Source organism: Anaerofustis butyriciformans, from assembly GCF_036289385.1.
GTDB lineage: Bacteria > Bacillota > Clostridia > Eubacteriales > Anaerofustaceae > Anaerofustis > Anaerofustis butyriciformans.
The window spans coordinates 1-56,088 of record NZ_JAYFFH010000003.1 but is presented as its reverse complement, the minus strand read 5'-3'; the positions used below and the strand labels follow the sequence as shown (position 1 = coordinate 56,088).

The 56,088-nt window shown below is 29.8% G+C and carries 70 protein-coding genes (1 of these 70 only partly in view); 16 read left to right on the top strand and 54 right to left on the bottom strand.

The annotated features are described in order from the left end of the window. A protein-coding gene (locus tag V2W16_RS05585; RefSeq protein ID WP_329382848.1) for a M15 family metallopeptidase crosses the window boundary here: on the bottom strand, positions 1–781 show its 5' portion. 659 nt of this gene lie to the left of the window's left edge; 781 of the gene's 1,440 nt are visible here — the first part of the coding sequence; it begins with the start codon at positions 779–781; the stop codon falls past the left edge of the window. Next, a complete protein-coding gene (locus V2W16_RS05580) occupies positions 774–2,021 on the bottom strand; it encodes a pyridoxal phosphate-dependent aminotransferase (RefSeq protein WP_329382844.1) in 1,248 nt (415 codons plus the stop codon). Before V2W16_RS05580 ends, V2W16_RS05585 begins: the two co-directional genes overlap by 8 nt. Before the next feature lie 108 nt (positions 2,022–2,129). On the opposite strand from V2W16_RS05580, the gene V2W16_RS05575 reads away from it, so the two are divergent. The 5 genes from V2W16_RS05575 (at position 2,130) to V2W16_RS05555 (ending at position 5,399) form a co-directional block, all read left to right on the top strand. Then, positions 2,130–2,465, top strand: coding sequence for a hypothetical protein (locus V2W16_RS05575; RefSeq protein WP_329382841.1), 336 nt, complete (start codon positions 2,130–2,132; stop codon positions 2,463–2,465). A gap of 86 nt (positions 2,466–2,551) precedes the next feature. Continuing rightward, positions 2,552–3,442: an SPL family radical SAM protein gene (locus tag V2W16_RS05570; RefSeq protein WP_329382838.1), complete on the top strand. Its 891-nt coding sequence runs from the start codon at positions 2,552–2,554 to the stop codon at positions 3,440–3,442. A 17-nt stretch (positions 3,443–3,459) separates the two neighbouring features. Next, positions 3,460–4,107, top strand: coding sequence for a pentapeptide repeat-containing protein (locus tag V2W16_RS05565; protein ID WP_329382835.1), 648 nt, complete (start codon positions 3,460–3,462; stop codon positions 4,105–4,107). Between the two features lie 13 nt (positions 4,108–4,120). Beyond that, the gene (locus tag V2W16_RS05560) at positions 4,121–4,567 is read left to right on the top strand and encodes a GNAT family N-acetyltransferase (RefSeq protein ID WP_329382832.1); all 447 of its coding nucleotides are present in this window, start codon (positions 4,121–4,123) and stop codon (positions 4,565–4,567) included. A 10-nt stretch (positions 4,568–4,577) separates the two neighbouring features. Beyond that, complete coding sequence (locus V2W16_RS05555; protein ID WP_329382829.1) at positions 4,578–5,399, top strand: EFR1 family ferrodoxin; 822 nt, start codon at positions 4,578–4,580, stop codon at positions 5,397–5,399. A gap of 24 nt (positions 5,400–5,423) precedes the next feature. On the opposite strand, the gene trmD is transcribed toward V2W16_RS05555, so the two are convergent. Together trmD and rimM are read right to left on the bottom strand one after the other, a co-directional pair. Next, on the bottom strand, positions 5,424–6,092 hold the full coding sequence (gene trmD, locus V2W16_RS05550) for a tRNA (guanosine(37)-N1)-methyltransferase TrmD (protein WP_329382826.1): 669 nt from the start codon (positions 6,090–6,092) through the stop codon (positions 5,424–5,426). Positions 6,093–6,101: 9 nt separating this feature from the next. Further along, positions 6,102–6,590, bottom strand: coding sequence for a ribosome maturation factor RimM (gene rimM, locus V2W16_RS05545; protein ID WP_329382823.1), 489 nt, complete (start codon positions 6,588–6,590; stop codon positions 6,102–6,104). Positions 6,591–6,722: 132 nt separating this feature from the next. Between rimM and V2W16_RS05540 the strand changes: the two genes are divergently transcribed. Then, the gene (locus V2W16_RS05540; protein ID WP_425353951.1) at positions 6,723–7,838 is read left to right on the top strand and encodes an aminopeptidase; all 1,116 of its coding nucleotides are present in this window, start codon (positions 6,723–6,725) and stop codon (positions 7,836–7,838) included. Between the two features lie 24 nt (positions 7,839–7,862). Beyond that, positions 7,863–8,306 carry a hypothetical protein gene (locus V2W16_RS05535; RefSeq protein WP_329382817.1) on the top strand — a complete coding sequence of 148 codons (444 nt, stop codon included), beginning with the start codon at positions 7,863–7,865 and terminating at the stop codon, positions 8,304–8,306. 43 nt (positions 8,307–8,349) lie between these two features. On the opposite strand, the gene V2W16_RS05530 is transcribed toward V2W16_RS05535, so the two are convergent. Beyond that, complete coding sequence (locus V2W16_RS05530; protein ID WP_138269725.1) at positions 8,350–9,024, bottom strand: hypothetical protein; 675 nt, start codon at positions 9,022–9,024, stop codon at positions 8,350–8,352. A 98-nt stretch (positions 9,025–9,122) separates the two neighbouring features. Between V2W16_RS05530 and V2W16_RS05525 the strand changes: the two genes are divergently transcribed. The 3 genes from V2W16_RS05525 (at position 9,123) to rplS (ending at position 12,248) form a co-directional block, all read left to right on the top strand. Beyond that, positions 9,123–11,126: a UvrD-helicase domain-containing protein gene (locus V2W16_RS05525; protein WP_329382813.1), complete on the top strand. Its 2,004-nt coding sequence runs from the start codon at positions 9,123–9,125 to the stop codon at positions 11,124–11,126. A 35-nt stretch (positions 11,127–11,161) separates the two neighbouring features. After that, the gene (locus V2W16_RS05520; RefSeq protein ID WP_329382810.1) at positions 11,162–11,662 is read left to right on the top strand and encodes a flavin reductase family protein; all 501 of its coding nucleotides are present in this window, start codon (positions 11,162–11,164) and stop codon (positions 11,660–11,662) included. A gap of 241 nt (positions 11,663–11,903) precedes the next feature. Then, positions 11,904–12,248 carry a 50S ribosomal protein L19 gene (gene rplS, locus V2W16_RS05515; RefSeq protein ID WP_138269617.1) on the top strand — a complete coding sequence of 115 codons (345 nt, stop codon included), beginning with the start codon at positions 11,904–11,906 and terminating at the stop codon, positions 12,246–12,248. Between the two features lie 36 nt (positions 12,249–12,284). Here rplS and V2W16_RS05510 read toward each other — a convergent pair whose 3' ends face one another. From V2W16_RS05510 to V2W16_RS05475, 8 genes are all read right to left on the bottom strand, one after another. Next, positions 12,285–13,151 (bottom strand): DegV family protein, encoded by an 867-nt coding sequence (locus V2W16_RS05510; protein ID WP_329382806.1) that lies wholly within the window; start codon positions 13,149–13,151, stop codon positions 12,285–12,287. A 122-nt stretch (positions 13,152–13,273) separates the two neighbouring features. Further along, complete coding sequence (gene ymfI / locus V2W16_RS05505) at positions 13,274–14,002, bottom strand: elongation factor P 5-aminopentanone reductase (RefSeq protein WP_329382803.1); 729 nt, start codon at positions 14,000–14,002, stop codon at positions 13,274–13,276. Next, positions 14,002–15,351 carry a phosphoglucosamine mutase gene (gene glmM / locus V2W16_RS05500; protein ID WP_329382800.1) on the bottom strand — a complete coding sequence of 450 codons (1,350 nt, stop codon included), beginning with the start codon at positions 15,349–15,351 and terminating at the stop codon, positions 14,002–14,004. The genes ymfI and glmM overlap by 1 nt, the downstream gene beginning before the upstream one ends. Before the next feature lie 10 nt (positions 15,352–15,361). Beyond that, a complete protein-coding gene (locus V2W16_RS05495) occupies positions 15,362–16,933 on the bottom strand; it encodes an NAD(P)/FAD-dependent oxidoreductase (RefSeq protein ID WP_329382797.1) in 1,572 nt (523 codons plus the stop codon). Positions 16,934–16,940: 7 nt separating this feature from the next. Beyond that, a complete protein-coding gene (locus V2W16_RS05490) occupies positions 16,941–18,158 on the bottom strand; it encodes a CdaR family protein (protein ID WP_329382794.1) in 1,218 nt (405 codons plus the stop codon). After that, positions 18,145–19,005, bottom strand: coding sequence for a diadenylate cyclase CdaA (gene cdaA, locus V2W16_RS05485; protein WP_329382792.1), 861 nt, complete (start codon positions 19,003–19,005; stop codon positions 18,145–18,147). Before cdaA ends, V2W16_RS05490 begins: the two co-directional genes overlap by 14 nt. Before the next feature lie 252 nt (positions 19,006–19,257). Then, complete coding sequence (locus V2W16_RS05480; RefSeq protein WP_329382789.1) at positions 19,258–19,881, bottom strand: YhcN/YlaJ family sporulation lipoprotein; 624 nt, start codon at positions 19,879–19,881, stop codon at positions 19,258–19,260. Positions 19,882–19,964: 83 nt separating this feature from the next. After that, a complete protein-coding gene (locus V2W16_RS05475; protein WP_329382787.1) occupies positions 19,965–21,029 on the bottom strand; it encodes a hypothetical protein in 1,065 nt (354 codons plus the stop codon). Between the two features lie 113 nt (positions 21,030–21,142). Here V2W16_RS05475 and V2W16_RS05470 point away from each other — a divergent pair, with 113 nt between their 5' ends. Both V2W16_RS05470 and V2W16_RS05465 read left to right on the top strand, forming a co-directional pair. Then, a complete protein-coding gene (locus V2W16_RS05470) occupies positions 21,143–21,844 on the top strand; it encodes a glycerophosphodiester phosphodiesterase family protein (RefSeq protein WP_329382784.1) in 702 nt (233 codons plus the stop codon). Beyond that, complete coding sequence (locus tag V2W16_RS05465; protein WP_329382781.1) at positions 21,841–22,347, top strand: DUF4358 domain-containing protein; 507 nt, start codon at positions 21,841–21,843, stop codon at positions 22,345–22,347. The genes V2W16_RS05470 and V2W16_RS05465 overlap by 4 nt, the downstream gene beginning before the upstream one ends. A 26-nt stretch (positions 22,348–22,373) precedes the next feature. On the opposite strand, the gene V2W16_RS05460 is transcribed toward V2W16_RS05465, so the two are convergent. The 3 genes from V2W16_RS05460 to V2W16_RS05450 all read right to left on the bottom strand — a co-directional run bounded on the left by V2W16_RS05460 (position 22,374) and on the right by V2W16_RS05450 (position 25,528). After that, positions 22,374–24,119, bottom strand: coding sequence for an NADH-dependent [FeFe] hydrogenase, group A6 (locus V2W16_RS05460; protein ID WP_329382778.1), 1,746 nt, complete (start codon positions 24,117–24,119; stop codon positions 22,374–22,376). Positions 24,120–24,138: 19 nt separating this feature from the next. Then, positions 24,139–25,206, bottom strand: coding sequence for an NADH-ubiquinone oxidoreductase-F iron-sulfur binding region domain-containing protein (locus V2W16_RS05455; protein WP_329382775.1), 1,068 nt, complete (start codon positions 25,204–25,206; stop codon positions 24,139–24,141). 154 nt (positions 25,207–25,360) lie between these two features. After that, positions 25,361–25,528 (bottom strand): hydroxymyristoyl-ACP dehydratase, encoded by a 168-nt coding sequence (locus tag V2W16_RS05450; protein ID WP_138269288.1) that lies wholly within the window; start codon positions 25,526–25,528, stop codon positions 25,361–25,363. An 85-nt stretch (positions 25,529–25,613) separates the two neighbouring features. Here V2W16_RS05450 and V2W16_RS05445 point away from each other — a divergent pair, with 85 nt between their 5' ends. Next, positions 25,614–26,585 carry an AIR synthase family protein gene (locus tag V2W16_RS05445; RefSeq protein WP_329382770.1) on the top strand — a complete coding sequence of 324 codons (972 nt, stop codon included), beginning with the start codon at positions 25,614–25,616 and terminating at the stop codon, positions 26,583–26,585. Between the two features lie 23 nt (positions 26,586–26,608). Here V2W16_RS05445 and V2W16_RS05440 read toward each other — a convergent pair whose 3' ends face one another. The 9 genes from V2W16_RS05440 to V2W16_RS05400 all read right to left on the bottom strand — a co-directional run bounded on the left by V2W16_RS05440 (position 26,609) and on the right by V2W16_RS05400 (position 34,775). Next, the gene (locus V2W16_RS05440) at positions 26,609–26,797 is read right to left on the bottom strand and encodes a ferredoxin (protein ID WP_329382767.1); all 189 of its coding nucleotides are present in this window, start codon (positions 26,795–26,797) and stop codon (positions 26,609–26,611) included. A gap of 150 nt (positions 26,798–26,947) precedes the next feature. After that, positions 26,948–28,828, bottom strand: a complete 1,881-nt coding sequence (locus V2W16_RS05435; protein WP_329382764.1) for an ABC transporter ATP-binding protein — start codon at positions 28,826–28,828, stop codon at positions 26,948–26,950. After that, positions 28,828–30,564: an ABC transporter ATP-binding protein gene (locus V2W16_RS05430; RefSeq protein ID WP_329382761.1), complete on the bottom strand. Its 1,737-nt coding sequence runs from the start codon at positions 30,562–30,564 to the stop codon at positions 28,828–28,830. The genes V2W16_RS05435 and V2W16_RS05430 overlap by 1 nt, the downstream gene beginning before the upstream one ends. A gap of 46 nt (positions 30,565–30,610) precedes the next feature. Next, on the bottom strand, positions 30,611–31,033 hold the full coding sequence (locus V2W16_RS05425; protein WP_329382757.1) for a MarR family winged helix-turn-helix transcriptional regulator: 423 nt from the start codon (positions 31,031–31,033) through the stop codon (positions 30,611–30,613). Between the two features lie 140 nt (positions 31,034–31,173). Further along, positions 31,174–31,980, bottom strand: a complete 807-nt coding sequence (locus V2W16_RS05420; RefSeq protein ID WP_329382754.1) for a CPBP family intramembrane glutamic endopeptidase — start codon at positions 31,978–31,980, stop codon at positions 31,174–31,176. A gap of 8 nt (positions 31,981–31,988) precedes the next feature. After that, complete coding sequence (locus V2W16_RS05415) at positions 31,989–32,465, bottom strand: metallophosphoesterase (protein ID WP_329382750.1); 477 nt, start codon at positions 32,463–32,465, stop codon at positions 31,989–31,991. Between the two features lie 13 nt (positions 32,466–32,478). Then, positions 32,479–33,069 carry an XTP/dITP diphosphatase gene (locus tag V2W16_RS05410; RefSeq protein WP_329382748.1) on the bottom strand — a complete coding sequence of 197 codons (591 nt, stop codon included), beginning with the start codon at positions 33,067–33,069 and terminating at the stop codon, positions 32,479–32,481. A gap of 8 nt (positions 33,070–33,077) precedes the next feature. Continuing rightward, positions 33,078–33,803, bottom strand: a complete 726-nt coding sequence (gene rph / locus V2W16_RS05405) for a ribonuclease PH (protein ID WP_329382744.1) — start codon at positions 33,801–33,803, stop codon at positions 33,078–33,080. A gap of 12 nt (positions 33,804–33,815) precedes the next feature. Continuing rightward, on the bottom strand, positions 33,816–34,775 hold the full coding sequence (locus V2W16_RS05400) for a GerMN domain-containing protein (RefSeq protein ID WP_329382741.1): 960 nt from the start codon (positions 34,773–34,775) through the stop codon (positions 33,816–33,818). Positions 34,776–34,982: 207 nt separating this feature from the next. Here V2W16_RS05400 and V2W16_RS05395 point away from each other — a divergent pair, with 207 nt between their 5' ends. The 3 genes from V2W16_RS05395 (at position 34,983) to V2W16_RS05385 (ending at position 36,986) form a co-directional block, all read left to right on the top strand. After that, on the top strand, positions 34,983–35,813 hold the full coding sequence (locus V2W16_RS05395) for a GH25 family lysozyme (RefSeq protein WP_329382739.1): 831 nt from the start codon (positions 34,983–34,985) through the stop codon (positions 35,811–35,813). A 788-nt stretch (positions 35,814–36,601) separates the two neighbouring features. Further along, positions 36,602–36,733, top strand: a complete 132-nt coding sequence (locus V2W16_RS05390; protein WP_329381495.1) for a hypothetical protein — start codon at positions 36,602–36,604, stop codon at positions 36,731–36,733. A gap of 73 nt (positions 36,734–36,806) precedes the next feature. After that, positions 36,807–36,986 carry a hypothetical protein gene (locus V2W16_RS05385; protein ID WP_329381498.1) on the top strand — a complete coding sequence of 60 codons (180 nt, stop codon included), beginning with the start codon at positions 36,807–36,809 and terminating at the stop codon, positions 36,984–36,986. A gap of 10 nt (positions 36,987–36,996) precedes the next feature. On the opposite strand, the gene V2W16_RS05380 is transcribed toward V2W16_RS05385, so the two are convergent. The 29 genes from V2W16_RS05380 to V2W16_RS05240 all read right to left on the bottom strand — a co-directional run. After that, positions 36,997–37,266, bottom strand: a complete 270-nt coding sequence (locus V2W16_RS05380; RefSeq protein WP_329382736.1) for a phage holin — start codon at positions 37,264–37,266, stop codon at positions 36,997–36,999. Positions 37,267–37,304: 38 nt separating this feature from the next. Continuing rightward, on the bottom strand, positions 37,305–38,030 hold the full coding sequence (locus V2W16_RS05375) for a peptidoglycan-binding protein (RefSeq protein ID WP_329382732.1): 726 nt from the start codon (positions 38,028–38,030) through the stop codon (positions 37,305–37,307). Next, positions 38,017–38,313, bottom strand: a complete 297-nt coding sequence (locus tag V2W16_RS05370) for a hypothetical protein (RefSeq protein ID WP_329382729.1) — start codon at positions 38,311–38,313, stop codon at positions 38,017–38,019. Before V2W16_RS05370 ends, V2W16_RS05375 begins: the two co-directional genes overlap by 14 nt. 122 nt (positions 38,314–38,435) lie before the next feature. Continuing rightward, entirely contained in the window at positions 38,436–38,885 is a 450-nt protein-coding gene (locus V2W16_RS05365; protein ID WP_329382726.1) for a hypothetical protein, read from the bottom strand. Further along, positions 38,875–39,162, bottom strand: a complete 288-nt coding sequence (locus tag V2W16_RS05360; protein WP_329382723.1) for a DUF2977 domain-containing protein — start codon at positions 39,160–39,162, stop codon at positions 38,875–38,877. The genes V2W16_RS05365 and V2W16_RS05360 overlap by 11 nt, the downstream gene beginning before the upstream one ends. Before the next feature lie 9 nt (positions 39,163–39,171). Further along, entirely contained in the window at positions 39,172–40,005 is an 834-nt protein-coding gene (locus tag V2W16_RS05355; RefSeq protein WP_329382721.1) for a hypothetical protein, read from the bottom strand. A 12-nt stretch (positions 40,006–40,017) separates the two neighbouring features. Next, entirely contained in the window at positions 40,018–41,115 is a 1,098-nt protein-coding gene (locus V2W16_RS05350; protein WP_329382718.1) for a hypothetical protein, read from the bottom strand. Continuing rightward, positions 41,115–42,035 carry a phage distal tail protein domain-containing protein gene (locus V2W16_RS05345; RefSeq protein WP_329382717.1) on the bottom strand — a complete coding sequence of 307 codons (921 nt, stop codon included), beginning with the start codon at positions 42,033–42,035 and terminating at the stop codon, positions 41,115–41,117. The genes V2W16_RS05350 and V2W16_RS05345 overlap by 1 nt, the downstream gene beginning before the upstream one ends. Before the next feature lie 252 nt (positions 42,036–42,287). Beyond that, the gene (locus V2W16_RS05340) at positions 42,288–44,702 is read right to left on the bottom strand and encodes a phage tail tape measure protein (protein WP_329382714.1); all 2,415 of its coding nucleotides are present in this window, start codon (positions 44,700–44,702) and stop codon (positions 42,288–42,290) included. Positions 44,703–44,918: 216 nt separating this feature from the next. After that, positions 44,919–45,377: a hypothetical protein gene (locus V2W16_RS05335; RefSeq protein WP_329382711.1), complete on the bottom strand. Its 459-nt coding sequence runs from the start codon at positions 45,375–45,377 to the stop codon at positions 44,919–44,921. Between the two features lie 11 nt (positions 45,378–45,388). Continuing rightward, complete coding sequence (locus V2W16_RS05330; protein WP_329382708.1) at positions 45,389–46,021, bottom strand: hypothetical protein; 633 nt, start codon at positions 46,019–46,021, stop codon at positions 45,389–45,391. Between the two features lie 11 nt (positions 46,022–46,032). After that, positions 46,033–46,419, bottom strand: coding sequence for an HK97 gp10 family phage protein (locus V2W16_RS05325; protein ID WP_329382705.1), 387 nt, complete (start codon positions 46,417–46,419; stop codon positions 46,033–46,035). Beyond that, positions 46,419–46,763 carry a hypothetical protein gene (locus V2W16_RS05320; protein ID WP_329382700.1) on the bottom strand — a complete coding sequence of 115 codons (345 nt, stop codon included), beginning with the start codon at positions 46,761–46,763 and terminating at the stop codon, positions 46,419–46,421. Before V2W16_RS05320 ends, V2W16_RS05325 begins: the two co-directional genes overlap by 1 nt. Further along, a complete protein-coding gene (locus V2W16_RS05315) occupies positions 46,760–47,065 on the bottom strand; it encodes a hypothetical protein (protein WP_329382697.1) in 306 nt (101 codons plus the stop codon). The genes V2W16_RS05320 and V2W16_RS05315 overlap by 4 nt, the downstream gene beginning before the upstream one ends. Continuing rightward, entirely contained in the window at positions 47,055–47,402 is a 348-nt protein-coding gene (locus tag V2W16_RS05310) for a phage head-tail connector protein (RefSeq protein ID WP_329382694.1), read from the bottom strand. Before V2W16_RS05310 ends, V2W16_RS05315 begins: the two co-directional genes overlap by 11 nt. A 12-nt stretch (positions 47,403–47,414) precedes the next feature. Beyond that, positions 47,415–47,642, bottom strand: a complete 228-nt coding sequence (locus V2W16_RS05305; protein WP_329382691.1) for a hypothetical protein — start codon at positions 47,640–47,642, stop codon at positions 47,415–47,417. A 21-nt stretch (positions 47,643–47,663) separates the two neighbouring features. Next, entirely contained in the window at positions 47,664–48,908 is a 1,245-nt protein-coding gene (locus V2W16_RS05300; protein ID WP_329382688.1) for a phage major capsid family protein, read from the bottom strand. A 3-nt stretch (positions 48,909–48,911) separates the two neighbouring features. Beyond that, complete coding sequence (locus tag V2W16_RS05295; protein ID WP_329382685.1) at positions 48,912–49,508, bottom strand: HK97 family phage prohead protease; 597 nt, start codon at positions 49,506–49,508, stop codon at positions 48,912–48,914. A gap of 45 nt (positions 49,509–49,553) precedes the next feature. Beyond that, positions 49,554–50,678, bottom strand: coding sequence for a phage portal protein (locus tag V2W16_RS05290; RefSeq protein ID WP_329382683.1), 1,125 nt, complete (start codon positions 50,676–50,678; stop codon positions 49,554–49,556). A 17-nt stretch (positions 50,679–50,695) separates the two neighbouring features. After that, positions 50,696–52,396, bottom strand: coding sequence for a terminase TerL endonuclease subunit (locus V2W16_RS05285; protein ID WP_329382680.1), 1,701 nt, complete (start codon positions 52,394–52,396; stop codon positions 50,696–50,698). Beyond that, complete coding sequence (locus tag V2W16_RS05280) at positions 52,393–52,869, bottom strand: hypothetical protein (protein WP_329382676.1); 477 nt, start codon at positions 52,867–52,869, stop codon at positions 52,393–52,395. The genes V2W16_RS05285 and V2W16_RS05280 overlap by 4 nt, the downstream gene beginning before the upstream one ends. A 130-nt stretch (positions 52,870–52,999) precedes the next feature. Continuing rightward, positions 53,000–53,308 carry an HNH endonuclease gene (locus tag V2W16_RS05275; RefSeq protein WP_329382672.1) on the bottom strand — a complete coding sequence of 103 codons (309 nt, stop codon included), beginning with the start codon at positions 53,306–53,308 and terminating at the stop codon, positions 53,000–53,002. A 225-nt stretch (positions 53,309–53,533) separates the two neighbouring features. Then, positions 53,534–53,962 (bottom strand): hypothetical protein, encoded by a 429-nt coding sequence (locus V2W16_RS05270; protein ID WP_329382669.1) that lies wholly within the window; start codon positions 53,960–53,962, stop codon positions 53,534–53,536. Beyond that, the gene (locus V2W16_RS05265) at positions 53,932–54,123 is read right to left on the bottom strand and encodes a hypothetical protein (RefSeq protein ID WP_329382666.1); all 192 of its coding nucleotides are present in this window, start codon (positions 54,121–54,123) and stop codon (positions 53,932–53,934) included. Before V2W16_RS05265 ends, V2W16_RS05270 begins: the two co-directional genes overlap by 31 nt. Before the next feature lie 105 nt (positions 54,124–54,228). Next, on the bottom strand, positions 54,229–54,732 hold the full coding sequence (locus V2W16_RS05260; RefSeq protein ID WP_329382662.1) for a dATP/dGTP diphosphohydrolase domain-containing protein: 504 nt from the start codon (positions 54,730–54,732) through the stop codon (positions 54,229–54,231). Between the two features lie 94 nt (positions 54,733–54,826). After that, on the bottom strand, positions 54,827–54,979 hold the full coding sequence (locus V2W16_RS05255) for a hypothetical protein (protein ID WP_329382658.1): 153 nt from the start codon (positions 54,977–54,979) through the stop codon (positions 54,827–54,829). A gap of 175 nt (positions 54,980–55,154) precedes the next feature. After that, positions 55,155–55,502, bottom strand: coding sequence for a hypothetical protein (locus V2W16_RS05250; protein WP_329382655.1), 348 nt, complete (start codon positions 55,500–55,502; stop codon positions 55,155–55,157). Between the two features lie 171 nt (positions 55,503–55,673). Continuing rightward, the gene (locus tag V2W16_RS05245; protein ID WP_329382652.1) at positions 55,674–55,877 is read right to left on the bottom strand and encodes a hypothetical protein; all 204 of its coding nucleotides are present in this window, start codon (positions 55,875–55,877) and stop codon (positions 55,674–55,676) included. A 16-nt stretch (positions 55,878–55,893) separates the two neighbouring features. Further along, positions 55,894–56,088, bottom strand: a 195-nt coding sequence (locus V2W16_RS05240) for a hypothetical protein (RefSeq protein WP_425353950.1), incomplete at its 5' end; no start/stop codon positions are given.

Sequence of the window (56,088 nt, the reverse complement as noted above, 5' to 3'; positions counted from 1 at the left end):
TAACAACCATATTTAAGACACTGCCACTTGTAACACTATCATCAATATTAATTACATTTTTATTTACACTAACATTATTTTTTAAATTTTCACTTGTCACATTAATTGTAATTAAACTTTTATCTACATTATCAATTACTTTATTATTAAAGTGGTCTTCTATGACATTTTTAACATTAAATGCATAATTGGTACCGGTTTTTATAGTCTTTGTATCGACACCTATAATTTGAGTCTTATATGTTACATCACCTCTTAATGTTACATCTCCTACTACCGTAGTTTTAAAAGGCTTGTAATATACAATAAAACTAAAAAGAAAAACAGCAATAAAAACAAAAGCTATAAAAAATATACGTTTTAATTTTACAATAGTACGTCTTCGCCTTCTTGCAATCCTTCTTCTTGTATCAACTGTCGAAGTACGATAACTACCATAAGAAGATCTTCTTTCATAAGGTTCAACTCTTTTAACCGGTCTTCTTACAGCATTAGGATTTTTACTAATATGCCTTGTGTCTTTATTAGAAGATATATTTTCTCTTCCCGCTATCCTTTGTAAAAAAGTACCTATATTATATTTAACTTGTTTTTTTATTCTTTTTAATTGTCTGCTAAGCCCATCGTTTCTTTTCCGAACGCAAACTTTTCTCCTTTTATTAGAATTACTTTGCTCATATCGAAAAGAAGCAGAGCTTAAAGATCTACTTTTATTTTTTAAAGTATCTCTCTTTTTTCCATTAAAAATATCTTTTAATGATTTTCTTTTCTTTTTATTCATCCCATTTGTTTAAAACTTCTTTTATTATTTTTGGTGCTAAAGCACACTTTTCTTCTCCAACAGCACAAAGAGCAAATCTAAGTCCCGTTTGAAGAGGAATTACAAAAACATTTTCCTCCATTAATAAATCTGCCGCTTTTACCGGATCTTTACACGGAATACAAACAAAGAAACCATCTTTGTAAGGATACAATTTAAGACCTACTTCCTCGCTTTTTTGTAAAAATACATCTGCTCTTCTTCTAAGCATTTTTACATAGTGGTCTCTTTCCTTAATAAAATTATTGCCAAGATTTTCATCATTTATAATATCAGTAAGAACTCTCATGGCTCCTTTTGTTCCGTTTGACCAAGTTCCTCTGTTTGAATGTAAATTTGTATAGAAAAATTCTTTTGCAATTTCTTCTTTTGATGTTACACATAATAAAGCTCCATTTCTAAGTCCATACATTGTATAACCTTTTGAAGCAGAGAACGCAAATAAAATAAGAATATTTTCATCAAGACCCGCAAATTTTTCCATAAATTTACGTCTATTAAATTTTTCATCGCAAAAATCAATATATGCAATATCAACAAGAACAATTATCTTATTGTCTTTATCCTTTGCAGCTTCTTTTAATACTACTAAAATTTCATCCCACTCTTCATCTGAAACAGAATATCCTGTTGGATTATGCGCAGGTGTATTAAATATTGTTAAAAGTCTTTTTTGTTTAGTTAAATAATAATTAAACTTTTCTTTAAAAGCATCAATATCAAGTCCGCCATTTTCGTTAAACATATTATATGTATCAAGTTTTCTTCCGCTTTCAAGACAAATTGTATTATATGGATCCCAATATAAACTTGATGTTATAACTGTATCTCCAATATTTGTATAATTAAATACGCTGTGATGTATTGCTCCAGAACCTCCCGGTGTCGCAACAGCTTCTATATAAGCATTTGGCATATGATCTTTAAAACATGCTTTTTTTACGGCCTTTAAAAAATCTTTATCTCCTTCTATGCTTGCATAAGCAGCAATTTTAGGTGCATCCAAGCTTTCCAAATAATCATAAACACTTTTAAATGCCACAAAATCTCCATTATCTTCCAAAAGCACGCCCATTGAAGAATTTATTACCTTGTCAGAACCGTATTTTTTTACGGCTTCACTTGCCTTTGCTGAAATTGTAAAAATAGTATCATTCTCTACGGGTCTTATAGCATGATCCGCAACCATATTTTTCGACATATCTTATCCTCCCACTCCATTTAATACCATGATTATATCAAATTTTTTTTTTAAATAGTAGTAATTTAAAAAATTTAAAGTATAATATAATAAAAGGAGTGATTTAATATGAGAATTAACGCAAACAACAGCTATAAACTAGTTAAAGAAGAAGTTAACAACACATACGAAGTATTAAAAGACGGACTTTCTATGGAAGAAATTACAGACATATTACTTCATGATCCCAAAAAACCCGTTATGGGAATGTATAAATTATTCATGACAATTGCAATAGCAAACCTAGAAGCCAGAAATGATATAATGGAAGACAGGGTTTTAACTAAAGCAGCTATTTATATGGATTATTTTGCCAATGGCGGAAAACAAGATGAATTTTTTATGACAAAACAAGATTTATTATATGACGATCTTGAATTTATAAGAAACAAATATTTAAAATAATCTTATAATTTAATATATAAATAATACCCTGCAAGTATACAAAACTATATTTGTGGGTTTTTTATTAATTAAAACAGGTAAATAAAATGATAAAATCAATTTCAGCTAAAACAATTCTTTCTGGATATAATCAATCAGGTTGGTTTTGTTCAAATTATAATATGAATTTATATAGAGGATGTGTGCATGGCTGTATATACTGTGACAGTAGAAGCAACTGCTACAATATCGAAAATTTTGATGAAGTATCATATAAAGAAAATGCTATAAATATACTGCAAAATGAGCTACGAAGTAAAAAGAAAAAAGGCGTTATAATGACAGGAGCAATGAGCGACCCCTATAACCCTTTTGAAAAAGAATTAAATTTAACAAGAAAATCATTAGAGCTTATTAACAGATATGGTTTTGGTGTAAGTATAATAACAAAATCAGATTTAATCACAAGAGATACCCAAATACTAAAAGACATAGCAAAACACTCAATAGTCTGTGTGAATATTACCATAACAACTGCATCAGATAACTTAGCAAAAAAAATAGAACCAAATGCGCCATCAAGCACAAAACGCTTTAAAGCAGTAAAAAAGCTTAGGAGCGATAATATTACAACAGGAGTGTTAATGACTCCAACATTACCATTTATAAATGACACAAAAGAAAATATAATTAATATGGTAAAACTTGCAAAAATATATAATGCAAGCTATATTTACGCCTATAAAGATTTTTGTGTTTCATTAAGAGATAATCAAAGAATGTATTATTATTCGAAACTTGATGAGCTTTTTCCAAAAGTAAAAGACAAATATATTAACACCTTTCAAGATAAATACTGGTGCTGTTCCACAAACAGAGAAAAGCTTTGGGATATATTTGTAAATGAATGCATAAAAAACAATATTGAATATGACCATAAAAAAATAGATGAAATAATTAAAAAAGGCTATAATAAAACACAAATGAGTCTATTCTAAAAATAAAGGAAACATAAATGAGCAATATAGATTTAAATTTACATGACTTTATTCAAATAAACGATATACAAAATATAGTCAATGAAGCAAGAGAAAATGATACTGATATTGAAGAAAAAATCATAAAAAATCAAAACCTTGATAATTATGATTTTTCTAACATAAATTTTAGTGATACTATATTTGAACATTGCAGATTTTTAAATTGTGATTTTGAAAAAAGCGGTTTTGTAAACGTGATTTTCAAAAACTGCGATTTTTCAAATAGCAATTTTAGTGAAGGTTATTTTTCAAAAATACATTTTGAAAGTTCAAAATTTCTCGGCGGAGATTTTAACAAAGCAATTATAAAAGATGCAGAAATTATAAACTCAAATTTGCAATATACAGTATTCATGCAGACTTCTTTTAATCATGTAAATTTTAATTTTTCTGATTTTACAAACGCAACTATAAGTGATAGCACTATGAAAAAAATTAAAATAAAAGAATGTAAATTCATTTTAACAAACTTTTTTAATACAAAACTTGCAGGAATTGATTTTTCAACAAGCAATATTGAAGGTATAATTTTATCTGATAATTTTAAAGAATTAAAAGGAATTAAAGTAAATGAAATACAAGCTATAGAGCTTGCAAAACTTCTTGGAATAAAAATAGTTTAAATAGAGGGGAAATATGAAAATACAAAAAGTAAATTTAAAGAAAGAAAAATATCTCGACCTTTTATATTTAGGAGATGAAAATTACGATTTAATTAAAAAATATCTTAGTAAAAGCGATATGTATATCGCAAAAGAAAATGAAGATATTATAGGTCAAATATGTATAAAAAGGATATCCGGCAAAATATTTGAAATAAAAAATATTTCCATTTTACCTAAATACCAGCATAAAGGATATGGAGCAAAGCTGATTAAATTTATTTTTGAAATGTATAAGAAAAAAGCAAGTATAATGATTGTAGGAACAGGAGAAACGAAAAAGTCACTTAATTTTTATCAAAGCCTTGGATTTAAACCAATTAAAAGAATAAGAAACTACTTTTTAAATAATTACGACCATGAAATATACGAAGATAACATAAAACTAAAAGATATGATTTATCTAAAAAAAATCCTATAAGGAGAAAGCCATGAAAATAAATAAAATAACAGCTATGTACTTTAGTGCAACTGATACAACAAAGAAAATATGTGAGTATATTACAGATAAATTAAGTAAAAATTTAGAGATAGAAACCAATATAATAAACTTTGCAAACAAAAATGAAAGAGAAAAAAATTTTGAATTTAATAGTGATGAACTTGTTATTTTTGGAATACCTACTTATGCAGGAAGAATTCCAAACGTACTGCTTCCATTTATAACAAACAACATTAAAGGGAACAATTCTTTATGCGTTCCGATAGTTTTATTTGGAAATAGAAATTATGATGATTCATTAATTGAACTTAGAAACATTTTGGAATTTAACAACTTTCATTCTATTGCAGCCGGAGCATTTGTAGGAGAACATTCTTTTTCATATACTCTTGCAAAAGGAAGACCGGACAGTGAAGATTTTAAAGAAGTAAATAAATTATGTGATTTAATTTTAAAAAGAATAGAAAAAGAAAAAATAACCGATATTTCACCTGTAAATGTAAAAGGAGAAAACCCTATACGTACATATTACAAACCAAGAGACAGAAAAGGGAATTTTATAGATATAAGAAAAGTACTTCCAAAAGTAAATCATAAATGTGATAATTGTAAGTTATGCGTAGAAGTCTGCCCTATGGGTTCAATAGATAAAGACAACGTAGCAAAGTATAATAATATATGCATAAAATGCGGTGCATGTATAAAAAAATGTCCTATGGGTGCAAGGTATTATGATGATGAAGGATATTTATATCATAAAAGCGAACTTGAAGAAATGTATCAAAGAAGAGCAGAAAACGAAATATTTTAAAAGCTGTGGAACTCCACAGCTTTTTTAAAGTAAATCTTCTCTTCTTTTTTTCGTTTCTTTCAATGATTCTTCATTCATATATTCTTCTATTTTTTTATGATGTCCGCTAAGTAAAACAGGTGGAACTTTAAGCCCCATAAACTCTTCTGGTCTTGTATACTGACTTGCCTCAAGCATTCCATTTTCAAAACTCTCGTTTTTATAACTTTCACTGTTTCCAAGAACTCCGTCAACATATCGGCTTACTGTATCCATAAATACCATTGCCGCAATATGCCCTCCTGTTAAAATATAATCCCCTATACATATTTCTTCGTCTACACAAAGGTCTATGGCTCTCTGATCGATTCCTTCATAGTGACCACATAAAAGTATAACTTCATCAAGTTTTGCATATTCGTTCGCAAGAGCACTGTTAAAAACTTTTCCTCTTGGAGAAAAATATATAACGGGAACATTTCTTTGTTTTTTTATGTCAGTTACACAGTCATAAACAGGTTCTGCTTTCATAAGCATTCCTGCTCCTCCCCCGTAAATTTCATCATCTACTCTTCTGTGTTTATCCTTTGAATAATCTCTTATATTTATCGCATTTATTTCAAGTTTGTTGTTTTTTACCCCTCTTCCTATAATGCCCACATCTTTATATGCTTCTATCATTTCAGGATAAAGCGTAAGTACGTTATAAATCATGTTTTCTCCCTAATAAACTAAATTTTTCTTATTTATTTTAATGTATTCATCTTCAACTATTTCAAGTATATTTTCTTCTAAGGCAGGTAACATTTGTTCCTTTCCGTCTATTTTAAATACATATATATCAACTGCGGCAGGAGTTAAAACATCAACCATTACTCCTATTTCTTCCCCGTTTTCATCAAGAACTTTAAGCCCTTTTAAATCTTCAATAAAATATTCACCTTCATCTAAATCTACACTGTCTTCTCTTAATACTTCTATAAAATTATTTTTTAACTTTTCAGCAATATTTCTATCGTCAATTTCTTTAAGCTTTAAAATAATATGATTTTTGTTTATTCTTGCAGATACCGCATTATATTCTTTTCCTTTTATAAAACATCTTTCAAGCTTTTTAAATCTATTCATATCATCAGTTAAAGGAAGAACTTTTAACTCTCCTTTTATACCATGCACATTAAAAATCTTTCCAATTACTATATTTTCTTTCATAATTATCCATTCCTTGTATTTTTTGTATTATTATATTTTATCAAAAATAAAATTTCTTTTCCATATTTATAATAAATATTAATAAAATATGGTAAAATATTATATAACAATATTGCATATGGAGGCATAACAATTATGGACAAAAGAATAGAACAATTAGCACATAATTTAGTCACTTTTTCAACTAACGTTCAAAAAGGTGAAAAAGTTTTAATAAATGCAGGCGGAATAGAAGATACAAGAGATCTTGTAAAAGCACTTGTAAGGGAAGTTTACAAAGCAGGAGGTTTCCCTTATCTTAAACTTACTGACTCAAGTGTAAACAGAGAAATATTAATGGGAGTAAGCAAAGAACAATTAGAATTCCAAAATGATTATGAATTATATCAAATGAAAGGAATGGATGCTTATATAGGCGTAGGCTGCAGCGCAAACGCAAGCGAATTAAGCGATGTTCCAAGTGAAAATATTTCTCTTCAATCATCTGTATTAAGACCTGTTTTAAGAGAAAGAGTAGACAACTCAAAATGGGTTATTTTAAGATATCCAAACAACTCAATGGCTCAAAGTGCAAAAATGAGCAAAGAAGCTTTTGAAGATTATTTCTTTGATGTTTGCTGTCTTGATTATTCTAAAATGGCAAAAGCAGTAGAACCATTAAAAGAACTTATGGAAAAAACAGATAAAGTAAGAATAGTAGGACCTGGAACAGATCTTACATTCTCAATAAAAGGAATGCCTGCTGTTCCATGCTGTGGAAATATGAATATTCCTGACGGAGAAATTTATACAGCACCTATAAAAGACAGCGTAAACGGTACTATTTCTTATAACACAAAAAGCGACTATTTAGGTTTTATATATGATAATATTAAACTAACATTTAAAGACGGAAAAATTATTGAAGCAACTTCAAACAATAACGAAAGAATCAATCAAGTTCTTGATATTGACGAAGGAGCAAGATATGTAGGTGAATTTGCTATTGGAATTAACCCATATATAAGCGAACCAATGCTTGATACATTATTCGATGAAAAAATATCAGGAAGTATTCACTTCACACCAGGATGTTGTTATGAAGATGCCGATAACGGAAACAAATCGTCACTTCACTGGGACCTTGTTTTAATCCAAACAGAGGAAAAAGGCGGCGGAGAAATTTATTTTGACGATGTACTAATCAGAAAAAACGGTTTATTTATACCGAAAGAATTACAAGGACTAAACCCTGAAAATCTAAAATAACCTTTTATATAGGGGGAAATTATTATGAAAAAAATCTTATCAACAATTTTGTCAATTTTACTTTTAATAAGTATATATGGCTGCAGTTTTACACAAGGCGAAGAAGTAGACATGACTAAATACAGCTCAAACATCGAAAAATCCGATAGAATTGATGTAATGAAAAATGAGGAAAGGTTAGATTTAATTTCGGGACACAATAATATTGAAGATTTTATAACAAGTCTAAAAATAGAAGAATGGAGAATGAAAGATTTACCTAAAGACTCAAAGGTAGATTTAGAATTTATTTTATATTCAACAAAGAATCAAGATGAAGAAGAAAGTGCGGATTATGAATTTGAAGAAAAAGGCCGTATCTTAACTTATGAAGATTCAAGATATTTAACATTCGAAATTAATAAAATACAGTTCAATTTTAAAGTTCCAAAAGAAGTTATTGAGTACTTAAATACATTTAAAAACTAAAAGAGACGAGATAAAATCTCGTCTTTTTTATGTTGGATAAAAATTAGTCGTCGCATCCGCAACTATTGCATGAACCACTTGTTGGGAAAAAGTCCCCAAATGCTGAAATATCTTCATTAAGAAAAGTTTCACAGAAGTTTGGAGCACATTCTTCTTCTCTGCATTCGTCAGGAAGTTCACAGTAACCAAATGTTGGAACTTTAAGACTTACTTTAGATATTGCATTTACAACAATAACAAAACCAAGAGTCATTGAAATTTGATTACCACAAGTTTTATTTACACAATTTGCTTCAACAAAACATTCACTTACTGGAGAGAATCTTCCTTGTCTTACGAATTTTCTGTTTAAATCAAATATTGTACTTACAGGTATTCTAATTTTATTATCTGATTGAACGGTATTTCCGCACATTGGTTTTGCAGGTACCGTAATAGTACAGCAATCGCATTTTCTTCTAAGTACTGCATAAATAGGGATAGCAACAACGCATTTTAATCTTGCATGACATTCATCCATTTCTGTGAAGAATGGTTCACATTCATAATGTTCTATTTCAGAAGCACCAAACTGAGCATAAAGGAATGTATAATCAGATAAATCACCATTTAATTCAAGTTCAAAAGGCATATTTTGCATACATTCTTTTTTTGAACATCCGTCATACACCTTATCAACAATTAGACATTCCACGCCTCTTGTATTTCTTTCTTCCACTTTTTATTCCTCCTAAATTTATGTTCTTATTTGTTTTACACTTTATAATATGAAGATTATCATTTTGTGTTACTTATAAACGTGATATAATAAATTTTATGATGGGAAATATTAATTTAGTAACACAAATTGAAGATAAAAAACTTGATGAAGCACAAATAGAGTGCGTAAATTCCAAAGAAAGAAATATACTTGCAATTGCGGGAGCAGGATGCGGAAAAACTACAACAATTCTTGCAAGAATAAAATATTTGATTCAGGAAGAAAAAATTCCGCCTGAGCAAATACTTGTACTGAGTTTTACAAATTCTTCAACTGATGAACTTATTGATAGAATTTCAAAAATAACAAAAGAAAAAATAAATGTATGCACTTTTCATAAACTTGGTAAAGATATTATAGATAATGTACACAGTGGCGATATAAGTATATATAAAGATACAATTGCAAAATTCGTAAACGAATATATAGATACAAAATTAAAAACAAACGAATATTTTGAAATGTACGATTTTATAATCAACTATTATCAGGAATATATAGACTTTATACAGTTTGAAAATAAAAAAGACGAACAAGATTACCTTTTTAACAAAGGAATTATAAGCCTTGATAATGAATATAAAATGACATTTGAAGAAAATGTCATTGCAAATTATCTATACTTAAACAACATTGAATATGAATATTTTAATACAAATATATATGGAAATGAATTTAAAAAACTATGCTCTGGATTTTATCTTACAAAATATGATAAATTCATATTTAATATAAATATAAATTCAAAAGGTGAAAAACCTTTATGGGGATATCCTAAAATACCTAAAATAGCATATAAAAATTACGATGCATACATCGAGTTTTTACATAACTACCCTATATTTAAAAATAAGGCAATATTTACATATTCTTATGATTTTGAAAAAGGAATTTTTAAAGAAGAACTAGAGAAAAAACTTAAAGAAAATAATATAGATATTAAGCTGTCATACTCAAATGTAGGTAAAGAAGTACATAAATTATTTAGATATAACATAAATTTTATAAAAAAATTAACTGCTAACTTTATTACCCTTATGAAAACTACCGCAAGAGATGAAAATGACATTCTTAATATAAATAACTACAGTTCAAAGCAGGAAGAACAAAGAGCAAAAGCATTTTTTAAAGTAGTTCTCCCAATATATAAGGCATATCAGAAAATGCTTAAAGACACAAAACAAATGGATTTTAATGATATGATTTTAACTGCTACGGAATATGTAAAAACATCTTTATATAAAAAAGGATATAAGCATATTTTAATAGATGAATTTCAAGATATATCTTATTCCAGAATGTCACTTATAAACGAAATTTATAAAAAACATAACTCACATATATTTGCGGTAGGAGATGATTATCAAAGTATATTCCGCTTTACGGGAAGTGATATTAATATTTTTTATGACTTTGAAAAAGAATATAATGCAAAAAAATATTTTATAGAAAAAAATTACAGGTTTGATAGAACCATTGCAAATGTAACAAACAAATTTATATTAAAGAATCCATATCAAATTAAAAAAACTCTTAAAAGCAGCAAAATAAACATTCTTCCAATTAATTTTGTTACAGCAAGGAAAAAAAGTGAATTATACAGAGTATTTTTAAAAGAAATATACAAACTGCCTAAAAACAGCGAAGTTATGCTTCTTGGCAGATACAAAAAAGATATAATTCCTTATGCTCAAACAAACGAAGTAAACATAATACTGCATGAAAATAACGAAATATCGGTAATACTCGAAAAAAGAAAAGATTTAAAAATTAAATTTCTAACTGTACATAAAGCGAAAGGTCTGGAATGTGATTATGTGTTTATACTTAATACATTTAACAGCTTAATGGGTTTCCCATGTAATATAACCGATGATAAATTAATAAAGATGTTACTTAAAAATAAGGAAGATTTTCCTCACAGTGAAGAAAGAAGATTATTTTATGTAGCCCTTACAAGAGCAAAAAAGAAAATATTTTTAATGGTAAATCAAAGCAGTATGTCTGGTTTTGTTAAAGAAATTATGGAATACAAAAAAGATTCAAACATATTACTATAAAATAGTGATATAATAAATAAAAAAGGAGGAAGAACATGATTTCAAAAGAAGCATTTGAATTATTAGATAATCAGCTACCAAAAGGAGCTTTTCTTACAGTAAAAAATAATGATGAAGTTAATACAATGGTAATAGGCTGGGCAACAGTCGGCAAAATATGGGGCAAAGACGTAATGACAGTAATGGTAAGATATTCAAGACGTACATATGATTTAATCAAAAACGCAAAAGACTTTACGGTAAGCGTTCCAGCTCTTGATACAATGAAAGAAGAAATTGCTTTTATGGGAACAAAATCAGGTAGAGATTTTGATAAATACAAAGAAACAAACTTACATTTAAAAGACTCAAAGAAAGTTGCATCTCCAATTATTGAAGAAGCAAAATTACATTTTGAATGTAAGATAATTTATAAACAAGCTATGGATCCTATGGGCATTGTTGACAAAGAAGGAATAGAAGACAGATTCTACGAAGGAAATAATGATTACCATGTTATATTCTATGCAAATATAGAAGACTGCTATGAAAACTAAAAGAGCTTACTTTTGTAAGTTCTTTTTATTATTCTACTTATAGTCAAATAATGCGTTATTAAAGCTTTTTATTTAATATATTTTTACAATTTTTATTATAAAAAACAAAAATTTAGTTGAATAAATTTTTCTTATATGATATACTTTTTAGGCTATGAGCTTAAATAGCTTTTTTATTATGGGTGTTCCTCTGCTTGAAGATGTAAGTAAGAATGCTTGAAGATGAAGGGAGGCACAAACAATGGATTTAATTAAATTAGTAGAAAACGAAAACCTTAAATCTGATATCCCTGAATTTAACGTTGGTGATACTGTAAAAGTTCACGTTAAAGTAGTAGAAGGAAAAAGAGAAAGAATCCAGGTTTTTGAAGGTATTGTGCTTAAAGAACAACACGGTGGAGTTCAAAAAACATTTACTGTAAGAAAAATTTCTTATGGTGTTGGTGTAGAAAGAACTTTCCCAATACACTCACCTAGAATTGACAAAATCGAAGTTACAAGAAGAGGTAGTGTAAGAAGAGCTAAACTTAACTATCTTAGAGATAGAGTTGGTAAAGCTGCTAAAGTTAAAGAAAAAAGAAACTAAAAAAAGTCCTATAAGGACTTTTTTTGTTGCTCTTTTTTATTTTTCTTTTTTAAAAAATGCTATACCCACACAGTGAGGACCTGCATGGGTTCCCACTACAGCACCAATATTGCTGGCAGGCAAAATATCAATATCTTTAAGTTCATCAAAATTATCCAACATATATTTTTCAAAATGAGAATAAGCTTCTTCATCATCTATATGTCCCATAAAAAATGCTTTATCTTTATCTATTCCGTATTCTCTTGCTTTATCTATAATAAATTGATATCCTTTTTTTCTTCCTCTTACTTTCTTTATTGGAACAACTTCTCCACCTGTTATTTCTATTACAGGCATTATATTTAAAGTATTACCAATAAATGCAGCACTCTTTGAAAGCCTTCCGCCAAGAACAAGATACTTATAGTCTTCAATTAATGCAAGTAAAGTACTGTTTCCTTTAATACTGTTTATTTCATCTTCTATTTCTTGCCCGCTAAGCCCCTTATCTCTTAACTTAGCGGCTTCTAAAACTAAATTACAAAGACTTAAAGTAACACATGTTGAATCAATAACATGAACTCTATTTTTTCTGTCATTATCAAGAGAATCTCTTACAACGACTGCAGAATTATAAGAACCACTTAATTTAGAAGATAAAGTTATTACTACAACTTCTTCTCCGTTTTCAGTAAATTGCAAGAATAAATCTCTTAATTTCCCTACAGGAATTTGACTTGTTGTAGGAAGTTCTTTACATATTGCAAGTTTATCAAAAAACTCTCGATGATTAATTGTTACGCCATCAATATATTCCTCTTCGCCAAAATAAATATTAAGAGGATACACGTTAATATCGTGCTCTTTCATTTGTTCCTTTGTTAAATCGGCAGTAGAATCCGTTAAAATATTTACTTTCATTACATATTCTCCATATAAGGTATTAATATAAAATATACTATTTTAAATTTTTATTGTCAATAATTATAATTATGTTTTAAAAATATTGTTAATAACGAATTTCAATTCCCATCATTTAAAAATTATAATATAAAACCGCCATCTACACTTATAACTTCTCCGGTAATAAAAGAAGCCTTTTTATCACAAAGAAACAAAACTGCATTTGCAACATCTTCAGGGGTTCCAATTCTGTTTATAGGAGTTTCTTCAATTAAAGACTCCATATCTTCTTTCGACAAATGATTATTCATTTTCGTATCTATAACTCCGGGAGCAACAACATTAACATTTATTCCGCTAGGTCCAACCTCTTTTGCAAGAGCTTTGCTCATTCCTATAAGAGCAGCTTTTGAAGCAGAATAACATACTTCCATGCTTGCTCCGCTTATTCCCCACATGGAAGATATGTTTATTATATTTCCGCTTTTTTTATTAATCATATCAGGTAAAAAGGCTTTTGTAAGCATAAAAGCACTTTTTACATTAACATCAAAAACGTTATCCCATTCCTCACAGGTAGTCTCATCAAAAAACTTAACAAGACTTACTCCTGCATTGTTTACTACTATATTGACAGTGTTAAAAGTAGCATACACCTCTTCTTTTATCTTTAATACATCGCTTTCTTTCGATAAATCTCCTTTAAGCATCAATACTCTTTTATCAGTTAAAGAAAATTCATCTTCTAAAGCTTTTTTATTTTTGTTATATAGCAAAACGATATTATAACCTTCATTATAAAAAGCTTTTGAAATTGCAATCCCAATTCCTCCGCTTGCTCCGCTTATAACTACTGTTTTGTTATTCATTACGATAATCTTTCTTCAATAAGTTTTGCAAGAGATGTTGCATCTTCTTTAATTTCATTTTGGTTTTCACCTTCAATCATAACTCTTACCAAAGGTTCTGTACCACTTGTTCTTATTAATACTCTTCCGTTTCCTGCATATTTATCTTCAATTGCTTTTATAGCTTCTAAAATCACACTGTCTTTTTCATAATCATGTTTTTTATCATTATCAACAGTTGCATTTATTAATACTTGAGGATAAATAGAAACATCTTTTGCAAGTTCATCAATATTTTTACCACATTCTTTTACAACTTTACATACAAATAAAGCAGTAGCGATTCCGTCTCCTGTAGAATTAATATCTGAAAGAATAACGTGTCCTGATTGTTCTCCACCTATGTTATATCCTTCATTAAGCATTCTTTCTACAACATATCTGTCCCCTACACCTGTTTCGCTTATTTTAATGCCTTTCTTTTCAAGTGCCTTTTTAACTCCAAGGTTACTCATAACAGTTAAAACAAGAGTATCTTTGTTTAGTTTTCCTTTTTCTTTCATATAACAACTTAAAAGATACATTATCTTATCTCCGTCAAAAGCTTGTCCTTTGCTGTCAACCATGATAACTCTATCTCCATCACCATCAAAAGCTATACCAAAATCTGCATTCTTTTCTAAAACAGTTCTTGATAAATTAGCAATATGAGTTGAACCACATTTATCGTTTATATTAATTCCGTTTGGATCATTTGCAATAACTTTAATATTTGCTCCAAGTTTTTCAAATACTTCTTCACCTACTTTATATGTAGCACCATTTGCTAAATCTAGAACAATATTAAGTCCACTTAAAGATTTTACCCCTATTTTTGATAAAAGATATTTAATGTAAATTTCTCCAGGATAAGCAATTTTTGTTTCCCTACCTATTCTTTCTCCTGAAATGCTTCTATCTCTTACCTTTTCAAAGATATATCTTTCTATTTCATCTTCAACTTCATCAGGAAGTTTATGTCCTGTTTTACTAAAGAATTTTATTCCATTATATTCATATGGATTGTGTGATGCAGAAATAACAATACCACTATCAGCATTAAATTCTTTAACCAATACAGCAACAGCAGGTGTTGGAATAACTCCCGCATTAAGTACGTTTCCTCCTGCAGACATAATCCCACTTACAAGACCTGCATAAATCATATCTCCAGATATTCTTGTATCCATACCTACCACAAATGTAGGAGGATTTCCATTATCCTTTGTAAGTTTCATTGTTGCCGCATATCCTATTTTATGAGCAAGTTTTGATGTAAGCTGAGTATTAGCAACTCCTCTTACTCCGTCTGTTCCAAATAATCTTCCCATATTAACCCCCTTAATTTTCGTTTATTGCTTGAGCCGCTTTTATGCCGTCGACAGCACTGGAAAGTATACCGCCGGCGTATCCCGCACCTTCTCCTACAGGATAAAGCCCTTTTATATTTTCACTTTCTAAAGTTATTTTATCTCTTAAAATTCTTATAGGAGATGAAGTTCTTGTTTCAACTCCGGTTATTATACCATTATAGAAGGTGTTAAAAAATCCATGGAAATAACCAAAAGAATCTTTTATTGATGATATTAAATTATCAGGTAGAAGTTCATTCAAGTCACATTCCTTTACTCCAGGCAAATAACTTGGTTTAACATCAACACTGCCTTTTATATTTAAAAAATCAGTTATCTTCATATAAGGAGCTTTATAATCTTTTCCACCCATTTCAAAAGCTTTTCTTTCAAGTTTTTCTTGAAATTCAACTCCTGCAAAAAGTCCTCTTCCATAGTCATTTTCATTTACGTTTACTACTATTGCGGAGTTTGTATTTATCATATTTCTGCTTCTAAAACTCATTCCGTTTGTAACAACTTGACCTTTTGAACTTGCACCTGCAATTACTACACCACCAGGACAGTTACAGAATGAATATATCCCTTTTTTTGTATTTTCATCATGGAAGGTAAGATTGTAACTTCCTGCTCCAAGTTCACTATGTCCGGCATAAGATGCATAACAACAACTATCTATATCTTCTCTTAAATGCTCAACCCTAAACCCTACGGCAAAAGGCTTGTTTTCCATATTAACATTATGTTTTGCAAGCATTTTAAAAGTATCCCTTGCTCCATTGCCTATACCAAGAACAACAGTATCCGATAAGTATTCATCTTTATCGTTTATTATAACACCTTTTATCTCGTTTTGTTCTATAATTAAATCAGTAACGGTAGAATTAAAATAGAACTTTCCACCGTAATATTCTATCAGTGCTTTTAAATCATCTACAATTACTCTTAATTTATCTGTACCAAGATGAGGTTTATTAAGATATCTTATATCTTTTGGTGCACCACATTTTATAAAGGTATCTAAAACTTCATATTTTAAATTTCCTTTTATTCTGGAATTTATTTTTCCATCTGAAAAAGTTCCAGCCCCTCCAAGTCCGAACTGAACATTGGAATTTTCATTTAATACCCCATTATCAAAGAAATTTTTAACTGTCTTAACTCTGTTTTTTATATCCTCTCCTCTTTCAAAAACAAGAGGTTCATATCCCATTTTCGCAAGGTATAAAGCGGCAAAAAGACCGCTTGGTCCACTACCTACAACTATTGGATTAATATTTTTTTTCTTTGTTAAATCCAGTTTAGGAATACTTTTTTCTTTATATAAACTTACTTTAAACCCTACATTATGAGGTTTTACAGGATAATCCAATGTAACACTGTATACATAATAAATCCCGTCACTATATCTTTTTCTTGCATCTAAAGACTTTCTTAAAATTTTAAAATGTTTTACTTTTTGTTCAGTTAATCTAAGTTTGTTTATTATAGCTTCTCTCTCGCCTACTCCCGATAAATTATCTATATTTATTTTTATATTTTCTATTAAATATTTTCTCACTTTAATATTATTCCTTTGTTATTTTTACCAAAACACTGTTTTGGCTTACACTTTTTATACTTACACCTTCAGGTAAGCCTTGTGTACTAATTTTTATATCAACATTATATTCGCCTTCTTTTAATCCTGATAAATCAATTGAACCGGTAAGATTTTTTTCTGATATGGAACTTAAATCCTCTTCTTCTCCTGATAGAAGAACACTTATATTTTCATCCAAAACTTCTGCAGTAAGCCCACTTCCTAAATAGTCAAAAGTAAATGAATTTATATATACGGTTTTTTGATTTTGTTTGTCTATAAATACATTAACTCCAATACTATCTTTTGCGTTTACAATGTGAATACCCTGAGGAATATCTAATTTAACATTTTTTTCAAAGGTTTCATTAACTTCGTCTAAAGAAATACTTTCAGTATTAATCTCATTTACCGTATTTAAAATTTCATCCTTTCCGGAAATAGTTACGGTTGTTACACTTGGTTTAATAGAAGTAACCTTATACCCATCCATAACACTTCCTGATGTTTTTACTTTTATGGGAACATTTTTTACTTTACCGATTGAAACTTTTACGTTTGTTGTAGCAGGAGATAAAGTTACATCCTCTATTTTCTTATTGTTTGCATCAACGGCATAAAGTGTTGCAGGAGACGAAAAGTCACCACTTTTATTTGTTACATCAACATTTCCCATTATAGCTTCAACTTTATCAACACTATCAGAAGGACCGCTTATATTAACATCTTCTACTTCGGAAGAAAGCGACAATACACTATATCCTTCCTTTACCTGTCCTGTTGATTTTATAACAGGAACACTTAAACTTTTATTGCCTATCTTATCAACTGTAACCTTAATGGTATTTGGATTTTGATCAACTATAGTAACATCATTTGGAACACCTTTTATATTAATATTTAGTGTATAAGTCCCTTCGCTTGAAATATCTTTTAAATCTACACTTGCCTGTATATTTTTGTTATCAAGACTTTTTACTAAAGAGCCTTTTCCATAAATTTTCATACTGTCTATATTATCAGTTGAAACAGAAATAATAAAATCATTTTGCTCTAGTATTGAAGTATTTGTAAGAACAATAGGTATATCTTCGATTTTACTGTATACAATGTTGTCACTATCATTATTTGCATATACCCATAAAAGAAGAGCTAGCAAAAAAGATATCAATAAAGTTACTATTTTACTATTATTCTTTCCCATTGCTACCTTTTCTCCTTAATATTTTTGATTTAGAATTTTTATGAGCAGGTTCTTCTACTAAAATTTCAGTAAGAATTCTTCTTATACCTCTTTCCCCCACGAACCTTGATAGTTTCCCATTAATAGCATAAGAAATAACACCTGTTTCTTCGGATACCATTAATGAAACACAGTCTGAATGTTCACTTATTCCAATTCCTGCACGATGTCTTGTTCCTATACTTGTTGAAAGTTGTTTATTTTGAGAAAGAGGAAGCAGACATGCCGCAGCCCTTATTCTTAAAGTTTCTCTATTTATTATTACAGCACCGTCATGAAGAGGTGTAGCATATTGAAAAATATTATTGATAAGCTCTGTACTTAATAAACTATCAAGTTTTACCCCGGTTTCTACAACATCATCAAGAGGAACCTGTCTTTCTATAACAACAAGAAGTCCTGTTTTTGTCTTTGATAAATCACTTATACTTTGAACAATTTGATCCACCGCAACAGAAGGAGAATCTAAATCTTTGTCAACAAAAATATCTTTTATGTTTTTTACATTTGTTTTACCGATTGTTTCAAGCATTTTTCTAAGCTCTGGCTGAAACATAATAAGCAAAGCTAAAAATCCTACGGTTATTATATTTTTAAAAACAAAGTTTACGGTTACAAGCCCTAACCAATCACTGACCTGAGTGATAACCAAAATTATAATTATCCCCTTTGCAACCTGTTCTGCCTGAGTTCCTTTTATAAGTCTTATAATTGCATATATAATAAATGTCATTATAAGAATATCAACGGCAGATAATATGCTAAAGGACTCAAAAATTTGAGTAAACAACGATGTTATCTGAGACATTATCATTACCTTCCCTAAGTAAATTTATTTTTTATATTATTGACTTATATTATTTTTTTAATATTTTCAATAGTGAAAACACAATAATATTATACATTATTTTATTAAAATTGTTTAAATTTAATGAAATATTAATATATAAATTAATTCATATAAAATTTTTTTAAAGTACGTTAAACTAAATTTTAAATTAATATTATAATTATGTACTTATAAAAATCAATATAAAAAAGGCACATTAAGTGCCTTTTATTATTTTAATTCAAATAAATTTAATATATCGTCTGTTATATTATCAAGCCCTTGTTTTATCGCACTACTTAAAGAGTTATAGTGTTCCACTTTATCAGAAAAATAAACATTTTTTACTTGAGGATATTTTTCTTTAATTAAAGTGCTAATTTTACCCTTTTTTTCATCTGATAAACTTGAAGAACCTGTTTTTGTCTTTACTGCACAGTATGCTTTATCACCTATTAATGCAATTTTCACATCTTCAATTCCGGAAATTTTCTTCACTGATGTATAAACGCCGTCCCCTTCTTGTTTATATTTATATGACTCTGAGGATTCATAATATCCGGAATCATTGTTTGTATATTCTCTATACATTCCGTTATAATCAAATTGATAAGGGTTTATGCCATTATTATTTTTCACGCTTTCAGAAGAATTATTTCCTGTTAAATCTTCCGTTAAATTTTCAGCACCGTTTTTTACATCATTTCCAATATTTTCTGCGCTATCCTTAACATCATTTGCAGCATTATTCATTTGATTTTTTACAGCATTATCTGTATTTGAATTTCCACATCCTACAAAAGAAGTTAACATAAAAGCAGAAATAATCATAACCATTAAAGTTTTTTTATTCATTAAAATCCTCCTTTCTGTATTAGTATTTAGAAAGAAGAATTTTATATGCTGGTAATAAATTGCTTAAAAAGTATTATTTTCTATCAAAGCAGACAAATTTTTCCCGTACTTACACTTATGTACATAAGCCAGTATCCAAAGCCGTCATAAACCGTCGGTTCATAATAAATAAATCCCGTTGAGCCCATAAAAGGCTGTGTATTATCTTTTTTTGAACCAAGTACACCGTAAATATAATATTTAACTTCTTCATCTTTAAAAAACTTTCCAAAAATCCAGCTTGGAAGAATTGCATTTTCTAAATTTTTATTTTTAAATCCCATATAAGGATAAAGTATTGGCATAACAAAACCATTATAAATAATATTAATATTATTTAATTTTTCTTCAAATTCATCCATTATGTAGAACTTATAATTACTATCTAAATCAGTAAAATTTTCTAATGAAAAATTTTTTAAAACATCATCTATTAATATATTATTTGCATTAATTATTTTTTTTATTTTATTTTTATCTTCTTCTTCATCTTTATCTTGAAATTCAAATTCTTGATTTATTTCTTTTTCATCATTTATATTTTTATTATTTTCTTTTTCATTTTTATTTGAAAAAATATCAAATAAATCTTCCAAAATATCCAGCTGTTCTTCTTTTTCTAAAATAGAATTTTTATCTTCCTTTTCATCTTCCTCTTCCTTTTCATTTTCAGGTTTTATTTGATTATTTAGATTCAAATCCATTAATTCATTTTCTTCTTTTATAATATTTATATCTTCTTTTAAAATATTCTTTTCCGATTCTTTTCTTTTTTCATCAAAAAAAGGTATATCAAGTTCTTTTTCATTTTCATAATCAAATAAGATTTCACCTGAATATATATCAACTATTTCAATCTTATTAAAACTCTCTACTTTATTTTTTTCTATATTTATTATTTTTTGTAAATTCTTTTCTTTTTCTGTTTTAAATATAGCCGCAGTATATTCTCTATTTCCCATGATAAAAACAACAGCATATTCACTTATTGGAAGAGAAGTTATTTTCAAAGTAATAGAAAGAAAATCTTCATTTTCTTTTATATCAAAATGCATTTTTGCATTATCGTTTTTCAAATTAACAAATTCTTCATTATTAATATTTAACATATTTTTCCTCCTAACTTATTATATTTATATTCCGATAATTTTAATTTATGATAACTTAACATATTGTATTTATTTTTAAAGTATTATATATTAGACAAAAGAAGGTGAATAAAATGTCAAAAATATGTGCACATAGAGGAATGCTTAATATAAAACCGGAAAATACAATTAGTTCTTTTAAAGAAGCATTAAAATATGATATTGATGGAATTGAACTTGATGTTCATCTTACAAAAGATGAAAAGATAGTTGTATTTCACGATTTCGATTTAAAAAGAATGTGTAATAACAACTCTTATATAAAAGATTTAACTTATGAAGAACTAAAAGAAATAAAAGTAAATGATATTGAATCTATTCCTCAGCTGTTTGAAGTATTGGAACTTATAAAAAACAAAAATATTATTTTAAATATAGAATTAAAAGCATCAAGTGAAATTTATAGTGGTATAGAAGAAAAGGTTTTAAATTTAATAAACGATTATGAAATAAAAGACAAAATCATAATTTCCTCCTTTGACCATAGAGCGTTAAAAATAGTAAAAGATATAGACAAAGAAATAAAAGTCGGAGCATTATATCAAGGATTTTTTGATAATATCGTTAAATATGCAGTAGATAACAAATTTGATGCAATACATCCTCATTTTTTAGATATAGATAAAAAAATAGTAAAGGAAGCAAAAGAAAATAACATAAAAATAAATTGTTATACTATTAACAATATGCTTGCATATAATTATATAAAACATTTGGATGTGGATATGATAATAACAAATATCGCAGACAAAATTTTAAAAAGAGGAAATAAATGAAAAAAAAATGTTTTATAATTTTATTATTTATCTGCTTAATTATTTTTACAGGGTGCGGGGATAAAAAAGACTATGTAACAACTTTAAATCTCAATAAAACGGCAATAAAACTTGAAGATTTAACCTATGAAAAAAACGGGAAAAATCTTCCTATATTTTATAATATGACAGTGCCAAGCGATGAAGAAATAAAAAACATATATAAGTTAAATAAAGAAGATTTCAATGAAATTATAATAAAACAATCTGCACTCTCTTCTAAAAGTTCTTTATTCATCATTGCAAACGTAAAAGAAGAAAATAAAGAAAAAGTAAAAGAAGCATTAGATAAATACATGATAAATTATGAAAAAATATGGAAAGAACAAGATAGAACAGAATACAATCTTGTCTTAAACAGAACATTCTACGAAAACGGAAATTATTTTATATATGTAATTTCTTATGATAACAATGAGGTAATGGATACAATTTTATCTCTTTTTGAAGAGAAAGAGAAATAATAAAAAAAGACCCTTAAGGGTCTTTTTTATTTTAATATATCTTTACTTCTGTCAACATATGTTGTATGTAAAATTTCATGAGCTTTATGAGAATTTGGCTCACCTAAATATTCTTCATAAACTTTTTTAACCGCTGGATTATCATGAGATTTTCTTGTTGGTCTAACGTTCTTATCTTGGTTATATAATACTTTTGCTCTTTCTTTTGCAAGAGATAAACCTGCATTAATAAGTTGGCTGTTTACGATTGGTTGTCCACCACCGTTTACACATCCACCAGGACATGCCATACATTCGATAAAGTCATAATCAGTTTCACCTTTTTTAACTTTATCCATAAGTTTTCTTATGTTTGCTCCACCGTGAACAACAGCAACTTTTATTTTTTTATCACCAGCTTTGATTACAGCTTCTTTAAGTCCTTCAAGACCTCTTACTTCTTCATAATCAATTTTTTCAGATACTTCACCGGTGATAGCTTCAACTGCAGTTCTTGCAGCAGCTTCCATAACCCCGCCTGTTGCACCGAATATTACGCCGGCACCTGAACTTTCACCATAAATTGGATCAAATTCTTCATCTTCAAGATTTTTAAAGTCAATACCTGCTTCTTTAATCATTCTTGCAAGTTCTCTTGTTGTGATACATACATCGCTGTCATAGTTATCGCCTTCCATTAATTGTTCTCTTCCAACTTCAAATTTCTTAGCAACACAAGGCATAACACTTACAACATAAATATCATCAGGATTAATATTATTAGTTTCAGCATAGTGTGTTTTTATTAAAGCACCTGCCATAGCTTGAGGTGATTTACAAGAAGAAAGGTTTGGAATAAGTTCTGGGAATTCTTGTTCACAGAATTTAACCCATGAAGGACAACAGCTTGTAAGCATTGGAAGAGTTCCTCCGTTTGTAACTCTGTCTACAAGTTCATGAGCTTCTTCCATAATTGTCATATCAGCACCAAAGTCTGTATCAAAAACTTTATCAAAGCCAAGTCTTCTTAGAGCAGCAACCATTTTACCTGTTACATCTGTGCCGATTTCATATCCGAATTCTTCTCCAAGAGCAGCTCTTATTGCAGGAGCAGGTTGAACAACAACATGTTTGTTTTCATCACATAATGCTTCCCATACTTCATCTACATTTACTTTTTCAGTTAAGGCACCTACAGGACAGTTAATAACACATTGTCCACAGTTGATACAGTTTGTATCAGCTAAATAATCACCTTTAACAGGTCTTGCTTTTGAATCAAATCCGTTATCTTTACCGATTAAAGCACCGATACCTTGAATTTTACTACATGTGTTTATACATCTTTTACAGAAAATACATTTAGATTCATCTCTTACGATTGAAACAGATTTATCATCATATGCATCTGATGAAAAATCTCCGCTGAAAGGAACAGTGCTTACTCCTAAATCATTTGCAAGAGTTTGAAGTTCACAGTTTCCGCTTCTTATACAAGTTGTACAATCTCTGTTATGGTCAGAAAGTGTAAGTTCCATTGTATTTTTTCTTGATTCTCTTACTTTAGGAGAGTTTGTAAATACTTCCATTCCTTCTTTTACAGGGAAGTTACAAGCACTTCTTAAAACATCAGAACCTTTAATTTCAACTACACACATTCTACAAGCACCAATTTTGTTATGTTCTAAAAAACATAATGTAGGAATATTAATTCCGATTTGTCTTGCAGCTTCAAGAACCGTTGTTTTATCTTCAACGCAAACATCAACATTATTTATCTTTAAATTTACCATCTTTTCATTTACTCCTTGACTACTCTTTTATAAAATCAGAACTGAAATTTTCAAGTGCACTTAAAATAGGAGCGGCACCCTTTTGTCCTATAGGGCAAAGAGTTCCAATACTCATATTTTTTGCAATTGCTTTTACTTTGCTGTAATCATCTTTTTCTGAAATATCAGAAACGATTTTCTTAACCATTTCATCCATTCTTTTTACCCCAACCTTACAAGGGAAACATTTACCGCAAGATTGAATTAATAAGAATTGTAAGTAATCTGATATTTCTTTTGCCATATCAGTTGTTTGATCGATAACAACAACAAGAGCAGTACCTCTTATTATTCCATTCATCATTAAAGCCATAAAGTTTACAGGTTTAGAAACTTCACAAGCTGGTAAATATTCACCATAAGGAGCTCCTACTTTGATAGATTTAACATTTCCTGTTGCACCACCTGCAAGTTCAATAAGTTGTTCATATGTAACGCCGTTTTCAACATTGTAAATTCCAGGATTTTTTACTTTACCACCGATTGCAACACCTTTAAATCCTTTTTCAGGAAGTGTTTTATAGCTGTCTTGAACAATTACAAGTAAGTTAGCTAAAATTTCTGCATTTACATTTAAGCCTTCTTTGCTTTCTTTTACAACACTTATTTCTTTATCTAATAAACCGTAAGCTTTTGCATCGTTAACAGCTTTTGATACTCTTCTAAATGCAAGGTCATCTTTTGCTACAATATAACCTTCTTTTGCACCGCTTACTTCCATAACAATAAGCATTGATTCAACAATTACGTGAGGAGCTTCGATTAAAACTTTATTGTCTGCAGCAGCTAAAGCATCTAGTGTTTCACAAACAACAACCTCAGCACCTTTCCAATTATCACAGCAAAGTTCGTCTTGTTTTCTTCTATCAACAAGTAAAGCGTCACTTGCAAGTTTAATTACATCAACTTCGCCTTTTAAAACTTTTTCTTTTGCTTTGTAACCATCAAATGCTATATAATCATCGATACATTCAGGATTTGTTGCACCACAATATTTAATAGCATTTTTCTTTTGATTAACCAAAACTTTTGGATCAACTTTTTCCATAACTTCTTTTATTTACCTCCAAATAGTTTATATATAAGACTTTAAACGAAAAATCTTATTATTCCTTTTTATTACACATTCACAGTTATAATATCAAAATATGTCTAATTTTTCAACTTAATTTAAAATAGAAAAATAAAAAAACTCACTTGTTTTAAGTGAGTTTTTCATTATCTTTTATATCTTCATCATTTTTTTCATCTTTAGGAAGATAATACATACATTTTTCGTTTAGTGATGAAATATAAAAAGGTACCGTATTTAATGTACACACTCCTTTTTCTTGAAATTTACAATCAAGGGTACAAATAATATTAATCATGAATCCTCTCCCAATATAAGTAATTACTATGAGTATTGACATTTTTGTGCTAAAATATAAATAAATATTTTTATGAAGGAATATCATGGAAGAAGGAAAATTAACCAATCATACATTACAAAAAATCTTATTTGATAAAATTAATATAAAAAACAAAGAAGTTTTAATAGGTGCAGGAATAGGAAAAGACACAGCTCTTTTAAATTTTGAAGAAGATTTATTTTCAATATCCACAGACCCTATAACAGGAAGTAAAAACGGAATAGGACGACTATGCGTAAATATTTCATGCAACGATATTGCAACATCAATGGCAACACCTGTTGCAATGATGGTAACAATGCTTATTCCAACCTATGCCAATATAGAAGATGTAGAAGAAATAATAGATGAAATACTTCTAACCTGCGAAGAAAATAATGTTGATTTAATCGGAGGACATACAGAAGTTACTTCAAGTGTAAATAAATTTATCTTAAGCGGTGTATGTATCGGAAGAAAAGAAAATATTTCTCATCCTATCCCAAAGGCTAATGATAAAATAGTAATGAGTAAATATGCAGGGCTTGAAGGAAGTGCTATTATAAGCCTTGATTTAAAAGAAGAGGTAGAAAAGTTCTTGACAAAAGAAGAAATATCAAAAACATCAAAGCTAATAAAAGATACATCCGTAATAAAAGAAGGACTAATAGCAAAAAATCTTAATGTGAGTCTTCTTCATGATGCAACTGAAGGTGGTATTTTAGGGGGAGTTTGGGAAATGGCAGAAAATTCAGGGCTTGGAGCCATTATAGATATTGACAAAATATTAATTTTGGATGAAACAAAAAAAATTGCAAAACATTTTAACATAAACCCATATAAGCTTATATCCAGCGGAGTAATGCTATTCATTACTGATGATGATGAAAAATTAAAAAAAGAGTTAGATAAACAAAACATTCCTTCATCTACAATAGGATATTTAACAAAGGAAAAAGAAATTTATACTTTAAAAAACGGAGTAAAAGAAATATTATCTCCACCATTACAAGATGAATTATATAAAGTAATATAAAAACAAGCATTTAGCTTGTTTTTTTAATACTCACTTATTGCATTTACAGGACAGCTTTCTATTGCTTCCCTTGCAAGTGTTATTTCAGAATCACTCTCAGGATTTCTTATTACCCCTGATTTACCGTCTGATTCTATTTCAAATATATCTTCACAAAGAGAAACACATAGTCCACATGAAATACAACTATCTTTATTTATTTTAAGTTTCATGTTTATCCTCCTTAAATTTATCAATTAATATTATTTACCAGTAATTTTTTTATATTCTTTATTTTCTTATAAAATAAAAAATTAATAAAAATACAATATAAAGAGAATTACTACCTATAAAAAAAAGAGGCATAAGCCTCTTTTTTTTTACTATGATAATTCCAAAGCACCGGTATATAGTCTGTAATATGTACCGTGTTTTTTGATAAGTTCTTCATGGTTACCTCTTTCGATTATTGTACCATGTTCCAAAACTATAATTGCATCTGAGTTTCTTATTGTAGAAAGTCTATGAGCAATAACAAATACGGTTCTTCCTTCCATTAATTTATCCATACCATCTTGAACGATTTTTTCTGTTCTGGTATCAATACTTGATGTTGCTTCATCAAGAATAAGTACAGGAGGGTTATTAAGAGCCGCTCTTGCTATACTAAGTAGCTGTCTTTGTCCTTGAGATAATTCTTCACCTGTACCTGAAATAACTGTATCATATCCTTCAGGTAACATCTTAATAAAGTGGTCGGCATTTACTAGTTTTGCAGCAGCATATACTTCTTCATCTGTTGCATCCAGTTTACCGTATCTGATATTTTCTTTTATTGTTCCCGTAAACAAGTTCGTATCTTGTAAAACTATTCCAAGAGATCTTCTTAAATCTTCTTTCTTTATTTTGTTTACGTTAATTCCATCATATCTGATTTTGCCTTCAGTAACGTCATAGAATCTGTTTATTAAGTTCGTTATTGTTGTTTTACCGGCCCCCGTTGAACCTACAAAAGCTATTTTTTGACCAGGTTTTGCATAAATATTTAATTTATGTAGAACTATTTTTTCAGGATTATACCCAAACGTCATGTCAATAAATCTAACATCACCATTTAACTGAGTATAAGTTACGCTTCCGTCTCCATGAGGATGTTTCCAAGCCCATTTTCCTGTTCTCTTTTCACTTTCGGTAATATTACCATCTTCATCAATATTTGCATTAACTAAAGTAACATATCCGTCATCTTGTTCACCTTCTTCATCCATCATATCAAATATTCTCTCAGCTCCTGCAAGAGCCATGATTATAGGGTTTAACTGACCTGAAATTTGACTGAATGGGAAGTTAAAGTTTCTTGTAAGTTGAAGGAATGAAGCAATACCACCAAGAGTAAGTCCTCCAACGCCTGAAATGGCAAGTGCACCACCTAAAATAGCTGTTAAAACGTATTGTATATATCCAATATTCGCTATTACGGGAATAATAATGTTAGCATATTTATTTGCCTTTGCAGAACTTTCATAAAGCTGATCATTTATTTTATCAAAGTCCACCTTACTTTGTTCTTCGTGACAGAATACTTTGACTACTTTTTGTCCACTCATCATTTCTTCCACATAACCATCTAGGATACCTATGTTTCTTTGTTGTTTTGCGAAGTATTCACCACTTTTTCCACCAATTATTTTGGTTGCAAGTGTCATAATTGCAATCATGCAAATTGCAAGAAGAGATAAAGGAATGCTAATATAAATCATTGCACAGAATACCGCAACAACTGTTACTATTGCAGAAAATACTTGAGGTAAACTTTGACAAATCATCTGTCTTAAAGTATCGGTATCATTTGTGTAAAGACTCATAAGTTCTCCGTGAGGATGAGTATCAAAGTATCTTATTGATAAAGTCTGCATATGTTCAAACATATCATCTCTTACTTTTTTAAGAACACCTTGACCGATATTTACCATTAATCTCATATAAATGAATGTACAAGCTACACCAACATAATATATACAAGCAAATGTTAAAATAGCTCTTACAATAATTGTAAAATCAGGAGCAACACTGTTTATTAAAGGTGTAATACAATCATCTATCAAGTACATCAAAAATACAGAACTTGCCATACTTGCAATAGAACTTATAATAATAGAAACAAATACGAATATAAATTGTATTTTATAACTTTTTAGTGCATATTTTAAAAGTCTAGCAGCTGTTTTCAAATAATGAGGCTTTTTATTTGTTCTTTTATCCATTATTCTTGGCCTCCCTTCATTTGAGAATTATATACATCTTGATATATTGCATTTGTCTTTAGAAGTTCTTCATGAGTACCAATTTGGTCAATTCTACCATTATCAAGAACAATTATCTTGTCGGCATCTTCAACTGAAGAAATTCTTTGGGCAATAATAATTTTTGTAGTTCCCGGTATTTTTTCTCTAAAAGCTTGTCTGATTAGAGCATCTGTTTTTGTATCTACGGCACTTGTAGAGTCATCTAAGATAAGTATCTTAGGTTTTTTAAGAAGTGCTCTTGCAATACATAAACGTTGTTTTTGTCCACCTGAAACATTTGTACCGCCTTGCTCTATTTTTGTATTGTATTTATCTGGGAATTCACTGACAAAACTGTCTGCTTGCGCAAGCATTGATGCTTGAATAATTTCTGCATCTGTTGCATCAGGATCTCCCCATCTTAAGTTTTCTTTTATTGTTCCAGAGAATAGTGTATTTTTTTGAAGAACCATTGCAACTTGGTTTCTTAAAGTTTCCAAATCATAATCCCTTACATCTATACCTCCGACTTTAACCTGACCTTTAGTAACATCGTAAAGTCTTGGAATAAGCTGAACAAGAGAAGATTTTGAACTACCTGTACTACCTATAACTCCGACAGTCTCACCTGAATCAATATGTAAATTTATATCTTTTAGAGGAAGATTGTTTCCGTTTCCTTCATCTTTTCCATATGTAAAATCTACATTTATAAAGTCAATAGAACCGTCTTTAACATCCATAACAGGATTTTCTTTATTTTTTAAAGTACTTTCTTCAACTAATATTTCCACAATTCTTTCTGCTGAAGTTTGTGCCATTAAAACCATAACAAATACCATTGATAAAACCATTAAACTTGATAATATCTGGCTTGCGTATACAACAAGACTTGTTAACTCTCCTGTTGTCATTGTTCCCACAACAATAAACCTTGCAGAAAAATATGAAATAAGAAGAATACATGTATATATTGTAAATTGCATTACCGGAGCATTAAGAGAAACTATTTTTTCGGCTTTTGTAAAGAATTTATAAATAAGTTTAGAAATACCATCAAATTTTTCAATTTCATGATCTTCTCTTACATATGCCTTAACAACTCTTATACCCGTTACGTTTTCTTGAACAACACTGTTTAATCTGTCATATGTATTAAATACTCTTTCAAAATGTGGATGAGCTTTAATAGCTATTAAGAAAAGCAATAATGCAAGCACCGGAATTGCTATAAAAAATATAAAAGAAATTTGTAAATTTATTTTTATAGTGAAAAACAATGCAAATATCAACATGATTGGTGCTCTTATAAGAAGTCTTACTATCATTTGATAAGCCATTTGAACATTTGTAACATCAGTTGTAAGCCTTGTAACCAAACTTGCAGTAGAAAATTTATCTATATTTGCAAATGAAAAATCTTGAATTTTATAAAACATATCTTTTCTTAAATTTCTGGCAAATCCCGCAGAAGCTTTTGCGGCATATTTCCCTGCCAAAGTACCTGTTATTAGAGAAGTAATTGCTAAAAAGAATAAAAACAACCCTAATTTTATTATGTAATTAAGATTTCCGTTTGCAATACCGATATCAATAATATCAGCCATATAAAAAGGTATTAATACTTCCATTAATACTTCAATAATTACATAAAAAGGTGCAAGAAAAGAATCTTTTTTAAATTCTCTAATGGAACCCATTAATGTTTTTAACATACATATACCTCCCAACAAAATTAATTTCATAATAAGAAAATAGTAACTATTTGAAATTATTTAACATTTTTTCTGTTATCGCAAAAAAAGCATCAATTTCCTCTTTAGAAAGCCCATTTTTTAATGTTCTTTCCATATTTTTAATATCTTTTCCTATTTGTGATTTTATGCACAAACCTTTCTTTGTAACAACAATTTTTTTAAGCCTTGCATCATAATCTACACTTACTCTTTCAATAAGCCCGTTTTCTTCCATGGTATTCAATATTCCTGTAACGGTAGAACGTCTATAAAACAAACATGCTTCAATATCTTTTTGGAATATATCTCCTTCTGATTCTGTAACATGACAAATTATTCTTCCTTGAACACCTGTGATGCCATAAGCTGCCATTTTTTTATTCATTTCTTTACTAATTTCATTTGATAATCTTTTTATTATCATTCCAACTTCTTTTTTTGCTTTCATAATTTACCCTCTTATTATGTTAGTTACCTAACTATCATGTTAGCTACCTAACTATTATATGAATATTTTTTTAATTGTCAATAAGAAAATTTTATTTTTCATTTTGTTTTCACAAATTGTTTTCATAAAAAAAAGATAACCTAAGTTATCTTTTTATTTGCCTTTAAAAAATATTTAAATGATATATAAAAAATTAAAACACCTATAATGGTCATAAGTAAACTATAACTCATAATATCCGATAAAATCGGAAGTGAAAAAAGATGATTGCAAATATTAAAACTTATATGAAAAACACATGACATAACAAGACTTTGTGATTTTTCATAAATATATCCAATTATTATTCCCGCAATAACCGCATATGTACTTTGAATTATATTCATATGCATGATGCCAAAAATCAACGCCTGTAAAATTATTGCAGTTTTAAAATTAACATATCTTTTTAAATTATTATATACTATTCCCCTTAACATAAATTCTTCGCTTATGGGAGTAATGATACCAACAGAAATAATATTAATTAATATCCCTCCTGAGGAAAGCAAAGCTATTGTTTCCGTATAACTGGATGAATATTTTGTAAGATCAAAAATATCAATTATCCCCATGGAAAACATAAAAAATGATATTCCAAGGAAAATAATACTTACGATATATTTAATATTTTTTTGATTTTCATATAAATGAAAATGTAGTTTCTTATTTTTTAATAAAATAAATCCAAAAAATATAATATTAATCAAAGAAGATATTAATAGAATAAAAACAGTATTTTCACTTATGTATGATGTTAAATCCTCTAAGTCATATATTCCCTTTTTCATGCTTGTTAATGCATAGTAAAACTGAAAAGCAATACTTACTCCTACTTGAGAAATCAACCAAAAAATAACGGGATATATACATAAAAATATCTTTTTTATTATATTATCTTTCTTCATTAAAACTCCTATATATATTTATGTGTTATTTTGTAATTTCCCTTTTCGTCTATTTCCATTATTCCGTAACTTCTCTTTCCAAAACCCCTCATACTTAATGTTCCGGGATTAAATAAATGCACACCACTCATATTTATATTTAACTTTTCATGAGTATGTCCAAATAAAACAATGTCAGCACCTATTTCACAAGCTTTATAAAATATTGAACTATATGAATTTTTTACTCCATATAAATGCCCATGAGTCATGAAAATCTTTTTACCGTTAAGTTCAAAAAAGATTTCTTCTGTTTCTTTCATAAAGTCGCAGTTACCTCTGACTTTTTTTATTTCTACATTTGTTAAATCAAAATCAACATCATCTATATCGTTATGATGATCGCCCAAGTGAAAAAGATAATTAAATTTCTTTTCCTTTCTTAAAACTTTCTCAAGTGTTTCTATATCTCCGTGTGTGTCGCTTACTATGAGTATTTTGTCCATATTACACCTCGACTCATTTAAGTTTTTTATCAAGTATTTCCTTAACTTTTGTAAAAGCTTTTCTTCTATGGCTAACTGAATTTTTTTCGTCAAATGTAAGTTCAGCATAAGTTTTATCAAGACTTTCTATATAAAACAAAGGGTCATATCCAAATCCTCCATCTCCTACTTCCTTAAAACCTATCTCACCTTCAACTTCACCTCTTACTGTTTCGACACTTCCGTCTTCATAACATATTCCTACACAACATACGAATTTAGCTTTTCTGTCTTCTTTTTTTACACCTTCCAAAGCTTTTAATAATTTTTTATTATTCTTATCATCATCTTTTTCTTCTCCTGCATATCTTGCAGAGTATATTCCGGGCTCTCCGTTTAAATAATCTACCATAAGTCCCGAATCATCACCTAAAACAAGCTTACCAGTTTTTTTATTGATAGCTTTAGCTTTTATAAGTGCATTTTCTTCAAAGCTTTTTCCATCTTCAACAATATCATCAACAAAGCCTGCTTCTTCCATGCTTATTACTTTATAATCTGTTAATATACTTTTTATTTCTTCTAATTTATGTTTATTTGCAGATGCTATTATTACTTCTTTCATTTTAACCTCTATTTACTAAGCCCTAAAACTTCTCTTTGAATATCAATTAATTCTTTTATTCCTTTTTTTGCAAGAGAAATAAGTTTTGTAAGTTCTTCTTCTTTTACAGGTCTTTCTTCTCCTGTAACACCTAGCTCAATGAATTCACCATATTCGTTCATTACAACATTCATATCCGCAATTGCACTTGAATCTTCTACATAGCATAAATCAAGAAGAGGTTCATTATCTACAATACCAACGCTTATTGCTGCAACAAAAGATGTAAGAGGAAGTCTTTCAATATCTCCCTTTTCAACCATTTTATTTAAAGCATCATATAAAGCAACAAATGCTCCGGTAATACTTGCAACTCTTGTACCTCCGTCAGCTTGGATAACATCGCAGTCTATCATTATTGTCTTTTCTCCAAGAATTGATAAATCAACAACACTTCTTAAACTTCTTCCTATAAGTCTTTGTATTTCTGCACTTCTTCCATCTAATTTAAGTCTGTTTATATCTCTTTTCTTTCTTGTTTGTGTTGAAGAAGGTAACATTGAATATTCACATGTTATCCATCCTGTTCCCTCTCCTCTTAAAAACGGAGGAACTTTATTTTCTATAAAAGCAGAACATATAATTTTTGTGTTCCCAACCTCTATTAAAACGCATCCATCAGGATACATTGTATAATTTCTTGTGATTTTTACCGGTCTTTTTTCATCATAATTTCTTTTATCAATTCTTTCCATCAACTCACTCCTTTATTGTCTTTCTTCGTTTGAATAGTCGTTTACAAGTTCAGTTTCAATTATACCATCTTTATCATCATTTTGGTCTATCACAAATCGAACTTTTTTTATATCATCAGAATTTTCTTTTACAGTAAGCGCAACGCTGTTTTTATATAAATTCAGCATTGCCTTGTCCATTAAAGAAAATTCTTTGCTTAAATGTATATATACACTCTCTCCTTTTACTATTACATTTTCTATATTTGCAGTTATCGCAAATACCATTGAAGAATATTTCTTCATGTTACACATAGTAAAATGGCTTATAAGTATATCTTTTAAGCTTAAATCTGATTTATCTGTATACACACTATACGGTATATAATTATATACGTTTTCACATTTTTTAGCAATATACATGGTATGTTTTGATTTTGAATTTTTACTTTTCTCAATTTCATTTATATTTTCACGGTAATATAATTTATTCATTTCACTGCCATATGTAAGAGTTTCTTTATCTCCCATTTCGAAACTTACACTATCAACATTTTCAAATTCCGTAAGGGCATACACAATGGAAATAATAAATGCTTTTTCATCTTGCTCATCGGCAAATTGAGCCTTTTCACTTAACTCTACCTTTGCTGTATTATCTTCTAATTTTACACTTTTAATACTTCCGGCAATTACAGTTGGAAAAAGTCCATTTTTACTCGCAACTTTTCCATTTTCTTCATTGTCAGTCATAAGGTTTATTACGTTATCAAATTTTGCTTCTTCACTCGAAACTATTCTTGTAAGAGGCACAACATATGAATCTGCCGTTTTATAATAAACGGTTATTTTACTTTTATTAGATTCCACTTCATTTTTTATTGAACCCGCTATTTTATCCTGCATTCTTGAAATCATTGTAGGATCTTTTATTGTTATGTAAGAAAGCCCTATAATAGATAAAAGCAATAAGAATTTAATTAATTTTCTCATAATAAAACCTCTGTTTATAAATTTTTATACTAAAAATACATTCATTTTAATTTCTTAAATTTCCTTTTAAAAACATGTCCATATAAGTTCATTATAACTTTATGAAATAAATAATATGGGGAAATTTCAAAAACGAAATATTTTATATATTCTCTTTTATGTAGCACATTTTTTATAAGCTCATATTATACGTTGAGGAGGAATCTTATGAAAAAAAATAAAAAAGCAGTAATAATACTATGTATTTGTTTTTTAATTTGTATCTGCTCTGCGGGTATAATTAGTGCAAATAGTGAATTTAAGGGTATTGACGTAAGCGTTTGGCAAGGAGATATTAATTTTAAAGAAGTAAAAAAAGACGGCATAGAAGCTGTTTATATAAGGGCAGGACAAGGAAGCAATTATACAGACACTAAATTTGAAAGAAACTATAAAGAAGCTAAAAAAGAAGATTTAAAAATTGGATTTTATCATTACGTAACCGCAAGAAATACAAGACAGGCTAGAGAACAGGCTCATTTCTTTTATTCTCTTATAAAAAATAAAGACCAACAACTAAGACCTGCCATGGATTTTGAACAACTTGACGGACTAAGCAAAAAAGAATGTAATGACATTGCTAAAGTATATATGGAAACTTTGGAAAAACTTTTAGGATACAAACCCGCCTTTTACTCAAATGCTTATGACGTAGAAACCGTATGGGAAAAAGATCTTAACAAATACCCTTTATGGATTGCCGATTACGGTGTAAAAAGCCCATATACAACAGGGCATTGGTCAAAATGGTCAGGCTTTCAATATTCCAGCAGAGGCAGTGTAAAAGGAATAAGCGGACATGTTGACATGGATAGATTCAAAGAAGAAATTTTAATAAATAAAGAAGAAAAAAACAAAGAATATATAACTTATACCGTAAAAGATGGTGACACGTTAAAAGAAATTGCAGAAAAATATAATACAACAGAAGAAGCCTTAATTAAATTAAATCACCTTGAATTAATTCATCCGGGAGAAAAGCTTTTAATAAAAAAATAAAAAGGAGCTTATGCTCCTTTTTTGTAAAATTAAAATATATATAATATTTAATATAAAACAAAAAAACCGATTGTAAAACAATCGGTTTAATTTTCAACTGGTGCGGATGAGACAATAAATAATAAATGATACAATGTGTAATACCTTTCAAAACCGTTATTTTAAAGGGTTGTAAAGGTTGTAAGGTTTTCGTACATATGTACGATATAGTGTGTTATTTATTAAAAGTGTGTTATAAAGTGTGTTATTTTCAAATATAATAATAATAAAAAAATGAGTGCTTATAATATAGTCTTTATAATATTTTTATTGTAAAGACTATTATTTTTTTTTAAAAGATTTCAATATTTACTTGACTTTATGCACGTATCCGTGTATAATAAAATCATAGAAAGGAGGAAAAAGATATGGAGAAGAAACCAAAAAAAAATGAACCTACTCCTTATGAAATAGCAAGCTTAGGTATTCAAGCATTGGCACTCTTGATTGCAACCATAGCACTTTTTAAGAAGTAAGTTCAGAGGGGCTTAGCCCCTCATATAAAAATAATACCATATCTAAATAAAAAAAGCCATGAAAAAAACAATTATACTTTTAATCATCTTTAATTTAATATTATTTACTATATTATTAAAGTCAAATATTTCAATAATATTAATACTTCTATGTTTATCTTTAATAAATATATTATTAATTTTATTTAATAATAAAAAATAATATTATGCAAATACAAAAGCCTCTTAATATTTCCTTTTAAAAAATAAGTTGGTAGAGGTAACAAAAGCAAAATGGATATTAAAGATATAAAATTACAAAGTTTAGAAGAATTTTTAAAAAAAATATTAAAGCAGGATATATATTTAGAATCAATTACTTTGATTGACATTAAAACAGGAGAAAAAACAAAAATTAATAAATAAATTTGATGTTATACACAAAACAAGGTATAATAATAGTACAATAATATTAAAGGATTATTTAAAAGGAGATAAAATGTTAGTATCTGTTACAGAATATGCAAAACTATACAATAAAGATACTTCTGTTATAAGAAGGCATTGTATAAATGGAAAATTTAAAACAGCAAAAAAGATTGGTAACTCATGGGTAATTGACGACAAAGAACCATATATCGAAAATTCAAGAAATAGAAAAAAAAATAAGGGGCTTTAAGCCCCTTTTATTATTCTCCTATCTTTTCTTCAGTAAGTAAATTCTCTTTGTACTTATCAGCCTCAATTGCCTCTTTTGTAAAAGAGTTGTTTTTCCAAAAAGCAACAACCGCCGAAACTATTGTCGTTATTCCCGTCACAACTGTGTAAATTGTGTTTTCATCAATATCCAAAGATGTAAAACCAAACATACCTAAAGCACTGTTTACTAAACTTACAAATAAAAAAAGCGTCCTTGCTATTGTTCCTGCCGAAATGTTACTCCAATCTATTTTTTTCATTTTAATATCTCCTTTCAATGTGCATTTTTTGCGTGTTGTTAAACATTTATATGAACGGCTTCACCCATTCCAGCAGTGCCATAATAACAATATTTAGCTCCGTATTCATAAGCTTTTGCCTTAATTTTAGCTTTGTCTACTCCTGCAATATAAATATCCGCTGCTTTACCATATTGATGTTGTGAATTTGATACACCACCTACTGCTGCATTATGTTTAGAGCAACGTAGCCCCGATGTAATTGTTATAGGCTTGCCAAAGTAAACTCTTAATTCTTCTAAAATATCAATAAGCTTTGAACTCATCTCAGCGGGATAACCGTTGCAATACTTACCCCCGCATTGACATTTAAACTCTGATTTTTTGAAATACTTAACCTTATCCCAATTCACTTTTGAAGATGAAGAACTTGAAGAAGATGTATTCTTCAAAGCCTTAATAGTATTACTTCCTGCAATACCGTCCTGAGATAAACCTTTCTTCTTTTGAAATGACTTAATTGCCGAAACGGTCGCATTTCCAATTATTCCATCTACTGTAAGTTTTGCACCGTTTTTATTAAGTAAAGTCTGTAAATTCTTTATATCTGAAATTAACGCACTATCTGTCTTACTTCCATAAATTCCATCTTGTGTCAGCCCTTTAAACTTTTGATAACTCTTTACTGCAGAAGTCGTTTTACTTCCGACTTTTCCGTCTACACTTCCTGTATAAAATCCGTAATAATATTTTAAATTAGATTGATAATTTTTAATGCTTAACATTATTTACCTCCTCGCATTTATGTTCCAATTGAACTAATCGTATTTCATGGTTATCTAAAATCTTATCTTGTTTTTCGTTATATTCCCAAAGTCTTTTTCTCTTCATTGCAAGCTCTTCTCTGTTTTCTTTAAATTCCTCTTTCAATTCTTTTAATACATCATTAAGATGATTCAGAGAAGATTCTATCTTGCTTACCGCTCCTGCAAACTTTGTTATATTAATAACAACTGTTAAAATCAAACCTATAAGAGCAATAATTATTGTTATTTGTCCCTCTGTCATCTCATAAAATCACTCCTTCAAATTTTCATTAAAACCACTAAAAAAAAGCTTTATCAGAGCCTTTATAAGCGGTTTTTTATTTTTAAACGGGTAATTATACCCTTAAAATCGTTGTTTATTTTCTACAAAATAACCTCTTCCCAGCCAGCAGGATAACCGCTTGGTGTCCAAACGTTATTGTCTATCTTTGAACGATAAACCTTGCCGTTTTCCGTGCAACATTCATCAATCATATACATGCCAGACTGTCCCATAGGTGCAACATAAGGTTTTGCTTTTAAAGGATCCTTAGTGTGACATAAACTCCACTGTGCCCTTAAATTTTCGGGGTGTTCTTTGTATGTATTGCTGTCATATGGCTGTATAAGTTGCCAAACCTGTCCATTATCTCTTACGCATTGTCCTTTTAACCAGTTTAAATACTGATGTAAATCCGAGTTAAAATCGGGAATATTTTCCTCTTTATCGATTATTTGTGTTCCATCCATCTCCGGTGCTTTTTCTTGAAAAGAAGCAGCAGCATTAAGCCCTACTTCTCTCATTTTATTTAGCACATATTCTTTATTTTCCATAATTATTTGCCCCCTCTTTAATAGCTTTTGCCAGTTCATCGTATGTTACATAATCGTTTCCGCTTGGTTCTGGCTCTGGTTCAGGCTCAACTTGTGAGTCTTCCCATTGTTTTTTCTTTTCTTCATCAAGTGTTAAAATTCCATTTTCAAATTTATATAAAAAACATGGTAAATTATTAAAATCTTCAACACTCAAATTAGCTTCAATACTGTTTTCCACGTCACCTACAGTTGCATAAGCAACAATATATTTATTTTCATCTAAACTTATTTTCATTCTATCCACCTACCTTATTCCAAAAATTTCTCGAACATAATATTTAGTGCCACCAGTATGATTTGAACCTGATTTATGTGTTACGTTTCCAATTTGGCTAAACACAGTCAATGTAGTTTCATTTTTATTGACAAACTGACCGCTGTATGTGATTACTGTATTTGGATCGTCATTTTCAGGTACTTCGTAGCCAACAAATGCTTGCGTTTTATTGTTGGAATTATTTAGTGTCGGGTCTATTATTGTGTACATTCCCCCGCCGTACGTAAAGCCTGTTGTACCAGAGCTAACTTTAATATATAAAAATCTATAATTATACATATTGTCAGTTAACGTGATGTCGCCTGTTTTTATAGCTCCTTGAAATAATAATTTTCTATAAACACCTCCCATTATATTACTTGCTTTATTAAAAGTAATACTATTACTTGTTGAACTGACTGTGCCTAAATTAAATTGGTAAATAAGACCACCATCATTAATATTATCCTGTGTTAAATTATTTACAAATTTTAATGAAAGTTGATTATTAATAGGTTCATAATCAGGCTGTCCTGGTGTGCCTGTTGACGTATTGGCTTTTGATAGGTCTATTTCAATTACCAAATACCCGCTTTGATTAGCTCCAATAGTTAAAACCATAGGCTCTGTAATTTTAATCTGTCTCCCCAGGATTAAAGCCTCCCCGGTATCAACGGTTATATTTAATTCGCTTGTTGTTACATTTAATTCATTACCACGGTTTGGAATTATAAAGCTCCTGTCTCCTGCAAGATACGAAAATAAACTTGCGTCAGTGGTTGGATAAGCTTGCATTTTATCAAATTGAAATCCTTGTAACATATTTTCTCCTTTCTATTTCTTTAACTGTTTTAAGACTTGTTGGAAAGTTGAACGAACATGGCCAAACTTTAAAGTAATAAAATCGCTTTCGTTTTTTATGATATAACCCGTTAAAACTGACTTATACAAAATACCGTTATACATAATGTTCGCTTTCATTCCTATTTCCAAATCTTCAAAATTTAAAATATTATTATCTTTTTGCAAATCAAAACTAATCTCGTGAGAATATTCATTGCCCATAAGTTCAGACTCTGCTACTTCTCTATATGTAGGCTTGTCTGTTTGTGTTTTGTCATATAAATAAACTTTATCATTTGTTGGAAGAGTAACATCCAAAAGGTTATCCTCCTGTATTTCTCCACTATTATTCAAATACCACCTGCTTAGTATAGTGGGGCTTTTCATATTTGAACTTGCTTTATCAATAATAATAAGCCCATTTGCATTTTCATTATCAAAAGCCTTAAAATAAGTTGACCAATTAACAAATTTATAAACATTGTTTTTCAAATTTAATGTTTTATTACTTTTTCCAACTTTGGTTGTTATCATCAACTCCCCATTTTCGCCGTTTGTTATACTTTCCCCAAGCCATGTCACACCATAGCTTTTAAACATTGATATTAAAAAATCAATAAAAGATACACTCGTTGGATAATTTTCGGGAATGTATGAATAAGATACAATATCTTCACTCTTTTTTACACTTAAAAAGCTGCCAACCTTAGAAGAATCAGCTAAAATATAATTTAATACAAATAAGGAAATATCATCAATTAAATTACTTCCGCTTATTTTGGTTGCAAATATCTCAAAATTTGCCATGTTATATATATCACAAACATTCAAAGAGTCATCTTCTATACTTTCAACTACTCCCATAAAAAAAGGTTTTACTGAAGTTCCTAAAGTGTCTTTTTGAACCTCTGCATTACCGACTTTTTTTGCAAAAAAATAATCCCCTCTTTGTGCTCCCGTTTTTTCGGTAGTGGTAAAGGTAGATTGTTCGTTTGTTAGATAATCTCTGTTTATTTCCCACTGAGAACACCTAAAAATACTTTTAATCAAAACATTCTCTCTTCCAACAACATAACAAATTAAATCCATTATACAACCACCCACTCTTTCCTCATTCTAAGACTTATCCCCTCTGTTATTCCTTCAAAATGGAAAGTTGACTGACCAAGAGGAGCGGTAACAAAGTTTGTTTTAGTCATGTCCTGGAACTGATATATATTACTTACACTTCCGTCTTCTGTTATAAGTACCGCTCTTTGGTTTTGCGGTTCTGATGATACAATTAATTTTGAATGTTTCGGCATGGTAATAAAATATTTATCGTTTTGAACCTCTACACTGTCTTGAACTATTCTCCAGCTTGGATTTTCTATTTGATTTTCAAGGCTTTCAATAATGACTTCAAGGGGTGAAGACTCTGCCAGTCCCATATACATACTGTCATTATTTAAGTTAAAATAATCTTTTTTAGCCGTAGTATCGGAAGAATAAATATAAGGATAAACATAATAACCTGTATTTATATTTTCTGTATTGTTTACATATATTTTTCCTTCTCCGTTTTGCGGTTGCAAATCTTCTCTGTTTAGTGTTATCCATTGGTACCACGGTGTAATGAAGTCAAGGGTCAAAACCTCGTCAATGACATTATATTCGTTTAATTCCGTTTTCGGTATTTCAGATAACCTGCATTGTCTTTCGTATGTTCCAATACCAGGTATGCCATAAATCAAATATAAAGGTTGATAATTTAAAAACCTTATAAAATCGTTATATTTTACATATGGATTCCCACTCTCCCCTCCAAATAAAACATTTATATTAAATTGACTTTGTGACAGAGCCGTTGTATCTTCTAAAAAGTTGGCATTTGCTCCGTAATAACTATTTTCAAAAGATATCCCAAGCCCCTCGGGTGAATATCCAAAAGAGTCAAGATCGTTTAGACTTATAGTACTTCCAAGAGCATTTTTAAGTGTAAATTGCCTTACTGCATTATTTCCTGCCATATAAGTTCTTTCCTTTCTTCAATAAAAACACCTCCCCATTTATTTTATTATTTTTATTAGTTACAACACACAAGGGTGGCGGTAGCATTTCAGCTCTAAAAATACGGGTAGTATTTTTAGTAAGCTTTGGAATGCGTTTTAAGGCTCCACGCCCAGTGGCGCCCTTTTATTCGACTTTTTTAGGCGAGTAAAAAAGTCGTGGGGTTATTAAGGGGTCACACCCCTTAAATAAGGGTTGTTAAGGATTATCCCTTAAGTAAGACGTCTTACAATAACTCTTTCAACTGCCCTTGCAATTTCCATTCCATTGCTATTATTAGCCGATACACTTATATTTAATGTAGTAGCTGAATTTGTACCTGCCATAATCTTTGGCATCGAAAATCCTTTTTGCATTTTTATAACATCATTTAAAAATGAACCACCGTTTACTCCAACATCGTAATTTACACCGCCAAAAGACTTACCAAATATTGAAGCTGCAATATCCCCAAGACCTCTTTTTGCCGAACTTATTCCGTCAACGATTTTATCTTTGATTCTACCGGCAATACCTGTAAGTCCGCTTAAAATACCGTTTATGATTGCTTTACCTACGCTTGCAAGATTTCCTATTGCATTTTTTATCGCACTAGGAAGCCCTTTAAATTTTGCAGCGATTTTGTTTTTAATATTTCCGATAATATTTAAAATTGAAGATACTCCTTTGCTAAACACATTTTTAATCGTGTTCCAAGCATTTTGAACCACGCTTTTAATTCCGTTCAATGCACTTGTAAATATAGATTTAATTCTATTCCAAACAGTAGTAATTACTGTAGATATTGCATTGAACACCGTAGTTATTATCGTTTTAATCGTATTTACAACGGTTGTGACAACCGTAACTATTGCATTCCAAACCGTGGTAAAAATTGTTTTGTAAATATTGAAAACAGTTTGAAAATATGTTTTTATACCGTTAAATATCGTTGTTATTACCGTTTTGACAGCATTTACCACAACGCTTATCACGGTTTTAATACCATTCCAAATTGCCGTCATTCTGCTTTTAAACTCCGTCCACATATCACTCAACCACTGAGTGATTGTTCCCCAATTTTTTATTATCAATATAACTGCGGTTATGGCGGCAACAATTCCGACCACTATTGCTATAACGGGTGCAAGACTGATTTCCAACGCTGTTACGGCTCCCATAACGGAAAGAATAGCGGGTCCTAAAACAACCAATGCAGCTACTATTCCTCCAATTACCGCAACAACTGTTTTTCCCGCAGGAGATAAGTTATTAAACCAATTAACAACCTGTGTAATACCTTGAATTATTGCGGTCATTATAGGTTGTAAAGTTTGAGCAAGTCCCGACATTGCTTGATTAAGATTATCCTGTGCTTTATTTGCTTCGACCATATCCTTGTTATTTTCCTGCCAAGCTTTACCGGACTGAGTAAGTCCTTGATTTGCAAGTTCCTGCATAACAACGTTTGTTCTTTCTGAATCTGTTTTACACTGTGCAAGTTTTTTATTAAATTCATCTTCGTTTGTACCCGCCCAGTTTAAAACATCTGCAAAGGTTCCCGTTACTTGTCCTGCTTTTATTGTTTCATTTATGCTTTCGGCTAATCCGTCAATAGGAATAGAATCACCATACTTAGCCCATGCACCGATACTTGCATTTGTAACATTCATTAAATCCTGTTGTGAAAGTCCTAAAGCTTGTAGATTTGCCGTTGCTGTTGCTGCAGACTGGGTATCCCCTAAAACACCTTGAAGTGTTTGATAAACCTGCCTTGTTTCAGAAGCTGAATAACCTGCATTTTTAGAAGATTCTTCAAGAGAAGCCATAATCATTCTATATTCTTTGGTCTCTTCAATTAAGTTTCCAAGACTATCTGCCATAGACTGAACGGCTCCAGACACCGCACCGCCTATTGCTCCTGCAGAAAGTGAGTTTTTAATTTCACCAACCTCATCAGATGCTTCCTTTCCTGCATTTCCTAAATCTTCTATCGCATTCTCAAGCTGTTTCGCTTCAATCTCCGCATTGCCGAGTGCTCTTTGTACTTCTTTAAATTCAGCAGTTCCTATATCCTCTATTCCAAATGATGCTAATTCTTTCATTAAAGATACTACTTTCTGATTTGCAAGTTCTGACTGCTCCTTTAAGAGTAGCATCTTCTTGGCACTTAAAGCTACATTTGATGGGTCAAGCTGTAACTTTCTGTTTACTATATCCAAATCCGCCGCAACATCATTTATTGCTTTATTTAAATTATATACACTTTGAGGATCACCAACGTCTTTTATACTTTTTCTCGTTGAGTTGATTGCTCTATTAACAGTAACCATTTGTCCTTGAACCCTATTTATTTCAAGTTCAAATTTATTCCACTCAGCCGTGCCGATTTTTTCACTTCCCAATGCTGCCTGCTGTTTTCTTAACTCTTCAATTTTTAAAGCTCCGACCCTTGCCTGCTCTTCAAAGTTTTCAAGCTTTTTGGTAAGCAAATCAACATTGTCGGGGTCAAATTTTAACTGCTTGTTTAATGTGGAAATATCTTTTTTAAGCCCCGCAAGAGCCTTGTTCATTCCTTTTATGGAATTATCAAACTCAACGGTATCCGCTCCAAATTTGACATATAAACCTTCATATGTTTCGGCCATATTCTCCCTCCCTTCTTTATTTATCGGTCATATTTTGGTAAATTACAGAATTGCTTATCTGTTTTCCTTTGGTTTCTTTTTCATCTCTACTTATTTCTTGCAGTAAATTCAATATAAAATTCAAATGTTGACTTTCCGCCCATTCAATCGGAATATTTAAAATTGCAATAGCTCTGTACACCTCTACATAATCAGTCTCAACACTGTTTTTACTTTTTACTTTTTTTTTGATTTAAAAGAGGAAAGTTCTTGAAATATCTTCATAAAAAAGGGCATGTTTATAAGTTCCATCATCCAAATAGAATCCATACATTCGTCATAAGTCTCTTCGTTTTGAACATATTTTCCGTCAAAAATTTTCACATAAAGACAGGGAATAAGGTCAAACAAAAATTCATTAATTTGCGAATCCGTCAAAAGAGGTGTTAGCTGCAACGCTTCACTTTGAGTCAAATTGTTTAAATCCTTTTTGTCTTTGAACATGGAAGAAATATATTTAAGTAAAATATTTGATATCTTTCCGTAATCTTTAAAAAATTTTCGTCCCGTTTTTTGTTCATAAAGTCTTAAGGCCGAAACTGAAAAAAGGAATCGAACCATCGACTCCTTTTCTTTTTCCTCAAATCCTTCTTCTGTTCTGACAACATCCATATAACTGACTTTTTCTTTTATCATTTTTAAAACTCCTATGCTTCATCCGGTATTGACGTCGTAGGCAAGATAATTTGTTTGTAAGCCAAATCAATCAATGCGGAATTTGTATCGTCTTCTGTAATTACCATGCAAGTGACAGCATTTCCGTCTGAATCCGTAACCAAAGAATTTGGACTCGCCGTAACAGGTATTTCAAACTCTTTCAATTCAACCGCATCTTCGTCCGTTGTGCTTTCTCCCGTAGGAGGAGAAGCTTTAACATTATAATAAATACTCAGTTGTCTGTATTTTTTGCCAAATTCATCCTCTACGTCTTCTATAAACTGGAAAATAAAATTTTCGCCTTTTCCCGTATCCACAAGCCCTGTATTAGGCATTTCCTTTTTACCTAAATGGTCTAAAACAAATTGTTTAGGAAATTGATAAACGGTAATAGTTCCCTCTGTTGTTTTTGCTCCCATTAATCTTAAATGTTCTACATTATCTGCATAAAAAGGATTACTTTCTTGTGATGTTTCAAAACTGCATGTTCTTAAACCTGTCATACTTTTGGGAACGATAGATGTATCAATCGCACCTTCGTCTGTTTTAACAATTTTTGAAAAAGCCCCATAGCTGACACCATGAGTACCTTCTCTAGTATCATATGTATATTCCATTGCCATATCATATCCTCCTATTTTTTTACTTTCATTTTTATACTTTTTAAATTTTCTAAATATTCTCTTTTAATTACATTATAAGCAGGTCGTATATGCTCCTGAGGTGCAACGGTTGATTTACCGCCGACTTTTCTTTTTCCTTTCCCCTTTCCCAATTTGGTTCTGTGTCCCAATTCCAATAAATGTGTAAGAGTTTTATTTTCACCGTCATTGAACACCCTAACGGTTTTATTGTTATTTTCCATTTCATATGTCCAACCATTAGCATAATCCCCGGTAGCTCTTGGGGCTTTTTGTTTAATCAAGGATGCACAGTCTTTCCCCGCTTTCTCAGTAATCTTTTCAATTTCATCTGTTATATCAATTTCAATACTATTAATTGTTACTTTCGTTTTACTCATCACCAGCCTCCATTTGTTAAAATTTCAAACCTATAATAAGTGGCAAGATAATCCGTATCAGGTTGAGGCAAGTCAAAAGAAAGAGGTTCAACACCAAAATTTTTTAAAATTAAATCTTCGATACTATCCAGCTTCTTTTTATGGAAATGAGTAACTTGAATCAATGCTTTTCGTAAATGTACGTTGTTATCCCCATATATCGATTTATTAGGGCTTAATCGATAATAAACAATGTAATTGTCGGGACTTTTGTCGTCTTCCCTTGATACATAGGATACTTCCGCCCCGAGTGTATTGCTTTCAAGAATGCTTTGTATATCTTCTCTTGTAAAAAACTTTCTCATACCAATTCTCCCAGTTCTATCTCACAGCTATGGGAATTAATATCGTTATAAATGCTGTTAACTTTATACTTTAAACCTTTAAATGTTACATATTTCAATTTCTTGTCAATATGATAATTTCTTATTCTAAACCTTGCACTTACGACAAATCCCTCAAGTTCCGCTTCGTTAAGTCTTCTTTGATATACCTGCATTTCTTCCGCTTTTACTTTCTTCTCGGTCACATTGCTTTCAAATACTCCCTTTTCCACTTCCTCTCTCATATCAAAACCAAGAATAATACCGTATCTGTTAGACTTCATTTTTCTCCCCCACGTCATAAACGGATTTCAAGTAATATAAAATATCCGTATTCTTTTCATTTAGATAATTTATTGTTGTGGAAGAAGAAAGCAAATCACGGTCAAACTCGGGAATAATATCCCTATAAATAAAATCAATAACCAAATTAATATCACTTTCCCTTAAATCCTGCCAAATATCAACATTACTGTTTTCTTCTATAAAACTAATTGGAATACCGTTTTTTATTAAAGATGCAATACTAGAATTAATACTTAAAAGAAGCTGACTGTCAAAGATAGTCTCTTCACTGTCAACTTCTATTTTTGTTTTTATCTTTTCTAAAATAGTAGACATATTATCATCTCCCTATTTTTTCTTTTGTGTTTCTTTTACTTCTTCGGTTTCTTCAACTTCTTCTTTATTTTCAGTTTCTTCAACTATTTCTTCTTTTGTTTCTTTAATTTCTTCAATTAATTTTTTATTTTTTGAAAGAATCTCTTTTACTCTTTTTTCAGTTAAATCAATAACTTCATTTTTCCCATATAATTTTTTTGTATTTTTATCTACAAAAGGAACTAATACTTTATATTTCATTTAAATACCTCCGTATACACCCTATGCTTCTGCTACTGTTAGCACTGCAGCTGATTTATATTCAGCTAAGGCACCGCCTTTATAAATTTCCATTAAATATTCATTTTTATTTTGTGAAAGCAAGAAGTTTTCATAAGAAGATAAATCTTTATCACCCACCATTTTATATGCATTTCCTACATACATAATAGCTTTTACAGTAGTTTTAACACTGTCCATCCATGTTGGGGTAAATATAGTATCTACTCCAAGAGTTTTTGCAATGTCTAATCCTGCAGGGAAGATATAATGTCCTGCTTCATCTTTCGCAAGTTGAAGTTCGCTTAAAGAGTCTGTTGACATTACAAGGTATTTTTTACCTTGTGCTTTAATTTTGCCTTTTAAGTTTAAAATAATATCTTCATAGAAGTTTGTTGTAGCCTCTGTTTTAGTTACATAATAATCATCAGCTTCTGTAATTGCTTCAAACTTTGTGATTTTATCTTCATCACTGCTACCTCTTCCGTCTCCAACGATTGCAGCTCTTTCGATTTCCATAATTACCTTTTGAGGTAATTCTTTCATAACGTAATTGATTAATGCTCCTGTGTCTTGTTGTTCTCTTATAATCTCTTTATCAAGAGTTAAATATTTGTAAACATATTGGGCTCTGATTTCTTTGTCTGTTAAAGTGATTTGTTCTTCTTTCTTTGTTGTGCCTTTTTTGTGTCCTCTTGCTCTTTCGTTTCCGTCACTTTGAGTGTCATGCATTACTTTAAATACTGTTAAACCTGTATCGTTAAATGTTTTGTAAATAAAGCCGCTTTGTTCCAATGCGTTATTAATTTCAGTAACGATTGCCTCCGGTAAAAGTAAATCCGGGTTAGTGATACCTTTTGATTTTAAGTTATCTTCCCATTCTTTTCTTGTTTTAGAACCATCCAGCCCTTTCTTAAGAATATCCGCAAAGTCAATAACCGCTTGTTTTGATTTTAAGTAATCATTTTTAGCGCTTGGTTTTAATGATTTAGTTTTGTTATATTCATTTGATAAATCATTTAACGATTTTTCTTCAGTAGTAATATCTGAACTTAAACTTGTAATATCTTCATTTAATGAAGTAATATCATTTAAAAGTGTTGTAACTTTTTCCTGTAAATCGTTATAAGTATCGTCCTCAATAGTTAAGCTTTTTAATTTCTCCTTATGGGTATTAAGTTCAGCCTGTTTTGTTTTTAATTCTCCTTTTTTGTAATTAAGTAATTCTCTTTTGTCTTGTAAATTCATTCTTTATTCTCCTTTTATATTGTTTATTTTTTTTATTAAATCTTTCTTTTTGTCATAAAAAATAAGAGCGTCACTGACACCCTTTACCACTTCTTCTCTTACTATCTGCCTTATTAATTTTTCATCAACTTCACTTTGACTTTTAACGGTTGATATTAAAGCCTCTGTATTTGCCGGAACTGTAACTAAAGAAACTTCAATAATATCCGCTTTTTTAATTCTCCAACCACCATAAGGTTTAGTGGCATCTATTGGGTCATAATCTTTCACAATAAAATGAATTGACATTGAGTCTATTGCTCCCATTTTTACAAGGTTATAATATTTCTCAGCAACATCATCATTTTGATTAAATGTTCCTTTTGCAAATACTCCTTTTTCATCATCTGTTAAGTCCACTTTCCCAATTACCGTAGTCAAATCATGATTAAAACAAAGAGGATAAACAGTCTTATTTTTAAGTGAATCCGAAAAGCATCCTTTTTCGATTATATCTCCGTCTCTGTCTTCATTTTCGTAAGTAGATGCATAACCATCAAATTGAAAGTCTGAATTTTCCTCAAGGGCCTTAACCTTAAAATGTTTACTTCTTATCTCCATATTTTCCTCCTTTCTTTTTAAATAAAAAAAACACCCTTACGAGTGTTAGTCACCTCTTGTTATCTGTACTGCGTTTTTATTTGTTTCATACACATCTCCTCCTTTATATCCTCCATAACCGAATATATTTCTTATTTCATTTGCACTGAAAACTCCAGTATATTTAGTATCAAATGCAAACTTGTTTAAATCTTTCAACGAGGCAATATCAAACATATCAAAATAAACAATCAAAGTCTGACCTTGTGTCCTTGCTGTCTTTGAAAAATACTTTCGGTTTATCTCCTGTTCAATAACTCTTTGATAGACTTTCAACACTGAAGAAAAATAAGCCCTGTACTGTTCTTCTGTGTAATCACAATTAAAGAGTTTTTCATTTATTCCAAAGGCTTGGTAAAGTTGATTTTTTAAAAACTCCAACTCTTCCGGACTTGCCGTATTATAGTTGTTGTTAAGTTCCAGGAACTCTTCCTTTTTATCAAGATAACCTATACCGCTGTTTTTAGCTGCATCCAAAATGTTACTGACTCTTTCTTCTGCCTTTTTCTTCATTTCTTCATCTTCTGAATTAAACGGCATCTTAAGTAATCCTTTTAGAGTGTTTCCCTGCCTTGAAATTTTATAGCTAACTGCCCTTAAGTTATCATCAATAAGTTTTGTTATCTGCCCCAGCTGAGCTGATATATTCTGTTTTGGATTTTCAAATATCCATACGGAATTTATATCTAAAGTATAACTTTGATTTTTAACGGTTAAATGTATTTTATGGTCTTCAATCAAATCAAAGCTGTCTGCAAGCCATAAGCTTTTTAAAGATCCGTTTTCGTATTTTGGTAGAACAACCGCAATACCGTTTTTTAACATTGTTCTTACAATGTCAGCCACAAACACTACCGGGGTTACATAGTCGTTAGGGTTTACCGTTAAAACTTCCATTAAATCAGAATGTTTATAGTAATCCATTTTTTGTAGCCCGTCAGAGTCTTCGGTGATTTTAACGTGTTTAAATTTTAACATCGCAACGTCCGTCGCTATTTTGTTATAGATGTTATCAAGGTAAATAGAATTGCTTTGCCAGTAATTATAATCTTCATAAACTCTTCTTACACTTCCGCCGAAAACACCAAAAAATCTTTTTATTCCTATACCTATTCTATCTAGTAACCACAACCCTTATCTCCTCCTTTCTAAAAGTAATATTGTATTTCTTCTTTCATTTTCATATATCCAACAAAGCAATCAAGATTACTTGCGAATACGTCTATTTTGTCTTTTGCTTTTTGTTTATTTGGGAAAATATTATCATTGGCATCTATTTTGACATTTACATTTGAATGACACCAACTCATAACAGGGTCATTAAATATGATTTTCCCTGCCGTAATTTTAGCCTTATAAAGTTTTAAAGGCTGTGATAACATCTTTGTTGTTTGTCTTACATTAAAGGTCTCAAGCCCGTAATAATCATCAAACAACCTTAATATCTCTTTAGACTGCCACTCGTCATAAGTAAGTAAAACAGGCATTATTTTATTTTCATTCATAAATTCTCTTAAATCTTCAAATATATACTTTTGGTCGTTGTTATCAAGTTCATGTATATGTAAATATCCCTCTTTTTCCCATTTTAAATATGTATCCCTTTGAGCTTTTGGCAGCATATCAATTCGGCATCTTGGCATATACTTTTTAGCATAAAAATAAAATTTATCCCCTTTAGGTATCATAAAAGACACAGAGCAAATATCATTAACAGAAGATAAGTCAAGTCCGATAACAACCTTTGCTTTTGATTCTTTTGAACCTTGAAATATGCTAAAATCAAAATTATCTTTATTCCCTCTGCATTCTTCATTGGTAAAATAAGCAAGATAATTATTTATAGGTAAATTAAAAGTCTTTGCCATAAGTTCTGCCTGCTTAACAGGGTCGTTTTTACACATTTCAATATCAAGAGCAATACTCTCTTTTTCCGTTGTAATTCCAAGAAGCGGCATAGACTTAACCCACATAGTCGGGTTTTTAATTTCTGAAACATCATCAAGCTTATATATCCAGGGAATAATCGTATCGTTTTTAATTTTCCCATTTAAAATATCAAGCCACTCGTTATAGTATTTATCAAACACCATATCCCGCTTTGTTCCGTTTGTTGAAATATACCACGTCATCCAGTTTTTTCTCTTCCTTGAAGAACCGTCATTTACTACTTTTATAAAATCTTCATCGTATGTATGAACCTCATCAAAGATATTAAAATGTGCGTTTGTACCGTCTAAGCTTTCATAGTCGGACGTTTTAATTGACATAAGAGAGTTTGTAGGTCTAAATAACATACCTTGTTTTGTTGACGATAATAAGTCAGCTTTTCGCATTAAAAAAAGCAACGACTCCTCATAATTTGTCATTGCTCTGTTTGCATTAAATAGATACCCTGCCTGTTCTCTTGAATATGCAAGCTCTTGCACGTCTGCTCCGTATTCTCCGTCAGCAATCTGACCGACTTCACCAACTGCTGCAGCTAAGGTGGTCTTCCCGGAACCTCTCCCCATAATAATTGCCGTTTCATGTATTAACCGCCTTTCTTCTTTTGTTTGATATTCTTCCATTGTTTCAGGATCTGTCTTTGTTATTTCCATGTTATGATAAAAGCCAAAAGATACCTCAAGCCATACCTTTTGGGGAAGTGCCAATTTTAAAGGTGCTCTTATACCTTTTGTATTTGAGCATTCCTTTTCAATAAAATTAATTCTTTTGTCTGCTTCTTCCTGTTTAAAAATATAATTATCCTTAAAATAATTTACTCTATTTATAGCAAGCAAGATTTCTTTTGATACGGGAATGGTTTTATCTTTTATTAATTCTTCGTATTTGTCAAAATATCTCATTGATAAGAACCTAACCTCTTCATAATAAGAGACTCTATCCCGTCTTTTTTGTTTTCCTGCTTTTCAAGAGCATTTAAGATGTGTATGTTTAACTTTTGATAACTTTCGCAAGTTGTAAGGATTTCTTTTGGCGGCATCTTTTTATTATTTGCTGCAAATTGTAAAATACCTTGAAAGTAATCTATAATTTTTCTGTTTTTGTTATAGTCTTTCTTTAAATTTTTTACAGTTTCGCTGTCGCTTTCATTTATTTTTAAAACATCTTCACTCTCTATTTTTAAAGCCTCTTCTTTTAATCTTTCCACATGACTTTTAGCATTCTTCTTTTTATCTTTTTGCCATTTTGCCATTTGTTCCAGGTGAGTTGGCAAAATTTCTTTTCTTGTTTCTGCCATGATATTTAACTCTTTTCGATACCTGTCAACAGTACGTTTCGAGACTTTCAGTGCTTTTGCCGCTTCTTCTTTTGTCATGATTTTTTGCCAACCTCCTTTCAATTTTTATAGGAGAGAGTTTTACATGTCTGAGGCAATCGTTATTTTACTAACCACTTAAACTCTCAACCGGGGGGGGGATATAAAAAAATTTTTTTAAAAATAATTTTTAAAATAAATTTACATCTTTTCTCTTTTCCAAATCAAAACTTGGAACATATTCAAAGGTTTTACTGTTATGACACTTTAAGCAAAGCAACTGCAGGTTGTCTTTATTTAAAGTTATGCTTTCATCAAATTTATTTGTCGGTGTTATCTCTTCGATATGGTCGACAATAGACTTACCTCTTATTAACTTCCCACACATATCACAACGCATTCCCTTTTCTTCTCTTACTTCGTTCCTAAGCTTTCTCCATACTTTTGAGTTATAAAACTTAAGTTGCCAAGCCCTAAAGGATTTATCATGTTTATTCACTACCCTATTAACTCTCCTATTCTAAATAAAAAAGGACAGACCTAAGCCTATCCTTTAATTATTCTTTTTCATCACTCAAAACCCCAAAACCTTATCCGTGATGTCGTTTCCCGATATTCTCCGTAAAATAAAAATAGCCCTTGAATAAGGACTATTATTTTATTTTTCTTTTTGTTCATTCTAACAATATCATAAACAAAGAATACTATCAATTATTATCGAGTATTATTGAATACTATTGAATACTATCTTTTCAAAATACTTTAATGCATTAGGGTAAAGAGTTGTGCATAAATAGGACTTTGAATAACTTAATTCATTTGCTATTACTCCCCATGATTTTAAATTTATATGTCTTGCAATTAATATATTTTTATATGTATCATTATCTACGTTATCAATTAATTTCATTGTGTCTTTATATACTATCAAAGCTTCCTTTCTTAATTCCTTTACTTCTGATTCGATATCAATTATTTTATCCGTGATTATTTCATCAATACTACTATTATTATTTGTATGAACTTCACTGCCTTGACTTGCTTTAAGACCTCTATTATCTTTATATTGATTTATTAACTTTTCTTTATTTTCGATTTTTTTTACTATATAAAAATACTTATTTAATTCTTTTTTAACTCTTTTTTCCCCCATACATTTCCGTCCTTTTTTGTGAAATACTTTTCTATGTCATATTTTTTTGCATTGCCTATATATCTATTTTTCATGTCAAATACTTTATAAAAGCCGATATCTTGTAACTGACAAAATATAAGCTGTATTTCATTCGGCAAAGTTTTTACAAGTAACCACATTTCTACCTCCGTAAACTATATATTTGTTTTATAATATTAATCATTAAACTTACACCACACAAAAACATTAAATATTCAATATGTCCACTCCATGCAAGTGGAATATTAATTAGTACAATAAAAATTATTAATATCATCATTATCTCCTTTATTCTCAATTGTCCATATTAGACATATAATATTCCAGACAAAAGCTCGGTCGTGTCTTTCATCTTCATCCCCTCTTGCCCATTTCAATAAATGACGAATAGCACTATCTATATAACTCCATTCAGGTATTCCTTTTTGCCAATTATCAACTCCGTATTTTTCTGCTCCCTCTTCAAAATGTATTGATAATTCTAATAACATAGTATATCTATCTTCAAATATATCTTCTTGTGCGCATTCTAAAATATTATATAATTGTTTTTTGTCATTAAATCTTATATAACAATCTAAACAATACAATATAGAATATACGATATTATCTTTATCATTATCTATAATAGGAAATAAAAATTTAGTTATTATATCTAAAGGCAGTAAATCACAACGACCACGACCTTTTTTCATATCTCTTACTGCTCCGCTTTCAAATTTTTCTCTGTCACCACTATCATTTAACATTTTCTATATCTCCTTTCTTTATTTAAACAAAGCTGTTTGTTTAGGTTCTTTCTTTTCCTCTTCTTCAATATCTTTCTTCTCCTGTTCAAAGTAATTAAACTTTGGTATGAACCTTCACATCATCAAAACTTACGGAAGAAATATCTCCCGTAAGTCTTAATTCTTTTAATTTTAATTTGTCGGTTTCTATTTGTTTTTTCCTTAATGGATATAAGTAAAGTATCCTTTCGATGTCTTTTGTGTTCAACTCATACCTCCAATTAAATAAAGATAAAAAAGTAAAATCATTCCTTTTATGTAAAAGGTAATAGATATTAAAAATACTGATATTAGAAACAATATAATAAAAATTACTTTCTTCACATTCCTCCTTACCTCCTATTATTTTTATAATTCATATTAAACAAACTTATCTTTAACTTTTAATCTTCAGCCCTTTCCTTTGCTTCTTTAATTTTTTTTAAAAACACTTCATCTACTTCTTTTTTAGTAAGCTTCTTTGTACAATCTTCAATATTACATCCTCTACGTTTACCCATTATGCATAAATAATTACAATAATTAGTTCCATTGCCAAATCTGCCTAAAAAGATACAACCACTACAGCCTTTTAAAAGATTTTCTTCATTCTGCTTTGATATTTTAAGTCTTGATGCCATAGCTCTTACGGTGCTTTCTCTTTTATTAATTCGCCTTCCAATTTCGGTTGCGGAAAGTATACCGTAATTATTCTTTAAAAAATCTATCTCTATTTCACTCCAACGTCCCATTTTATTTCTCCAAACTTATCTTCATAGTTGTTTCATCGTTATTTAATAAAATACCTTTAAAGCTCTTACAGTAATCATTTTTATATTTTGTACTCTTGTTTTTATAGCAATATATGTAATTTGTCCTATCTGTATTTTTCCTATGCTTACAGTTTTCGCATTTAATTTGCATTAGTAATCTCCTTTCATAATCTTTAACTCCTCTTTAACTTCACTGTTTTCTATGTACTCATCAAAGGTAAACTCTTCAAGCCTTTTTACTTCTGCCTTTAAACCTTTGATAATCTGCTTTAGTTCGTTGTTCTCTTCCTTTAAATCATCATACTTGTTTTTTAATCGATGATATTTTGTTTTGTATATTAAAAAATCAATCATACTCATACCTTTCTTGTTACTGCATCATTTTTATAATGTCTTTTTCATCGTAATATTCATAATCAATATCGGCTTTAATTGTTTCTTTTGTGCTGTTACTTTTTTTGACTTTTTCGTTTTGTTCCCAGGATTTTATACTTGCTTTCCAGTCTGTCATTTTATTCTTACCTACATACCAGTTTTTACTTTCATAAAAATTATAAAACTGTAG

What these genes read in the sequence shown, in the direction of transcription:
- V2W16_RS05580 (WP_329382844.1), bottom strand. Translation starts at nt 2,021, where the DNA reads ATGTCGAAAAATATGGTTGCGGATCATGCTATAAGACCCGTAGAGAAT.
- V2W16_RS05575 (WP_329382841.1), top strand. Translation starts at nt 2,130, where the DNA reads ATGAGAATTAACGCAAACAACAGCTATAAACTAGTTAAAGAAGAAGTT.
- V2W16_RS05570 (WP_329382838.1), top strand. Translation starts at nt 2,552, where the DNA reads ATGATAAAATCAATTTCAGCTAAAACAATTCTTTCTGGATATAATCAA.
- V2W16_RS05565 (WP_329382835.1), top strand. Translation starts at nt 3,460, where the DNA reads ATGAGCAATATAGATTTAAATTTACATGACTTTATTCAAATAAACGAT.
- V2W16_RS05560 (WP_329382832.1), top strand. Translation starts at nt 4,121, where the DNA reads ATGAAAATACAAAAAGTAAATTTAAAGAAAGAAAAATATCTCGACCTT.
- V2W16_RS05555 (WP_329382829.1), top strand. Translation starts at nt 4,578, where the DNA reads ATGAAAATAAATAAAATAACAGCTATGTACTTTAGTGCAACTGATACA.
- trmD (WP_329382826.1), bottom strand. Translation starts at nt 6,092, where the DNA reads ATGATTTATAACGTACTTACGCTTTATCCTGAAATGATAGAAGCATAT.
- rimM (WP_329382823.1), bottom strand. Translation starts at nt 6,590, where the DNA reads ATGAAAGAAAATATAGTAATTGGAAAGATTTTTAATGTGCATGGTATA.
- V2W16_RS05535 (WP_329382817.1), top strand. Translation starts at nt 7,863, where the DNA reads ATGAAAAAAATCTTATCAACAATTTTGTCAATTTTACTTTTAATAAGT.
- V2W16_RS05525 (WP_329382813.1), top strand. Translation starts at nt 9,123, where the DNA reads ATGATGGGAAATATTAATTTAGTAACACAAATTGAAGATAAAAAACTT.
- V2W16_RS05520 (WP_329382810.1), top strand. Translation starts at nt 11,162, where the DNA reads ATGATTTCAAAAGAAGCATTTGAATTATTAGATAATCAGCTACCAAAA.
- rplS (WP_138269617.1), top strand. Translation starts at nt 11,904, where the DNA reads ATGGATTTAATTAAATTAGTAGAAAACGAAAACCTTAAATCTGATATC.
- V2W16_RS05510 (WP_329382806.1), bottom strand. Translation starts at nt 13,151, where the DNA reads ATGAAAGTAAATATTTTAACGGATTCTACTGCCGATTTAACAAAGGAA.
- ymfI (WP_329382803.1), bottom strand. Translation starts at nt 14,002, where the DNA reads ATGAATAACAAAACAGTAGTTATAAGCGGAGCAAGCGGAGGAATTGGG.
- glmM (WP_329382800.1), bottom strand. Translation starts at nt 15,351, where the DNA reads ATGGGAAGATTATTTGGAACAGACGGAGTAAGAGGAGTTGCTAATACT.
- V2W16_RS05490 (WP_329382794.1), bottom strand. Translation starts at nt 18,158, where the DNA reads ATGGGAAAGAATAATAGTAAAATAGTAACTTTATTGATATCTTTTTTG.
- cdaA (WP_329382792.1), bottom strand. Translation starts at nt 19,005, where the DNA reads ATGTCTCAGATAACATCGTTGTTTACTCAAATTTTTGAGTCCTTTAGC.
- V2W16_RS05480 (WP_329382789.1), bottom strand. Translation starts at nt 19,881, where the DNA reads ATGAATAAAAAAACTTTAATGGTTATGATTATTTCTGCTTTTATGTTA.
- V2W16_RS05475 (WP_329382787.1), bottom strand. Translation starts at nt 21,029, where the DNA reads ATGTTAAATATTAATAATGAAGAATTTGTTAATTTGAAAAACGATAAT.
- V2W16_RS05470 (WP_329382784.1), top strand. Translation starts at nt 21,143, where the DNA reads ATGTCAAAAATATGTGCACATAGAGGAATGCTTAATATAAAACCGGAA.
- V2W16_RS05465 (WP_329382781.1), top strand. Translation starts at nt 21,841, where the DNA reads ATGAAAAAAAAATGTTTTATAATTTTATTATTTATCTGCTTAATTATT.
- V2W16_RS05460 (WP_329382778.1), bottom strand. Translation starts at nt 24,119, where the DNA reads ATGGTAAATTTAAAGATAAATAATGTTGATGTTTGCGTTGAAGATAAA.
- V2W16_RS05455 (WP_329382775.1), bottom strand. Translation starts at nt 25,206, where the DNA reads ATGGAAAAAGTTGATCCAAAAGTTTTGGTTAATCAAAAGAAAAATGCT.
- V2W16_RS05450 (WP_138269288.1), bottom strand. Translation starts at nt 25,528, where the DNA reads ATGATTAATATTATTTGTACCCTTGATTGTAAATTTCAAGAAAAAGGA.
- V2W16_RS05445 (WP_329382770.1), top strand. Translation starts at nt 25,614, where the DNA reads ATGGAAGAAGGAAAATTAACCAATCATACATTACAAAAAATCTTATTT.
- V2W16_RS05440 (WP_329382767.1), bottom strand. Translation starts at nt 26,797, where the DNA reads ATGAAACTTAAAATAAATAAAGATAGTTGTATTTCATGTGGACTATGT.
- V2W16_RS05435 (WP_329382764.1), bottom strand. Translation starts at nt 28,828, where the DNA reads ATGGATAAAAGAACAAATAAAAAGCCTCATTATTTGAAAACAGCTGCT.
- V2W16_RS05430 (WP_329382761.1), bottom strand. Translation starts at nt 30,564, where the DNA reads ATGTTAAAAACATTAATGGGTTCCATTAGAGAATTTAAAAAAGATTCT.
- V2W16_RS05425 (WP_329382757.1), bottom strand. Translation starts at nt 31,033, where the DNA reads ATGAAAGCAAAAAAAGAAGTTGGAATGATAATAAAAAGATTATCAAAT.
- V2W16_RS05420 (WP_329382754.1), bottom strand. Translation starts at nt 31,980, where the DNA reads ATGAAGAAAGATAATATAATAAAAAAGATATTTTTATGTATATATCCC.
- V2W16_RS05415 (WP_329382750.1), bottom strand. Translation starts at nt 32,465, where the DNA reads ATGGACAAAATACTCATAGTAAGCGACACACACGGAGATATAGAAACA.
- V2W16_RS05410 (WP_329382748.1), bottom strand. Translation starts at nt 33,069, where the DNA reads ATGAAAGAAGTAATAATAGCATCTGCAAATAAACATAAATTAGAAGAA.
- rph (WP_329382744.1), bottom strand. Translation starts at nt 33,803, where the DNA reads ATGGAAAGAATTGATAAAAGAAATTATGATGAAAAAAGACCGGTAAAA.
- V2W16_RS05400 (WP_329382741.1), bottom strand. Translation starts at nt 34,775, where the DNA reads ATGAGAAAATTAATTAAATTCTTATTGCTTTTATCTATTATAGGGCTT.
- V2W16_RS05395 (WP_329382739.1), top strand. Translation starts at nt 34,983, where the DNA reads ATGAAAAAAAATAAAAAAGCAGTAATAATACTATGTATTTGTTTTTTA.
- V2W16_RS05390 (WP_329381495.1), top strand. Translation starts at nt 36,602, where the DNA reads ATGGATATTAAAGATATAAAATTACAAAGTTTAGAAGAATTTTTAAAA.
- V2W16_RS05385 (WP_329381498.1), top strand. Translation starts at nt 36,807, where the DNA reads ATGTTAGTATCTGTTACAGAATATGCAAAACTATACAATAAAGATACT.
- V2W16_RS05380 (WP_329382736.1), bottom strand. Translation starts at nt 37,266, where the DNA reads ATGAAAAAAATAGATTGGAGTAACATTTCGGCAGGAACAATAGCAAGG.
- V2W16_RS05375 (WP_329382732.1), bottom strand. Translation starts at nt 38,030, where the DNA reads ATGTTAAGCATTAAAAATTATCAATCTAATTTAAAATATTATTACGGA.
- V2W16_RS05370 (WP_329382729.1), bottom strand. Translation starts at nt 38,313, where the DNA reads ATGACAGAGGGACAAATAACAATAATTATTGCTCTTATAGGTTTGATT.
- V2W16_RS05365 (WP_329382726.1), bottom strand. Translation starts at nt 38,885, where the DNA reads ATGGAAAATAAAGAATATGTGCTAAATAAAATGAGAGAAGTAGGGCTT.
- V2W16_RS05360 (WP_329382723.1), bottom strand. Translation starts at nt 39,162, where the DNA reads ATGAAAATAAGTTTAGATGAAAATAAATATATTGTTGCTTATGCAACT.
- V2W16_RS05355 (WP_329382721.1), bottom strand. Translation starts at nt 40,005, where the DNA reads ATGTTACAAGGATTTCAATTTGATAAAATGCAAGCTTATCCAACCACT.
- V2W16_RS05350 (WP_329382718.1), bottom strand. Translation starts at nt 41,115, where the DNA reads ATGGATTTAATTTGTTATGTTGTTGGAAGAGAGAATGTTTTGATTAAA.
- V2W16_RS05345 (WP_329382717.1), bottom strand. Translation starts at nt 42,035, where the DNA reads ATGGCAGGAAATAATGCAGTAAGGCAATTTACACTTAAAAATGCTCTT.
- V2W16_RS05340 (WP_329382714.1), bottom strand. Translation starts at nt 44,702, where the DNA reads ATGGCCGAAACATATGAAGGTTTATATGTCAAATTTGGAGCGGATACC.
- V2W16_RS05335 (WP_329382711.1), bottom strand. Translation starts at nt 45,377, where the DNA reads ATGATAAAAGAAAAAGTCAGTTATATGGATGTTGTCAGAACAGAAGAA.
- V2W16_RS05330 (WP_329382708.1), bottom strand. Translation starts at nt 46,021, where the DNA reads ATGGCAATGGAATATACATATGATACTAGAGAAGGTACTCATGGTGTC.
- V2W16_RS05325 (WP_329382705.1), bottom strand. Translation starts at nt 46,419, where the DNA reads ATGAGTAAAACGAAAGTAACAATTAATAGTATTGAAATTGATATAACA.
- V2W16_RS05320 (WP_329382700.1), bottom strand. Translation starts at nt 46,763, where the DNA reads ATGAGAAAGTTTTTTACAAGAGAAGATATACAAAGCATTCTTGAAAGC.
- V2W16_RS05315 (WP_329382697.1), bottom strand. Translation starts at nt 47,065, where the DNA reads ATGAAGTCTAACAGATACGGTATTATTCTTGGTTTTGATATGAGAGAG.
- V2W16_RS05310 (WP_329382694.1), bottom strand. Translation starts at nt 47,402, where the DNA reads ATGTCTACTATTTTAGAAAAGATAAAAACAAAAATAGAAGTTGACAGT.
- V2W16_RS05305 (WP_329382691.1), bottom strand. Translation starts at nt 47,642, where the DNA reads ATGAAATATAAAGTATTAGTTCCTTTTGTAGATAAAAATACAAAAAAA.
- V2W16_RS05300 (WP_329382688.1), bottom strand. Translation starts at nt 48,908, where the DNA reads ATGAATTTACAAGACAAAAGAGAATTACTTAATTACAAAAAAGGAGAA.
- V2W16_RS05295 (WP_329382685.1), bottom strand. Translation starts at nt 49,508, where the DNA reads ATGGAGATAAGAAGTAAACATTTTAAGGTTAAGGCCCTTGAGGAAAAT.
- V2W16_RS05285 (WP_329382680.1), bottom strand. Translation starts at nt 52,396, where the DNA reads ATGAGATATTTTGACAAATACGAAGAATTAATAAAAGATAAAACCATT.
- V2W16_RS05280 (WP_329382676.1), bottom strand. Translation starts at nt 52,869, where the DNA reads ATGACAAAAGAAGAAGCGGCAAAAGCACTGAAAGTCTCGAAACGTACT.
- V2W16_RS05270 (WP_329382669.1), bottom strand. Translation starts at nt 53,962, where the DNA reads ATGGGGGAAAAAAGAGTTAAAAAAGAATTAAATAAGTATTTTTATATA.
- V2W16_RS05265 (WP_329382666.1), bottom strand. Translation starts at nt 54,123, where the DNA reads ATGTGGTTACTTGTAAAAACTTTGCCGAATGAAATACAGCTTATATTT.
- V2W16_RS05260 (WP_329382662.1), bottom strand. Translation starts at nt 54,732, where the DNA reads ATGTTAAATGATAGTGGTGACAGAGAAAAATTTGAAAGCGGAGCAGTA.
- V2W16_RS05250 (WP_329382655.1), bottom strand. Translation starts at nt 55,502, where the DNA reads ATGGGACGTTGGAGTGAAATAGAGATAGATTTTTTAAAGAATAATTAC.
- V2W16_RS05245 (WP_329382652.1), bottom strand. Translation starts at nt 55,877, where the DNA reads ATGATTGATTTTTTAATATACAAAACAAAATATCATCGATTAAAAAAC.